The organism is Scytonema sp. UIC 10036, from assembly GCF_009725235.1.
Genome location: NZ_WJFC01000019.1, coordinates 1 through 57671, shown reverse-complemented (window position 1 = coordinate 57671; position 57671 = coordinate 1). Strand labels below are relative to the sequence as shown.

Annotated in this window: 45 protein-coding genes and 3 pseudogenes (1 of these 48 running past the window's edge); 24 read left to right on the top strand and 24 right to left on the bottom strand. The window is 41.2% G+C overall.

Features of this window, described 5'->3' with window-relative positions; genetic code table 11:
- The 3 genes in view from F7734_RS11560 to F7734_RS63350 are tightly spaced (at most 15 nt apart) and all read left to right on the top strand, a layout consistent with a single transcriptional unit that may run on beyond the window.
- Positions 1–447, top strand: partial view of a caspase family protein gene (locus F7734_RS11560; RefSeq protein WP_155744789.1) — the 3' end only. Its footprint begins 1479 nt before the window's first position; 447 of the gene's 1926 nt are visible here — the last part of the coding sequence; its start codon lies beyond the left edge, outside the window; it ends in the stop codon at positions 445–447.
- Position 448: 1 nt separating this feature from the next.
- Positions 449–1543 (top strand): MoxR family ATPase, encoded by a 1095-nt coding sequence (locus tag F7734_RS11555; RefSeq protein WP_155744788.1) that lies wholly within the window; start codon positions 449–451, stop codon positions 1541–1543.
- A gap of 15 nt (positions 1544–1558) precedes the next feature.
- Positions 1559–4342 carry a formylglycine-generating enzyme family protein gene (locus F7734_RS63350; RefSeq protein WP_243146819.1) on the top strand — a complete coding sequence of 928 codons (2784 nt, stop codon included), beginning with the start codon at positions 1559–1561 and terminating at the stop codon, positions 4340–4342.
- Positions 4343–4708: 366 nt separating this feature from the next.
- Here F7734_RS63350 and F7734_RS11545 read toward each other — a convergent pair.
- From F7734_RS11545 to F7734_RS11535, 3 genes and pseudogenes are all read right to left on the bottom strand, one after another.
- Positions 4709–5707, bottom strand: a pseudogene (locus F7734_RS11545) (reverse transcriptase domain-containing protein); the annotation flags it as partial.
- 109 nt (positions 5708–5816) lie between these two features.
- Positions 5817–7601: a reverse transcriptase/maturase family protein gene (locus tag F7734_RS11540; RefSeq protein WP_166481678.1), complete on the bottom strand. Its 1785-nt coding sequence runs from the start codon at positions 7599–7601 to the stop codon at positions 5817–5819.
- Between the two features lie 508 nt (positions 7602–8109).
- Positions 8110–8673: pseudogene (locus tag F7734_RS11535) on the bottom strand (reverse transcriptase N-terminal domain-containing protein); the annotation flags it as partial.
- 555 nt (positions 8674–9228) lie between these two features.
- On the opposite strand from F7734_RS11535, the pseudogene F7734_RS63345 reads away from it, so the two are divergent.
- Positions 9229–9357, top strand: a pseudogene (locus F7734_RS63345) (four helix bundle protein); the annotation flags it as partial.
- Between the two features lie 88 nt (positions 9358–9445).
- Here F7734_RS63345 and F7734_RS11530 read toward each other — a convergent pair.
- The 5 genes from F7734_RS11530 to F7734_RS11510 all read right to left on the bottom strand — a co-directional run bounded on the left by F7734_RS11530 (position 9446) and on the right by F7734_RS11510 (position 15208).
- Positions 9446–10351, bottom strand: coding sequence for a hypothetical protein (locus F7734_RS11530; RefSeq protein WP_155744785.1), 906 nt, complete (start codon positions 10349–10351; stop codon positions 9446–9448).
- A gap of 254 nt (positions 10352–10605) precedes the next feature.
- Positions 10606–11511, bottom strand: a complete 906-nt coding sequence (locus F7734_RS11525) for a hypothetical protein (protein ID WP_155744815.1) — start codon at positions 11509–11511, stop codon at positions 10606–10608.
- Positions 11512–11859: 348 nt separating this feature from the next.
- Complete coding sequence (locus F7734_RS11520; RefSeq protein WP_155744784.1) at positions 11860–13059, bottom strand: argininosuccinate synthase; 1200 nt, start codon at positions 13057–13059, stop codon at positions 11860–11862.
- Positions 13060–13264: 205 nt separating this feature from the next.
- Positions 13265–14944 (bottom strand): sodium:solute symporter family protein, encoded by a 1680-nt coding sequence (locus F7734_RS11515; protein WP_166481849.1) that lies wholly within the window; start codon positions 14942–14944, stop codon positions 13265–13267.
- Positions 14945–14953: 9 nt separating this feature from the next.
- Positions 14954–15208, bottom strand: coding sequence for a DUF4212 domain-containing protein (locus tag F7734_RS11510; RefSeq protein ID WP_155744783.1), 255 nt, complete (start codon positions 15206–15208; stop codon positions 14954–14956).
- A 604-nt stretch (positions 15209–15812) separates the two neighbouring features.
- On the opposite strand from F7734_RS11510, the gene F7734_RS11505 reads away from it, so the two are divergent.
- The 6 genes from F7734_RS11505 (at position 15813) to F7734_RS11475 (ending at position 24253) form a co-directional block, all read left to right on the top strand.
- Complete coding sequence (locus F7734_RS11505) at positions 15813–16388, top strand: pentapeptide repeat-containing protein (protein WP_155744782.1); 576 nt, start codon at positions 15813–15815, stop codon at positions 16386–16388.
- Positions 16389–16559: 171 nt separating this feature from the next.
- Entirely contained in the window at positions 16560–18530 is a 1971-nt protein-coding gene (locus F7734_RS11500) for a DICT sensory domain-containing protein (RefSeq protein WP_155744781.1), read from the top strand.
- Positions 18531–18648: 118 nt separating this feature from the next.
- Positions 18649–19683 carry a site-specific integrase gene (locus F7734_RS11495; RefSeq protein WP_155744780.1) on the top strand — a complete coding sequence of 345 codons (1035 nt, stop codon included), beginning with the start codon at positions 18649–18651 and terminating at the stop codon, positions 19681–19683.
- Positions 19684–20298: 615 nt separating this feature from the next.
- On the top strand, positions 20299–22794 hold the full coding sequence (locus F7734_RS11485; RefSeq protein WP_155744778.1) for a DUF3854 domain-containing protein: 2496 nt from the start codon (positions 20299–20301) through the stop codon (positions 22792–22794).
- 2 nt (positions 22795–22796) lie between these two features.
- Positions 22797–23186: a hypothetical protein gene (locus F7734_RS11480; RefSeq protein ID WP_155744777.1), complete on the top strand. Its 390-nt coding sequence runs from the start codon at positions 22797–22799 to the stop codon at positions 23184–23186.
- 545 nt (positions 23187–23731) lie between these two features.
- Positions 23732–24253 (top strand): hypothetical protein, encoded by a 522-nt coding sequence (locus tag F7734_RS11475; RefSeq protein WP_155744776.1) that lies wholly within the window; start codon positions 23732–23734, stop codon positions 24251–24253.
- A gap of 38 nt (positions 24254–24291) precedes the next feature.
- On the opposite strand, the gene F7734_RS11470 is transcribed toward F7734_RS11475, so the two are convergent.
- The 3 genes from F7734_RS11470 to F7734_RS11460 all read right to left on the bottom strand — a co-directional run bounded on the left by F7734_RS11470 (position 24292) and on the right by F7734_RS11460 (position 25866).
- Entirely contained in the window at positions 24292–24615 is a 324-nt protein-coding gene (locus tag F7734_RS11470) for a hypothetical protein (protein WP_155744775.1), read from the bottom strand.
- A gap of 509 nt (positions 24616–25124) precedes the next feature.
- Positions 25125–25442 carry a hypothetical protein gene (locus F7734_RS11465; RefSeq protein WP_155744774.1) on the bottom strand — a complete coding sequence of 106 codons (318 nt, stop codon included), beginning with the start codon at positions 25440–25442 and terminating at the stop codon, positions 25125–25127.
- 97 nt (positions 25443–25539) lie between these two features.
- The gene (locus F7734_RS11460) at positions 25540–25866 is read right to left on the bottom strand and encodes a hypothetical protein (RefSeq protein ID WP_166481848.1); all 327 of its coding nucleotides are present in this window, start codon (positions 25864–25866) and stop codon (positions 25540–25542) included.
- 15 nt (positions 25867–25881) lie between these two features.
- Between F7734_RS11460 and F7734_RS11455 the strand changes: the two genes are divergently transcribed.
- Positions 25882–26685 (top strand): hypothetical protein, encoded by an 804-nt coding sequence (locus tag F7734_RS11455; RefSeq protein ID WP_155744772.1) that lies wholly within the window; start codon positions 25882–25884, stop codon positions 26683–26685.
- A gap of 189 nt (positions 26686–26874) precedes the next feature.
- Entirely contained in the window at positions 26875–27333 is a 459-nt protein-coding gene (locus F7734_RS11450) for a hypothetical protein (RefSeq protein WP_155744771.1), read from the top strand.
- 112 nt (positions 27334–27445) lie between these two features.
- On the opposite strand, the gene F7734_RS11445 is transcribed toward F7734_RS11450, so the two are convergent.
- Genes F7734_RS11445 through F7734_RS11435 form a run of 3 tightly spaced genes read right to left on the bottom strand, consistent with a single transcriptional unit; the run spans position 27446 to position 29748 of the window.
- Positions 27446–28048: a tyrosine-type recombinase/integrase gene (locus F7734_RS11445; protein ID WP_155744770.1), complete on the bottom strand. Its 603-nt coding sequence runs from the start codon at positions 28046–28048 to the stop codon at positions 27446–27448.
- Between the two features lie 16 nt (positions 28049–28064).
- Positions 28065–28940, bottom strand: coding sequence for a polysaccharide deacetylase family protein (locus F7734_RS11440; protein ID WP_155744769.1), 876 nt, complete (start codon positions 28938–28940; stop codon positions 28065–28067).
- A 13-nt stretch (positions 28941–28953) separates the two neighbouring features.
- Positions 28954–29748, bottom strand: coding sequence for a WecB/TagA/CpsF family glycosyltransferase (locus tag F7734_RS11435; protein WP_155744768.1), 795 nt, complete (start codon positions 29746–29748; stop codon positions 28954–28956).
- A 620-nt stretch (positions 29749–30368) separates the two neighbouring features.
- On the opposite strand from F7734_RS11435, the gene F7734_RS11430 reads away from it, so the two are divergent.
- The gene (locus F7734_RS11430; protein WP_155744767.1) at positions 30369–30608 is read left to right on the top strand and encodes a hypothetical protein; all 240 of its coding nucleotides are present in this window, start codon (positions 30369–30371) and stop codon (positions 30606–30608) included.
- A 369-nt stretch (positions 30609–30977) separates the two neighbouring features.
- Here F7734_RS11430 and F7734_RS11425 read toward each other — a convergent pair whose 3' ends face one another.
- Positions 30978–31487 carry a molybdenum cofactor biosynthesis protein MoaE gene (locus F7734_RS11425; protein WP_155744766.1) on the bottom strand — a complete coding sequence of 170 codons (510 nt, stop codon included), beginning with the start codon at positions 31485–31487 and terminating at the stop codon, positions 30978–30980.
- A gap of 390 nt (positions 31488–31877) precedes the next feature.
- Between F7734_RS11425 and F7734_RS11420 the strand changes: the two genes are divergently transcribed.
- The 5 genes from F7734_RS11420 (at position 31878) to F7734_RS11400 (ending at position 39860) form a co-directional block, all read left to right on the top strand.
- Entirely contained in the window at positions 31878–34694 is a 2817-nt protein-coding gene (locus F7734_RS11420; protein WP_155744765.1) for a PAS domain S-box protein, read from the top strand.
- 80 nt (positions 34695–34774) lie between these two features.
- Positions 34775–36889, top strand: a complete 2115-nt coding sequence (locus tag F7734_RS11415) for a GAF domain-containing protein (RefSeq protein ID WP_155744764.1) — start codon at positions 34775–34777, stop codon at positions 36887–36889.
- Between the two features lie 109 nt (positions 36890–36998).
- On the top strand, positions 36999–37445 hold the full coding sequence (locus F7734_RS11410; protein ID WP_347566169.1) for a response regulator: 447 nt from the start codon (positions 36999–37001) through the stop codon (positions 37443–37445).
- A 17-nt stretch (positions 37446–37462) separates the two neighbouring features.
- On the top strand, positions 37463–39355 hold the full coding sequence (locus tag F7734_RS11405; RefSeq protein WP_155744763.1) for a response regulator: 1893 nt from the start codon (positions 37463–37465) through the stop codon (positions 39353–39355).
- Positions 39356–39470: 115 nt separating this feature from the next.
- On the top strand, positions 39471–39860 hold the full coding sequence (locus F7734_RS11400) for a nuclear transport factor 2 family protein (protein ID WP_155744762.1): 390 nt from the start codon (positions 39471–39473) through the stop codon (positions 39858–39860).
- 175 nt (positions 39861–40035) lie between these two features.
- Here the strand turns inward: F7734_RS11400 and pyrR are convergent, their stop codons facing one another.
- Together pyrR and F7734_RS11390 are read right to left on the bottom strand one after the other, a co-directional pair.
- Positions 40036–40584, bottom strand: coding sequence for a bifunctional pyr operon transcriptional regulator/uracil phosphoribosyltransferase PyrR (gene pyrR / locus F7734_RS11395; protein ID WP_155744761.1), 549 nt, complete (start codon positions 40582–40584; stop codon positions 40036–40038).
- 168 nt (positions 40585–40752) lie between these two features.
- Positions 40753–40917: a hypothetical protein gene (locus F7734_RS11390; RefSeq protein ID WP_155744760.1), complete on the bottom strand. Its 165-nt coding sequence runs from the start codon at positions 40915–40917 to the stop codon at positions 40753–40755.
- Positions 40918–40938: 21 nt separating this feature from the next.
- On the opposite strand from F7734_RS11390, the gene F7734_RS11385 reads away from it, so the two are divergent.
- On the top strand, positions 40939–41550 hold the full coding sequence (locus F7734_RS11385; RefSeq protein ID WP_155744759.1) for an IS607 family transposase: 612 nt from the start codon (positions 40939–40941) through the stop codon (positions 41548–41550).
- 29 nt (positions 41551–41579) lie between these two features.
- Here F7734_RS11385 and cbiB read toward each other — a convergent pair whose 3' ends face one another.
- Both cbiB and F7734_RS11375 read right to left on the bottom strand, forming a co-directional pair.
- Positions 41580–42542 carry an adenosylcobinamide-phosphate synthase CbiB gene (gene cbiB, locus F7734_RS11380; protein ID WP_155744758.1) on the bottom strand — a complete coding sequence of 321 codons (963 nt, stop codon included), beginning with the start codon at positions 42540–42542 and terminating at the stop codon, positions 41580–41582.
- A gap of 81 nt (positions 42543–42623) precedes the next feature.
- On the bottom strand, positions 42624–43067 hold the full coding sequence (locus F7734_RS11375; RefSeq protein WP_155744757.1) for an RrF2 family transcriptional regulator: 444 nt from the start codon (positions 43065–43067) through the stop codon (positions 42624–42626).
- A 453-nt stretch (positions 43068–43520) separates the two neighbouring features.
- Between F7734_RS11375 and F7734_RS11370 the strand changes: the two genes are divergently transcribed.
- On the top strand, positions 43521–43934 hold the full coding sequence (locus F7734_RS11370) for an AbrB family transcriptional regulator (RefSeq protein WP_155744756.1): 414 nt from the start codon (positions 43521–43523) through the stop codon (positions 43932–43934).
- A 116-nt stretch (positions 43935–44050) separates the two neighbouring features.
- Here the strand turns inward: F7734_RS11370 and F7734_RS11365 are convergent, their stop codons facing one another.
- On the bottom strand, positions 44051–45952 hold the full coding sequence (locus F7734_RS11365) for a chloride channel protein (protein WP_155744755.1): 1902 nt from the start codon (positions 45950–45952) through the stop codon (positions 44051–44053).
- A gap of 56 nt (positions 45953–46008) precedes the next feature.
- On the opposite strand from F7734_RS11365, the gene F7734_RS11360 reads away from it, so the two are divergent.
- Positions 46009–46182 carry a hypothetical protein gene (locus F7734_RS11360; protein ID WP_155744754.1) on the top strand — a complete coding sequence of 58 codons (174 nt, stop codon included), beginning with the start codon at positions 46009–46011 and terminating at the stop codon, positions 46180–46182.
- A 461-nt stretch (positions 46183–46643) separates the two neighbouring features.
- Complete coding sequence (locus tag F7734_RS11355; protein ID WP_155744753.1) at positions 46644–47015, top strand: hypothetical protein; 372 nt, start codon at positions 46644–46646, stop codon at positions 47013–47015.
- A gap of 90 nt (positions 47016–47105) precedes the next feature.
- Here the strand turns inward: F7734_RS11355 and F7734_RS11350 are convergent, their stop codons facing one another.
- Positions 47106–48716 (bottom strand): glycosyltransferase family 39 protein, encoded by a 1611-nt coding sequence (locus F7734_RS11350; RefSeq protein ID WP_155744752.1) that lies wholly within the window; start codon positions 48714–48716, stop codon positions 47106–47108.
- A 230-nt stretch (positions 48717–48946) separates the two neighbouring features.
- On the opposite strand from F7734_RS11350, the gene F7734_RS11345 reads away from it, so the two are divergent.
- Complete coding sequence (locus F7734_RS11345) at positions 48947–50503, top strand: hypothetical protein (protein WP_155744751.1); 1557 nt, start codon at positions 48947–48949, stop codon at positions 50501–50503.
- A 267-nt stretch (positions 50504–50770) separates the two neighbouring features.
- Here F7734_RS11345 and F7734_RS11340 read toward each other — a convergent pair whose 3' ends face one another.
- The 3 genes from F7734_RS11340 to F7734_RS11330 form a co-directional block, all read right to left on the bottom strand.
- A complete protein-coding gene (locus tag F7734_RS11340; protein ID WP_155744750.1) occupies positions 50771–52069 on the bottom strand; it encodes a recombinase family protein in 1299 nt (432 codons plus the stop codon).
- A gap of 82 nt (positions 52070–52151) precedes the next feature.
- A complete protein-coding gene (locus tag F7734_RS11335; RefSeq protein WP_155744749.1) occupies positions 52152–52508 on the bottom strand; it encodes a VOC family protein in 357 nt (118 codons plus the stop codon).
- A gap of 404 nt (positions 52509–52912) precedes the next feature.
- Positions 52913–54289, bottom strand: coding sequence for a tetratricopeptide repeat protein (locus F7734_RS11330; RefSeq protein WP_243146818.1), 1377 nt, complete (start codon positions 54287–54289; stop codon positions 52913–52915).
- A gap of 905 nt (positions 54290–55194) precedes the next feature.
- Between F7734_RS11330 and F7734_RS11325 the strand changes: the two genes are divergently transcribed.
- On the top strand, positions 55195–57591 hold the full coding sequence (locus F7734_RS11325) for an adenylate/guanylate cyclase domain-containing protein (protein WP_155744748.1): 2397 nt from the start codon (positions 55195–55197) through the stop codon (positions 57589–57591).
- Positions 57592–57671 lie beyond the last annotated feature (80 nt).

The following is a 57671-nucleotide window of genomic DNA, read 5'->3' as shown; positions in this document are numbered from 1 at the left end:
GTTAATGATAATAGAGATTTTAGCAAATTAGGTAAACTATATCGAGTATTTATTAACTCATTTGAACGTTATTTTGATGAATATTTTTTTAGATCTTCTTCAGATATTGATGACAAAAAAGATAGATTATGGAAGAGCAATAATGATAGTTGTGAGATTGAATTTCCTGGAGAAGATATCTTTTATATCGGTACAGAGCCATCATTATCAGAATTGAAAACAATTGAGGAAAGCATAGCGATCGCAGTCTGGAGTCGAAATAAGAGCAAACCTCTTGTTGAAGGAGACGAAGGTCATATAAAAAGAGCAGAATGGAGGGATTGGCGTCACAAAATACATGAATTACGCAAACAAAAAGAAGACTTAGAAATAACGCTTTTCTGGGATGATTTATATCCCAAGCCTTCCCGACGCTGTAGACCTTTCAATACTGGAGTGGTAGAATAAGATGGCGAACGACCAAACAGCCGAAGAGAAGGATCTTCGCATTTACCGTGGCTTAACCCTGAGTGCTGATAGTGTGCCAAACCCAGAAAAGCAGCAAGAGCATCTCAATCGCATCCCGCCGCCCCCGCCTTGGCGAACTTTTGGTCTGTCAGTCGAAGAGTGGAAGAAAGCGAAGTCAGAGGAAAGCTCACACAACGTAGGCAAGAGCGACCCACGAGCGTTAGGGTTTGTTCCCAGTACGCAAGCAGTAGAGTTAGTTAATGCTGCATTGTGTTTGCGCCGCCCTTTGCTGATTGAAGGGAATCCCGGATCGGGTAAGACATCTTTAGCTTATGCGGTAGCGTGTGAACTGGGGCTGCCAGGACCGTACCGCTGGTCAATTGTTTCTCGCACTACCCTGAAGGATGGTCTGTATGCCTACGATGCCATTGGGCGATTGCAAGAAGCTTCCCTACTCAGGCAAAAAGTCGGTGAAACAGGTAAGATTGCAGACCCTAGCATTGGTAAGTATCTAAGGTTGGGACCTATGGGTATGGCATTTCATCAGTCTCGACCGGGTAGACCAGCGGTACTGCTCATTGACGAGATCGATAAGAGTGATATTGATATGCCCAACGATCTGTTGCATATTTTTGAAGAAGGATTTTTTGAAATACCAGAACTGGCTCGCTTACAAAGTGACGCTGAAGAGGTACTCCCCTACCGCAGTCAACGAGATGATAGTGGTACAAAAATTTCTATCGAAAAAGGGTTTGTGCAATGTCAAGAGTTTCCCTTAGTATTTATGACCAGTAATGAAGCACGAGAGTTTTCGCCGGCTTTTCTGCGCCGATGTTTGCGCCTATCCGTTAGACAACCTGACACGGAAGAAGGTTTCTACAATATTTTAGAGCAGCGGTTCGATTCTGAGTGTCTGAAGAAAGTGGATGAGCCAGCTAGAAAATTAATTCAAGATTTTCTCGATCGCATTAAGAAGAAGGACGTAAAATTAGCGACAGATCAATTGTTAAATGCTATCTATCTCTTACTGCAAGGTGACAATCTCACCCAAGAGAAGCGTCAATTTTTGTTGGATACCGTCTTCAAATCGTTGTGAGGGTAGAGAGGGGAAATGGGCAGAGAAAAAGATAAATGGTGGGGAGATGATAGAGAGACCGCTGACCTGATTTGGTGTGCGGCTCACTTGCATCGCATTATTGCCCCTCCATCCCTCAAAGGCGTTGAACCGGCAGAAGATTTGCGCCCTCCTGATGGGGATCTGCCTGCTGGAGAATCCCCGGAAGGTAGCGCAAAGGATATTCTCCCTCCTGCTAAAGAGATAGAGCCACGGACACCTATTGCCACTTATCCCAAAACCTCAGAGCATCTTCCCACGTCCCTTGAAAAAAAAGAGCCACCCTCCAGCGATCGCGCCTCCTTAGTTCGCGTTCCCGACCCGTTTCCCTTACCCAAACCTTCGTCAATTAGTAAGATGCTTTTGCCTTTAGCCAAGCGAGTTCCGAGTATCTTGGCGAATGAATTCGATATTGATGCCACAGTCGAGCAGACAGCCGAGGCAAATGGATTGCCGATTATGGCATTTCGCCCTCCCTTAGAGCGATGGTTTGAGGTACATTTACTGATCGATCGCTCACCTTCAATGGCGTTTTGGGGAGATTTAGCGGAGGGGGTAGCAACGCTCTTTCGGTGGCAAGGATTTTTCCGGGATGTACGGGTATGGCAGTTTGAGACGGGGAACAGTGAGCCAAGATTGTTTTCAGGTGCTGAACGTATTGAACGGGAGATTCGTAGTCTCATTGCACCAGGGCGGAATCGAATCTTTGTCGCGTTAACAGATACTTTGGGGAAGGCTTGGCATTCAGGAGCTGCATTTGCAGCGTTGGCTATTCTAGGGGAGCAGCATCCCGTTACCATTGCCCATGTCTTTCCCCAGACTCTGTGGCAGCGGACTGCCTTGCACCAGGCAATTCTACGGCCTCTCGTGGCTCCCCAGCCAGGATGTGCTAACTCAATGTTAAAAGTGGGAGCTAGGCTCCATACGACGGTTGATCTTTACCGATTTCCGATTTTCAACTTATCCCCCAACCATTTTAATACTTGGGCGCATTTCCTTGCGGGGAGTGGAGGTAATTCTATCCAGGGGGTTTTAATCAGACAAGAAGCACCAGTGGATACAAACCTTGAGAACAGTAAGCAGATGCAGGGGAAGCCCGAACCAATGGAAGAGACCCCCGAAGATTTACTGCGAGGATTCTTGACTAATGCCAGTCCTAAAGCACGGGAACTCGCCAAGGTGCTGGCTGCGGTTCCCTTGATTCCTCCAGTGATGCGGTTGGCACAACGTCAGTTTTTGCCCGATAGCGAACACTGGCATCTAGCAGAAGTCTTTTTTAGTGGTCTCCTCCAACGGTCTCCCCTGGGACCGAAGGAAGCAACTGTTCCAGAAACTTGGTATGAGTTTCGAGCAGGAATTCGCGAGTTGCTGCTCGAAAATAGTCCAGTTCAACGCACGGCTGAAATTTGGCGGGAAATTGGGGATTTTATCCAGCATCACTATGGAAGTCTCCGAGATTTTCAGGCGCTCATTCCCAACCCAACGGGTTCTATCCAAAATATAGCTGTAGACCGAAATCATTACTTCGCCGAGGTTGATGCAGCAGTTCTTATGACTTGGGGGGGCGAATATGCCAGTCGAGCGCAAGAACTCCGTGCCGCAGTGAGGGAACGCAAACGGCAGATTGAAAGTTTCCCGCCTAGAAGGACTTTTGAATTTGAAGTGGCACTGATAGAGGTTAATTCATCTGCGCCAATCAATACAAGCAGTCCTCTAGAAATAGTCGATGGGGTAGTTTTTACGAAAACAGGGAAACATTTGAATGATGTTGAACAGCTAATACTAGAGGGAACACTAGCAAATCAAACTTACGAGCAGATTTCAGCTTTAGGAACAGTCTCCGTGCGGGATTTAAAAAATGTTGCTCTTAAGCTATGGAAAGTTCTATCTGAAGTATTTGGTGAAAAGATTACCAAAAAAAATCTGCAAAATGTACTTAAACAATGGGAAGCACGTCGTCAGTTAACCATTCGCCGTTATCGTCGGCAATCTCAATGTTTTATCGAAGATTTGGGGAATGGAGTACAGCTAGAAATGGTAGCTATTCCTGAAGGTAGCTTTTTGATGGGATCGCCAGAGGATGAGTTGGAGCGAAGAAGCAATGAAGGACCTCAACATAAAGTAACAATTAAACCTTTTTTCTTGGGCAAATACCCGGTAACTCAGGCACAATGGAGGGCAGTTGCGTCTCTTCCCCAAGTCAACCGCGAACTCAACCCAGATCCATCTTATTTTAAAGGTGAAAATCGACCAGTTGAGCAAGTTTCATGGTATGATTGTGTAGAGTTCTGCGATCGCCTATCCAACTACACTAAAAAAACTTACCGTCTACCAAGTGAAGCACAATGGGAATATGCCTGTCGTGCAGGTACAACAACTCCATTTCATTTTGGCGAGACAATTTCGACTGAGTTAGCCAACTATAGAGGCACGGCTAACTATGGAAAAGGAAACAAAGGAATTTTTCGTGAAGAAACTACACCCGTCGGAAGCTTTGGTGCAGCTAATGATTTTGGGTTATATGATATGCATGGGCAAGTCTGGGAATGGTGTGCTGACCATTGGCATAGAAATTATGAAGGAGCACCTACAAATGGAGAAGCGTGGCTAATTCGTAACAATAATGATAATCGAGAAAGGATACAGCGCGGTGGTTCGTGGTACGACCTCCCTGATCTCTGTCGTTCCGCACGTCGCAACTGCATCAACCCGGAGGACGACGACGTCATTATCGGTTTTCGTGTTGTGTGCGTTGTGTGGCCGAGAACTAATAGCCCTTGACACTTGAGCACTTTTGCACTTGGCTCTTCTTCTCTTAGCACTTGGTCAGCGTAACGGAGTGGAGCGATCTAAAATTTTTTTTTCAAAAATCCAACTACATGAATATAGTATATCATGTAAATCCCAGTCTGTAAATTTTGCCTAAACTTTTCTCACAACCACTACGATTTGGTAGAGTCGATGGGTGGTATTATCCACCGCACCTCTCTGTTAAATCTGGACGTGCGTATTTCTACGCATCCAGCTTCCGATATTCTTAGATAAAGGTTTCTTCTGATTGTCTCATCGTCCCCAATTATGAAAATGACTTTCATAATCTAACTGGTATCCGGGTTTTCGCGCACAACAGTATCGTAGAATTCCCCTCTATCTTTTGCTCATGTGGATGTAATCATGGCAGCTTTCGTGAATAACAACTAGGTTGTTTTTCTTCCAGTTACAGTGATTGCCATCAATGTGGTGTAAGTGTAGTCGTTCTTCACTTGTACACTTTAAGCCACATTCAGCACAAGTATGGTTTTGCCTTAGTAATTGCTTTGAGGTTTCTCCGTCATATAGTTTACTGTTCCTCTCAGACCAGTAAACCAGGTCTCCGTCGTAGGGTGATTTATTTCCTTGGACTTTGATATGTTTTCCTTCGGAGTAACTTACCTTGGGAAAGGCTTGTTCTATCAGTTTTTCTGCTGATTTGCGGTTTTGTTTCTTCTCTTTATTGAACACTTTGAATGTTCTATGGTTGATAAACCACAGTGAGAATCTTGCCCCGCTCATATCGCAATACTTGTGATAGTTTCTCCATCCTCTGACAATTAGAGCTAATTTCTTAGCCTTAACTTTAGCACCATAATTCGAGTTGTTGACGACTTTCTTGACTTTCTTGCGGAATGTTTTGAAGTTATCCTCTGAGGGAGTAGTTTTTAACCTTCCGTCGTTGTACACTTTGAAGTGCCAACCGAGAAAATCAAATCCATCTGTCGAAGCGGTTAACTTTGTCTTTTTCTCGCTTACCTTTAGCCCTCTTTCTGCTAGAAATTGACTGATTTTGTTAAGTATCTCTTCTGCATCGTCTTCTGGTCTGAGGAAAAGTACCATATCATCTGCATACCGGACACAGGCTTTTACTATGTCTTTATCTGCTGTTTTAGGGGTTATTCTATACCCTTTTTGATTATGGTATCGATGTATATTCTCAATTCCATTGAGCGCAATGTTGGCTAATAACGGACTCACCACCCCCCCTTGCGGAGTTCCTTGTTCGGGAAATTCGGGATTTATTCCTGCTTTGAGTGCTCGGAATATTCCGTCCTTTAATGCTCTAGGAGCAATAAGGTTTTCCATGATAGTGGAGTGGTTTATCCTATCAAAAGTGGGTAGCTAGCTAGCGAGGTTTCCAATTATTGGCTCCTTTTCCAACTAGCCCCCGCCGAACCGTGCTTACGAGTTTCCAGGTACACGGCTCTCCAGTATTCCATTATCATGAGACTTGTTTACCTGCGGGGTTACCTGCGTGTATAGCATCATGGCATTGAGGGCAGACCATCAAAGTTTTTCTCCTACGTGCGGACATGATTTGCATCCATTGCGGTTTTTCTTTTCTACCTTTGGTTTTGAGGTCTTTGAGGGCGCGAATATGGTGAACTTCAATATCACCTCTTGCCCCACAAATCTCGCATTCATCAGCTTGAAGCCGTTTAATCAGTTCATTTCTGAACGCGGGCTTTCGCGCTCGTGGCAGGTCTTCTATGATTGTTTTTAGGTTGCGTTTTAGTGGTATACCACCGAAACGAGCCACTAAGGGTTTCTTGCCTTCTCTTGGGACGGTGATTTCGACACACTTTCTTAGACCGTGTGGCAGTTTTACCGTCTTGTGATACTTCGCGCAAATTTTAGCCACGCTAGTTTTGTGTTTACAAGCAAGAGTTTTCATCAACGAACTCCACATAACCCATTGGAGTTTTTGGAGCCACGCGATGTTTTGAGCAAGGCTGTAGAATTGTACGTACCCTCTATATTCTGATTGGTAAATGTTGATGATAGTGAAATCATCATCATTTATTAATTCAGGGCGGTGAATGGGTTTCCCATTTCTCATATAGAGAGAACATTTTTCTTCTACAAAGCTTGTGGGAATTCTTAGTCCAGTAATTCCATTAATTGAGCGCTTACCATTGGTATGCTTAGTGTCGGAATATTGAACTAGAATTTCGTAACCTAAGAAGTTCGCTGCTTCGTTTCTAGCATGAGTAATTAAGGTCTTTTCTTTAGATAATTCTAGCTGAAGATTTTCCGCTAGAAATGTCTTCAATTTTTCCTTGATTTCTTTTGCCTCTTGAAATGAACCAATGAATCCAAGTAGAAAATCATCAGCGTACCGCACATAATTTAGCCTTCTGTATTTAGGGTCACGAACATCTTTGGAAGGCATTTGCTGGTATTGAATTTCCAGTTGACGCGCTTTTTCAATTTGTCCCTTCTTCCTGTAATACCAGGCAAGTTTTACGAGTTTTGAGTATTCCGGATTTTCTGCCCTTGCTTTACCTCTTGTATACTCTGGGATAAGTGTCCGTTCGATAAATTTATCGAATTTATCAAGATAGATATTGGCGAGTATGGGTGATACTATCGCGCCTTGCGGTGTTCCGCTGAGGGTGGAGTGATATCTCCATTGCTCACAATAACCTGCCTTGAGTAAGTTTTCAATCAATCTCAGGAAGCGGTTATCTTGGATTTTCTCGCACAGAATTGACATTAAGATTTTATGGTCTATGTTGTCAAAACAGCCTTTGATATCTCCTTCAATAAACCACTTGGTTCCTTGCCAAGTGCGGTCTATTACTGTTAGCGCCGTATGGCATCCGCGTTTTGGTCTGAAACCATGACTGTTGTCGGAAAATTGGGGTTCATAATACGCTTCTAATATTAAACGTACTACTTCTTGAACCAATTTGTCTTTCCAAGTAGGAATACCTAGTGGTCGAGTTTTCCCATTTTTCTTGGGAATATTAATTCGCCTCACTGGTGTCCATCGAAAGCGTTCATATCGAATCTCTTCGATAAGAGTTTCAATCTTTTTCATGGACATTCCGTCAGCAGTTTCCTGAGTTATCCCAGGCGTCATTGCTCCAGCATTTTTATAAATGCGGCTATACGCTAAAAGGTACAAGTCGGGATTGAACAACTGTCTGTAGACATCATCCAGTGGTAAACCCCGGTACCCCCTGTCTCGGATTACATTTAACACCGTTTCGGCGTTTCGCATCTCGCGTACCTCTCGGTAACAATGTAAGAAATACCTGTTCCCCTTTGCCATGTGGACGGCTTTCCCGCCCTCGGACTACTATGGGAACTCTGTAGTCATAGGACTCGCGTCCCATAGACCATCCCGCGCTTCATCAACTCGGTACGTATCAGTGTGATTTAGGTGTCCCACTCATTCGTTAAGCCATCTCATCGGTGGCTGACTTCGTTTAAAGAAGTTGTGTGGTTCAAATGCTTAAAACTACACACAAACGATTATTCCTTTTAGGCGTTGTAGGAATAGGTAATCGAGTATACCGTCAGAATTGGGCTTCAGATAGTTTAATCTTCACCTTGTCACACAAGTCTTGCCGAACAATGGTTTTAACGCCTTCTCTCCATTTCCGGCTTTACCAACATGCTGTTGTCCCTTTTGTCTTTCGACTCCAGGTAAGTTGGTTGACTTAGAGACATTCTTCTTAGTCTCTCCCAACTTGGTTGGGAATACCGCGTTAATCGTCGCGGCGCACGCACTTTTCAATGTCTAACTCAAGAATTCTTTTTGTGATGCTGTTTGAGGTGCTTCTTAGATTTGTGAATACCTGTTTTTGGGCATCGTGGGCAGAGCGCCCAATTCTAAATCCATAGCTATGTTCATGAAAAGTTGCTTCGTGTGCTGGTTCTAGGGCAAATTTTGCTAGGCATTGCCACGTTCTATCTGCAATAGTGGGTACTTTTAGCATTCTGGTCGAACCGTCTTTTTTGGGAATTGGTATTTCTCGTAGTCGATTGTGATACCAATTTTGTTGTCTGAGAAGCAACTCTAAATCAAATCTCTCCTCAAACGTTAAGGCAGTTTTTCCATCGATGCCAGCAGTCTTTTTACCAGCATTTAGCTGAGTTACTTGACGAATAGCCAGAAACCTACCAGCTTTAGACTTCAGAATTAGCTTTTGAATTGACTTCGCTTTACGTTTGTCGCCAACTCGAATAGCTTTGAACACTCTCTTTTGTAGGCGGAATAACTCTTTCCGGAATTTCTTCCAGGGTAGTTTCTTCCAAAGTTCACTAGCATTTCTGCTGTGTCTAACCATGCTCTGCTCCATTGAATGTTTTCTGAATACCTTGCAGCAGTTACGCCGCATCCTACCCGATATAAAGGAGTTCCGTATCTCGTCTTACCTACTGAGGTTTTCGACCTTTCCCCAGACCCTTATATCGTTTTTACTCGTTCCGTTCTTTCGATTGTTTTGATGACTTAGGGCAGTCCAATTTGCCTATCCTCTCCTTGGAGTTTGCGATTAGCTTAGTCAACTTTCGCAAGAATCTAGAGGATGAAGTCTACATCTGTTGTTCGGCTTGTAGCTTTACTATGAGACACTTTTCTAGGACTTGTTTATCCGTATCATCTCCCCTTTAACGCCAGTGTGCCTGTCCGAACTTAGCTCTGTTTGCGTCCTGTTACCAGCTTCAGCCTCCGTAATTCCGAGTACGGTCACTGTGGTCAGGTAGGGATTCACTTGTCTCCTCAAGGGTAAGGCTTGCCGTTCTAGGATACTAGGCTCACTTACATCAAAAGAACAGTTATACACAGTGAAGTTGCTTCCAGTGTGTACTCTGGTTATACCCCTCTAGTTGCTAGAGGCTCTATACCAGAAACGAGCCGCACGATTAAATGGTACGTGCCAATTCTGAATCGCCTACCCAAGACCCATAAATTTATCTTAGGGGATGGGATGATTAACGCACTATACGATCTGTTAGAAAATTTAATGTTATCAATGAGTGAGTTTGTAGTTGGTATGCATGCGCTCAAGCGCAACTACAAACATCATACAAGTGTAGTTACGAACAGAAGATGACTGGTTAGCGATCGCTGTTTTGAAATCTCGCTAACAATTCTTCACGGGAGATATTGGGTAACTGTAATAACAAAGCTGCATACTCAGGTGAAGGTAAATCAATGATTGACTGAATCACTGCTGCTAAGGGAGCATCCACAGTTCCAAACCGTGCTCTTAACACAGTATCTATTATATTGCGACGGTCTGCTTGAACGCCTTGTTCTCTGGCTTCAGCAAGTCGTTGTTCGTAAACAGGTGATAGCTGCATAATTAATTCCCTCTCCTCTTGGTCTAAATCTTGTTTCAGTTCTAAAATACTTTTGAGGTTACTCAATAAATCCAGCGCCATTTCCCGCCAGGGGTTATCTTCAGATAACGCTTGCAGTTCTTGGATAGCTTGTTGTTGTACTTTTCCCTTTCCTAAAATCCTCAACCATAGTGTTTCCTCTGTAGGTGGTAACTGATGAATTACAACAATTGCGGCGCGATACCACTCGCCAAATACGTAAACCCCTGGTAACCAGTTTTCTTCATCTAATATAGCTCTAAATCCCTTTAACTGAGCTTCAGATGCTGTCGGTGACAGAATCCACAAAAAAGGTAATTCCTCTTCCGCAATTTCCGTCCCGTTCCTGTTCGCCTCCCGTTCTAATTCCGCAAAGATGTCAAATAACTTATTGAGACAACTCCGCACTTCTCCCCGTTTGACAGCATTTCTAAAAGGTTCAAACACTGCTGAGGTGGTGGCAAATTTCCCCAACAACCCCAGTTTTTCTCGCTCCTGACTTTCTGGAGGAGATGGCGCAAAATAAACATCAATTTCCTTGATTTCTGCCACGACTTTCCGGCTGGTTTCTACTGTGCCGGATGGCGATAGCAGTTCTTTGAGGTAATTTTTGGTAAATTGGTCGTAAGGAAATCTTGTCATTTTTTATCGGGAGAAAATTGCTACAAAACTGAATTGATGACATCGGTTAATTGTAGCAGCTTACCGACGATTTTTTGGCACATTTATCTGCGTGTTTCTGCGTGCATCTGCGGTTGTTTAATTTTGAGAATTGTTTAGGTAATATCATGTTCGGCTCATGACTAAATCAATGAGTGGGTTTGTAGTTGGGATGCATGCGCTCAAGCGCAACTACAAACCTCATACAAGTGTCGCTCCGAACAGAAGATGACTGGTTAGCGATCGCGCTTGAGAAATCTCGCTAATAACTCTTCACGGGAGATATTAGATAACTGTAATAACAAAGATGTGTACTCTTGTGAAGGTAAATCAATGATTGGCTGAATCACTGCTGCTAATTCCTCATCCACAGTTCCAAACCGCCCTCTCAACAAAGCGTCTATTGTACGGCGACGCTCTGCTTGAACGCCTTGTTGTCTGGCTTCAGCAAGTCGTTGTTCGTAAACAGGTGATAGCTGCATAATTAATTCCCTCTCCTCTTGGTCTAAATCTTGTTTCAGTTCTAAAATGCTTTTGAGGTTACTCAATAAATCCAGCGCCATTTCCCGCAAGGGGTTATCTTCAGACAACGCTTGCAGTTCTTCGATAGCTTGTTGCTGTACTTTTCCCTTTCCTAAAATCCTCAACCATAGTGTTTCTTCTGTAGCTGGTAACTGATGAATCGCAACAATTGCGGCGCGATACCACTCGCCAAATACGTAAACTCCCGGTAACCAGTTTTCTTCATCTAATATAGCTCTAAATCCCTTTAACTGAGCTTCAGACGCTGTCGGTGACAGAATCCACAAAAAAGGTAATTCTTCTTCCGCAATTTCCGTCCCGTTCCTGTTCGCCTCCCGTTCTAATTCCGCAAAGATGTCAAATAACTTATTGAGACAACTCCGCACTTCTCCCCGTTTGACAGCATTTCTAAAAGGTTCAAACACTGCTGAGGTGGTGGCAAATTTCCCCAACAACCCCAGTTTTTCTCGCTCCTGACTTTCTGGAGGAGATGGCGCAAAATAAACATCAATTTCCTTGATTTCTGCCACGACTTTCCGGCTGGTTTCTACAGTACCGGATGGCGATAGCAGTTCTTTGAGGTAATTTTTGGTAAATTGGTCGTAAGGAAATCTTGTCATTTTTTCTCGGAAGAAAATTGCTACAAAACTGGATTGATGACATCGGTCAATTGTAGCAGCTTTCCTCCGATTTTCTGACACATTTATCTGCGTGTATTTGCGTGCTTCTGCGGTTGTTTAGATGCATGCGCCTGTAAATGTTGGGTTTCGTTCCTCAACCCAACCTACGTGTTTTCGTATTTTTAGTAAACTGTGGTAAATTTCCTCCGATTTTCTGACACATTTATCTGCGTGTATCTGCGGTTCCTTCTAGCTCTATATGGCTAACGTGAGGCGGAGCCTCTGGATCTGCATTCCCAGGCTCCGCCTGGGAACGAGAGGAGGGGTGTAGTTTTAAACAAACTTAAACTACCTTTGCTGCTGCGCCCAAATACGTGTTGGAAGCCCCCAAACGTAAATGAAACCTTCAGCCGCCTTATGGTCAAATTTATCGTCAGCACCATAGGTTGCCAGATCGGGTGTGTAGAGGCTGTTTTCAGAAGTCCGCCCAACAATGGTGGCGTTGCCTTTGAAAAGTTTTACCCGTACAGTTCCAGAAACTCGCTCTTGTGTCTTCTGAATGAAAGCATCCAAGGCGGTTTTTAGTGGACTGTACCACAAACCGTTGTAAACCAATTGGCTGTATGTCTCTTCAATACCACGCTTGTAGTGAGTTACATCTGCGGTTAATGTTAAGCTCTCTAAATCCCTATGTGCTTGAATTAACACAGTCATGGCAGGAGCTTCATATATTTCCCGCGATTTGATACCTACCAAGCGGTTTTCTATCATGTCAATGCGTCCAACTCCGTGGTTTCCTACTACCTGGTTGAGTTGTTCGATCAACTCTACTGCATTTTTGGGTTCACCGTTGATGGCAGTGGGTATACCCCTAGTAAAACTAATCTCAACATACTCTGGCTCGTCAGGAGTATCGGCTATTGCCTTAGTCATCGCGTAGATTTCTTCTAACGGTTCCACATTGGGATCTTCCAACACCCCTGCTTCTATACTCCTTCCAAGCAAGTTACGATCGATGCTGTAGGGCGAAGATTTTTTCACTGGTGCGGGAATCCCATATCTTTCTCCATAAGCAATGGTTTCTTCACGGCTCATTCCCCATTCTCTTGCTGGTGCAAGTATCTTCAGATTGGGGTTGAGAGCAACGGTAGAAACATCAAAACGCACCTGATCGTTCCCTTTACCCGTGCAGCCGTGTGCGATCGCATCCGCTCCATATTTTTCTGCAGTCTCTACTAACACCTTAACAATTAACGGACGGGCGAGAGCTGTTGCCAGGGGATAGCGATTCTCATAGATAGCATTCGCTTGAATAGCTGGAAAAGCGTAATCCTTGACAAAACTCTGTTTAACATCTATCACCAAAGATTCACTAGCACCCGATTTCAGTGCTTTTTCTCTGACTGGAGCTAATTCATCACCCTGTCCTAAATCTGCGGCTAAAGCAATAACTTCTTCCACTCCCCACTCGTGCTTGAGGTAGGGAATGCATACAGAAGTATCAACTCCACCAGAATACGCCAAAACAACCTTTTTTGCGCGACCCATTTATTTCTCCAGTTAGCAAATTAAAAGCAAAGCAATGAGTCACTATTTTACGTAATAAATTTTGCTTTTATACAAATTAAAAGATTTAAATATTTGTAGTTTGCTATACATTTACGGCTGACATTATATCATATTCGTACACCCGCTTCAGATAGGGCGGGCAAGGACGCCCACCCAACCCCATGCGATCTCTGAGAAAGAAGTGTTAATGCACAGCTCTAACTCCTTGTTCATCCCCAATATCCGGGCTGCGTAAATCTTCTACCATTTCTTGAATTTCTAAAGGTGGTGGGGGAGTCAAGCGAGATACCACAAGGGTGACAATCAAGTTGATAATCATACCCAAAGTCCCAATTCCTTCAGCAGAAACCCCAAAGAACCAAGCTGGCATACCTGCAAACTTCACGCCTACAATGTATACTATGGTAAAAATTAAACCCGTTAGCATACCCGCAATTGCACCTTCTTTGTTCGTGCGCTTGTCGAAAATGCCGAGGAGAATAACTGGGAAAAAGCTAGAAGCTGCTAAACCAAAGGCGAAAGCAACAACTTGACCGACAAATCCCGGCGGATTGACCCCAAAATATCCAGCAAGGACGACAGATAAGCCTACCATGACACGCCCAACAAATAACCGTTTCTGTTCTGAGGCTTCCGGATCGATTATACGATAATAGACATCGTGAGCAATAGAACTAGAAATAACTAGCAACAACCCCGACGCTGTGGACAACGCAGCTGCTAAACCACCTGCTGCTACAAGAGCAATCACCCAAGGCGCTAGTTTGGCAACTTCTGGGGTGGATAGCACAATAATGTCTGGGTCAATTGTAATTTCGGTTTTGTCTTTTTGGGGGGCTAACTGAAAACGCCCATCACCGTTCTTATCCTCAAAAGATAAGAGTTTTGTCTTTTCCCATTTGTTTGCCCAGTCTAACTGCTGCACTTGCTGAACTGTACTATTATGCAGGGTATTGATGAGGTTGTAACGGGCAAACATGGAGAGGGCTGGAGCAGTGGTATAAAGAATAGCAATGAATAACAGCGCCCAACCTGCGGAAAATCTTGCCGATCGCACGTCCGGTACTGTATAAAAACGAACTATGATATGAGGGAGTCCAGCCGTTCCTACCATGAGTGCGATTGTAATAAACAGTACGTCTATGGCAGACTTATTCACAAATGCCTGAGTATATTCCTTAAACCCAAGGTCAACTTGGAGTTGGTTGAGTTTACTAGCAATATCACTGAAGGTAAAAGCAAACTGAGGAATGGGAATACCTGTTAGTAAGGTAGCAATTGCGATCGCTGGAATCAAGTAAGCAACAATCAAGATGGCGTACTGTGCGACTTGCGTCCACGTGATACCTTTCATACCACCCAAGACGGAGAAGAAAGCTACAATCACCATGCCGATGATAACACCTGTATTTATATCCACTTGGAGAAAGCGGCTAAATACAATGCCCACTCCTCGCATTTGTCCGGCAACATACGTAAAAGAGACAAATAGGGCGGCAACAACCGCTACCAAACGAGCCATATTCGAGTAGTAGCGATCGCCCACAAAATCAGGGACTGTATACTTACCAAACTTTCGGAGATATGGTGCTAACAGTAATGCCAGCAACACATAACCTCCTGTCCAACCCATGAGATAAATAGAGCCGTCATAGCCTAGAAAACTAATCAGTCCCGCCATGGAAATAAACGAGGCGGCGGACATCCAGTCAGCAGCTGTCGCTGCACCATTAGCGACTGAAGGAACCCCTTGATCTGCTACAAAAAACCCTTTACTATCATTAACTCGTGATTGCCATCCAATGTAAAGATAGAGCAAGAACGAAAGCCCGACTATTATAATCGTCCAAACTTCAACTGACACAGCTTTTCCTCACCTTTTTATGTTGTATTTGCGATCGAGTTTGTCCATCTGAAAGGCATAAATGAAAATCAACAGCACAAAAGTCAGAATTGAACCTTGCTGTGCCATCCAAAAGCCGAAAGGTACTCCAAAGAAACGTATTGTGTTCAATGGTTGTACCAGCAAGATACTAAAACCAAGGGATACCAACGCCCAAACTATTAAAAGATTGCGGATTAAAGCAGTATTGGCACGCCAGTATGAGCGACTCTTTTCTTTATCCATTTTTTTTACTATTAATGTAATAAAAAATATATCAGCTCACTCCAGATTTATATCTTTATAAACGTAAGAGATTTATTAATTTTCAACATATAATTTGTGTTCTTAAAACTTAATATTTTCCCGTAGATTATAAGCTTGATAATGGATAAAATGAGAAATTGACTGAATTTTGAAGTTCTTTATTTGTGGCTTGGAAAAAGGTAGAGGGCAGAGAACAGCTATGCTGAAGGAGAAATACCTTTTTCATAGCAAGGTTTGTGGGATTTTTTGAGAACGGACTTGAAAAATAACTTTATACTCCACCTCGATCCGGTGGCTCCGCCTGGGAACGAGAGGACGAGAGGAGGCACCGGATCGAGGTGGGGGTTCGACTCTTTACTTTTCCCAAAGACTGATAAGTTTATTTTATCTGTTAATGATAAGAATTTATTAAAAAAATATGAGAATAACTTGAACTAAGTTAATAATTTGTTACATTATTTAACATAGGTCTACAAAAAATATTCATCCAGTACACCAGTGAATAGTAAACAGTGGTGACGGATGTCTATTATAGTCCCAGCCTATCTTGGCGCTGAAGTTCCCAATCCTTGCAATTTGTAACATGGATGTTAATGAACTCATAAAACACTACAAAGCAGGCAATAGAGATTTTTTACAGGTGTCCTTGCAACGAGCTCACCTGAGCGAAATCTGTCTTGCCAAAATTAATCTGAGTCGAGCAAATCTCACTGGCGCGACTTTATCAGCAGCGAATCTACGCGGCTCGATTTTGACGGAAGCCCTTCTAGCGGAAGCCACTTTGTGGAGGGCAGACTTAACAGAAGCTTTTATGATTTGGGCGAATTTGCACAAAGCTAATTTAATTCGTGCAAATCTTTGTAAAGCGGATTTACATCAGGCGGTGCTGACTAAGGCAGATTTGCGTTTAGCCGATTTAAGTTTTGCGGACCTCAGTAACGCTAACTTAGAGGGTGCTGATTTACGCTATGCTAACTTAAGCGGTGCAAATTTAGCAGGTGCCAACTTAAGTAAAGCAAACCTAACTGGTGCAAAATTGAGTCAGGCTGACTTGTATAACGTAAACTTGACAAAAGCAATATTGTTGAGAACTGATTTATGCCATACTGACATCAGTTCTATGACAGTGAGCAGCGACTTACTCTTGAGCGATCGCTGATAGCAATTAAGTAATGAGTAGCGCCTCCGCAGGTGGTATGATTCATTCCATAATTGGTATTGATGAACGCGATGATGGCAAGAGTAGTATTTTGAGGGGCAAGCTTAGGTTGTAGCTCCTGTATCTTAGCTGGAAATTTCACAAGAGAGCACGCTCTACAGCTTATCGGTGATGAAGACTTCAAATTCCTTACTGCACAATTTACTCCAGGCTGTACCAAATTTACGATGTCAAGTTTATTTCAAATCTTCCTTGACAGCGCTTTCTCATGCAATGGAAGACCTAATTTTGGTAGGAGTCGATAAGCCTCTAGTGATTGCTAATTTTCAGCAAGAGCGTTATTACCTTCAAGAAACCCGCCGGTACCAACGAATTGCTCAACGTACAGACCAAGTTTATGTCCTCGCAGCACCGGAAGCAAATTTTAAAAAGATTTCAGAGCCATTGGTGGCAATCCCTTTCCATCCTGAAGATGCGCTAGCACAAGAATGGCATCTCGTCATTATCGGACAACAATATAGCGCTTGTATCGTTTGTCAAGAATACGCGTCTCCTGTGGATGGTTCATCGTTAGATCAAGCGAGACAATTTAAAGGTATTTGGACTTTTGACCGTGAAGTGAGTATTTTTGCAGCTAAACTCTTGATGGAAAGGATTTTGAACTACAGACCGGATTTGGCTGGTAAAGTTGAAGTGGCATGGCAACGCTACGGTTTGACTCAAGTGAACTCAGAGCGAACCGCAGAAAATCGGGTACTGGAAATTGACGCACGATTGTTTACAGATCGATTGGTAACTTACTTACAAAACAGCCAGTACAAGCAACTCAAAGCTTACCGCACTATTACAAAGAAAGAACGTCAGGAACGCCTCATCAATACCATTAGCACTGCCATTCGTCAATCACTCAATCCCGAAGAGATTTTTGCAGTGACAGTGAAGGAACTGACTCAAGTGTTCAGCCCGTGTCGTTGTCTGCTTTACCGCTATCATCCCACAGAAAAACCTACACCCATTGAATATGAAGCCCTAGCTGATGGGTTAGCGTCACTAAAGGGAAAAATTTGGTCTTTAGCAAAGCATCCCCTGTTCCAAACAGTTTTATCTCAAGATAAATCAGTTGCGATCGCTGACACAACCCAAGATTTGGGCATTCAGGCGTACCCGGAATTGAGCAAGCAATTGCAAGCGTTTGGCATCAGGTCTTGTCTTGTGGTGCCCATACGCTATCATCAAAAGTGGTTGGGAATTTTAGAGTTGCACCATTGCAGTTTAGAACCACTTATTTGGAATGATTCCGACAAGGCGTTGGTAGAAGCGATCGCAACTCAAGTCGCAGTAGCCCTCATACAAGCTCAAGCATACAGCAATCTAGAAACTTTGAATCACCAACTTGCGGCGTTGGAACGGACTCAAAGTAACTTAATTGCGATCGTCGGGCATGAATTGCGGACTCCCCTATCAACCATTCAAGTATGCTTGGAGAGTATAGCCAACGAACCAGATATGCCTATCGAATTTCAGCAAAGTATGTTGCAAACTGCCCTTGCTGATTCAGAAAGGATGCGACGACTGATTCAAGATTTTCTTACCCTTTCGCGATTAGAAGGGGGTTGGATGAACTGGCAGATAGAACCAGTTTCCCTCCAAACCTGTTTGGATTTAGTGATTAGTAGCTTGAAAAGAAGCCAAGCAGATCGAACCTTACCTTCCATTGTTCTAGAATTGCCTTCTGATTTACCCCTCGTACTTGCTGATGGCGATGGGTTAACGGAAGTTGTGAACAAACTTTTAGACAATGCTTGTAAATTTACGGATTCTAAAGGAAAAGTAACAATTCGCGCTCAAATTCTCAATGCAGAAGAGAGGGCAGCTCAAGGCAAGGAAAAAAAATCTCAGATGATAGAAGTTATTATTGCAGACACGGGACGCGGCATAGAGCCAAATCAGTTAGAAGCCATTTTTGCGCGTTTTTATCAAGAAGAAGGTTTTATGCAACGTTCCATCGGTGGAACTGGACTCGGTTTAGCAATTTGTCGCCAAATTATTGAAAAATTAGGAGGCAAAATTTGGGCAGTTTCCGCAGGAAGAGAACAAGGTGCGGAATTCCACTTTACATTACCTGTAGCCCCTATCCCATAAACCTTTCAGCCCTTTGTCCTAATCTCCCTTTCCCTCAAGAGGTGTAACAAAATCCGATTTTGCACCTAATAAATTTGATTGGGTGCAAAATCGTTAGAACACATATGGGGTAATAGTTATGGGCAAAAAGGCAGGTAAAGTAGCAGTGCAGTGTCGTAACGGGAGATTACAGCTTCGGTGGACTCATGAGAAACAAAAGTACTATTTAGCTGTAGGTGCCGATGAACCTGTCAATAGATCGGATGCGGAGGTATTAGCTGCTCGGATTGAGGATGACATCTCACGAAATCTCTTTGACCCTTCCTTACGTGCGTACAAAGGTATTACACTCAATACAATTCAATCTCTCTTTGATAGATTTTGGGATGATAAAGTACTGAGAAGTGAGAATACTAAGGGTGTCTATGATGGGGCAAAGTATCGATTAATCCAGTACTTCCAAAGTAAAGATATAAAAAACATTACCCGTAAGTGCGCGATCGCATTTGTTAGCTGGCTCAGCCCTCAAGTTAGTGCCTGGACCCTTAGAGACTACTTGTTTAAGTACCAAGGGATTTGGCGATGGGCAATAGAGAATAAGATTTTGCTACTCAACCCTTGGGAAGGTCTCCCTAGTGAAGTAAAAGTCAGACCTACTACTAGACCATTTACTAAAGAAGAAGTAGAGAAGATACTTTCTGATACCGGACATTACTCTGATTTTTTATCTTTTCTTTTCCGTACTGGTAGGAGATTCGGTGAAGTCACCAATCTTAAGTGGATTGATATTAGTGATGACTGCTCCTACTTCACCTGTATTGACATTAAGAAAGGGAACCGAACAAAAATTAAACTTCCAGATATAGTGCGATCGCAACTCCTTAAAAGATCGGAGTACGGTAGACATCCACAAAGTTTTGTTTTTACATCCCCTTATGGTAGACCGATTCACGATAATACTTTCAGACAGCGCTATTGGAAACCGTTATTAGAAAAGTTGGGGATTGATTACAGGAAGGCTTATACAGCACGAGCAACAATGATAACTCACTCCCTAGATTTAGGGATGTCACCTGTAGAGTTGAGTAAATTGACTGGTCATAGCCCCAGTGTGATGCTTAAACATTATTATGGTGACCTTGGTGCTACTTCTGTACTGCCAGATTTATTCTAATCCATACAGGAGTTTTTATTAGGAATACGCTGAAATCAGATCTATATAAACGTTTCAGCTTTTCCTAATATTCTACAAGTAAGTTTGTTTTTTCATTCTGTTGTTTAAAACGGAAATCTCGGCTATTGAAGCTAGATATTCATGCACACTTTGCGCTTTAATACGGAAGTTAAATACTATCACTATGTGTTAAGATAAATATATGTAATACAGAGTTACAAAAAACAAATACGAAAATCAAAAGACAGATCGATAGTGAATGAAAAAGCGGTAAATTTAAGAGTCAATCAACTTTTATTAGACCGTATTCAAGAAGCGGAAAATTCTTTCAACCTAACTAAAAGCGAAATAATTCGTACAGATCTAGAGCAATGGTTGGACCAAAATCATATTCTCTCTAAATAATTAAAAAAAAATAGAGCTTCGCCTATCTAAGAACACCATGTAATCAATAAAGCCAAGCCCAATCCCAAATATCAATTGTATACATATATGTTATCACAAAGGCTGGCGTAAACCATAAAGTGTATTCACTCTTACAATCTAATGATTGATTACATGATGTTTCAAAGATAGGCAAAGCTCGAAAAGAAAACCTTATTTCGAGGAAAACCTATGAATTATACTAGCGAAAACGAAACATCATTGCGTACTCAGCCTACATTCACCAACAGGCTTAATTCCAGGCATTACAAAGAGATTGTTGAGGGACGGGAGATTGACCATGAGTGGGCGATCGCAAACTGCCGCAGCATAACAGCAGAAGAAGCAAGTGAACTTCTAAACAAGAAAGTTTTTTGTGGTGGAGTTTGGTTGCAAGGTGCAACTGGAGTGGGACAATTCCGGTTCGACAAACCATACATTGATGAGAAAGGTAAGGAGCAAAAGTACTCCACAGCTAAAGGGGAGAAAAACTATGATGCTGTTTTTCCTAACAATCCATACACCCCCGATATTTTAGAAGACCTCGATTATCTGAAAGAATTGTGTCGAAAAATAGACGGACACCCTGCCCTCTTACTTACGGAAACAATGTTCAAATCTATACACACCTGGATGATAGGTATCCCATGTTTAGCACTGTTAGGTGTTCAACAAGGTCTTCTTAGTTCAGAAGGAGGAACGAAGGAAAGAGAAATCGTACCACTACTGAAAAAGCTCATTGATGCTGACTTTGGGTTTGTCATTGGTTTTGATGCGGATTGTGCTCGTAAGGAACAAGTTAACCAAGCACAGTTGACTCTTATAGAAGAATTAAGAGACTACGGCTGCAAACATTTATACAACATTTCTGGATTTTGGCAGGAATCTCAGGGCAAAGGGATTGATGACTTCATCCAGCAAAATGGCATGAGTAAATTCTGCGACATCTTCGACCGAGCGGAACCGATCGAAGTTTGGGAAAAAAGAGCAGTTAAGAAATTTTCATTGAAAACAAAAGAAGTCAGACAAAGAGAGTTAAACGAGAGACAAATGAAAGCTAATCAAGTTATTTTAAAAAGCAATACGAACACCAACGAACCTCAGAAGCAAGCAGTTGACCTAGAAATTGTCAAGACCACTCCAGATGATACGATACTGCGATCGCTGTTTGAAGATGGGCAAGGTGATTGGACTGTAATCAAGGATGCCTGCTACCAGTATACAGGATCGGGTTATTGGTCGCACATTACTGATGACATTGTTCAAAAACAGATTGCTTTAAAACTTAGAAGACTCCATACTATAGTGAAAAAAGGAGACAAAGTTGAGAAACTTTTTGTTTTTGCTTTAGAGCGAAATAAGACTAGTGCTTTTAAATTCTGTCGCAGTGCGTTAACGGAAGACCTTAAAACTGTATACAACGGTCATTTATTAGCATTTACTAACGTTACAGTTGACTTACGAACTGGTGAACAACTTCCTCATGATAAGAAACATTTCTTAACAAGCGCAGTACAAGTTCCATATGAAAAGAATTCAGATTGCCCTGAAGAGTTCAGACAGTTTGTTGTAAGCGTTTTTGGTGAAGAATACCTACCTTTGATTCGAGCGCTTACATCAATGTACCTCGATCCTACTAGCCCTAATGGATACTTCACTCATATAATTGGACCTTCTGGTTCTGGTAAAGGTACGCTGCTAAGATTCTGGCAATCAATGTTCGCTGAAGAAAACGTGCGATCGCTAAATTCGTTTAAAGAATTAGGTACTCCAGATAAAAGGCACCAACATCTAACAGGAGCGAAATATGTTTATTTCCCAGATATGGGTGGATGGCAAGGAGACCTAAAAGCATTTTATGAATTAGTGGACAATGGTCCTTTATCTGGTCGTGCTTTGTACTGTTCTAATAGCTACAACAAACACTGGAATATTAAATTCGCGATCGCTAGTGTAGACCACCTTCAAATTGAGAACTCTGGGGATGGATGGGATAGAAGATGTATTCTGTTACCTACCAAAGTACGTACAGGGACAGTAGATCCTGAACTTGGGAAGAAACTCAAAGGAGTTGTCGGGAAGGTCATTAGTTGGTCTTTATCGATGCCCAGAAAAGAGAGGGATGCCTTAATCATGGGTGGATGTCAGAAAATTGGGGATATAGCTCAACTTAAAAGAGAGCAAAGTGTGTTTTCCGATTCCGTTCGAGCTTTCGTAGACCAAGTTTTGAGACCATCTTCTAACGACCAAGACCGTATGGCTCCACATCAAATTCACGATTACTATACCTTGTACTGCAAAAATCATGGGTTTAGTCCGATGGCAACTACTAAATTCTACAGCCACTTAAAAAACGTACTGCCTTTCAACAAAGTAGACAAGAGACAGGTTAGGGAACCAGGTACTGGTAAGAGAGTTTGGGAACCCGTCTATTGGAAAAACATACAGCTCGTTGACGGTGAGATTTTTAAAGAAGTTGGAATGTTTGGGGAAGAGAAAATGGTTTACCGGAAAGATTTAGCATCTGATGGTGGGCTGCAAGAGTTTGAAGAATTTTGGACGACTCCTTCTGTCACTCCTGTCACACCAACTCTCCCTTCAATCGAAAATACGAGTGTGACAGCCGAAACGCAGTCTGCACAAGACTTTCGGCTGTCACCTCTACTCATTCTTCAACTGAGAACATAGGTGTGACAGAGGGTGACAAACAAGAAGAACCATTAACTCTGGAGTTATTCCTTTGCAGTGAACCGAATGGTCCCAAAGAATCCCGTCTAGTTTCAATCACAAAAGATAATGAAGATGAGTATGCGTTGGTTGGACTAGAGTATGATGAATTCGAGAATTACATCGCCCAGATACTACTGGGATGGGAAGAGATTGAACACGAAATTCGTCCCAATTTGAAAGGTTATCTGGTTATGGAAGCTCAACAAGACGATGATATTAAATTTTTCGTGGTACAAGATTGCTCTGACTCAATTTACGCTCAATGCATTTCTGTGGATACAGGCGAATCACATCAGTTCAAATACGAAGAGTTGTTTGTTGATTCTCTTGCCTATCGAGTGAACGATTAATAAATATCTATTTCAATCCCTAACAGGTGCATCTACCACTCCCATTGTTTAAAACAGTTATCAGTAAAAAATTGGTATATAGATCTCGGTTAGCGTCTTCGCACAACATACTCGGTTACAAACCCGTACAGACGGAAATAAACTGACTCCGTCATGCGAAGCAAAATCCTCATTAGGGATTGAAAATATTTGAGCCTTACGGGTTTGTAACTGCGATCGCTAACCCTCTAACCGCTAAGCATCTTCAATACGGATGTACTCTACTGGTTCTGGGAGTAGCTTTCTTCGAGAGACTGCTTTTTGTTTAGCTTAAACCAAAAGAAGTAGTTCACGTACTCTGACTTTTCGGTTCTGGCATTGAATCAATGAAATCCTCTATTAGCCTTGTTATAGTTACTTCTCTTTCCTCAGCTATTAGCTTTAACTTATTAAGTCTCCTTGGGGTTGTACGAATCCTAATGTATTCTGTTTTCATTAACCTATAATTACGTAAGGAAGTTGAGATGTGTAGAGTCAAGAGTCCTAAATTAATAAACTAGAGGCTCTTGACTATTTATAGTAAACTTTTTCGTTCTAGCAAAACTGTTCTCCATCCCAGTACTGGTGAGGATAAAAATAACGATCAAAGGATAACTTTAGATGAGTTGACCGATTACAAAGTTACATTCTCAGGACTGAAGACTAGTTATGGAGCCGATATTCCTAGTTTCACTTCCAGCTTAGATACTTTATCAGAGTTTGAATATGAACAATCAACAAGCCAGTTTTTGGTGTTAAATCCATACACAACATCTTTGTTGCCGCCAAAAGAAACAGGTGTATATAGTTATAAGAAAACTGGCTTGATTGTACCTTTTGGTCCTGCAATTGGGCTTGTCTCTTATGGTTTTGGTGATACTTTTAGATTCAGAAGTTTGAACGTGAACTCAAACGGTGTCTTAAAAATAGAAAGAGTTAATCAAAGAGAAGTGCCAGAACCACAGCTAGTAAGTGCGTTATTAGCTTTAAGTGCCGTGAAAACAATCACTAAACTAAAGAAGAGATTACGAGAATGTCCTACTAGCTAACAGGATTAGAGCGATCGCCTGACACCTCCAGATGAAAACTAATACGCTGGTTTTTGAACGGTCTCGTATTCCGTTTTAACTTTATCAATTAAGTACGATCGCTCTAATCCTGTAAGTTGAATCGTTTGCCAAATCCATACATCAGCTTTTTCGTAAAACTCATCTCGTAAATCGTTGGATGAGGATAGTTCCTTGATTTTGGTAAGAACTCTATCAGTAGGTTGCATAGCTACAGTTCTCATATAGCTATATGAGTATTCATTCATAGGAAACGGGAATAACTCCATATTCACAAGTGCGATCGCATCTGCCAAAGCTACCCGGTTTTCCCCTTCAGTCAGTAAGTAATTATACTCTGTCATCTCGAAACCTAATCGACTTTTTCATTAGAGCCAGGATGGGATATAGAGGGGTAATCGGTTTGAGGGCTTGTGCAGACTATATTCTTTGGATAAAACCTTAAGTTCATTGATACTGTAATTCAGTATTTGTAAGCTTTTGCGATCGTTTATCTCTATTGAAATACATTGTTGATGAAGTTTTAGGTATTATTGCTTAAATTTGAACTGAATCGCACAAATACTGTATTGTACGATTGGTTCAGTTGTAGGAAATCGAACCGTTTGTTTAACTAAACTTTTGGTGAAGTATAGTATTTGTTTGGAATTGCGAAGCACCAAAACAATAAGACTCTCTTAAAATATTTCAATGTGCAAGCGACACGCAAGCATCACGCTTTCATCATGTGCATGAGAGTGCAAGCTTGCTGTATGAGAGTGCTTCTCAGTGCATCGAAAATTTCCCATAATGCGAAGCAATAAAAAAGCCCCTTAAAACAGCGTTTAAGAGGCTTTTATGAGGTTTTCTGATGCTATTTGTACTTTATTAGCAAATCTTTTCGGTCTTTCATCTCTAAGTAGGTAATAAATTTTTCGGTAAATTCCTCTACAGTACTTGCAGGATGCGAAAGATTTAGGCTTAATACAAATTCATGAATAGTTTTGGCTTGAGACTGCTCAAGAAGCTGTATAAGTTCGTCACCGATTTTGTCAAGCTTACTCTCAGAAGAAGTTAATTCTAAAGTGCGGTCGCGCAACTCTTTGCGTTCTGTTTCTTCTAATGCATCAGCGTGTCCTGGTCTAGCCAAGAACTCTCTCTTATCTCGGTTGTAACCGGAGAAGTTTTCCATCTCTGGTAATGGATACCATTTATTATGAGGACCATGATAAATAGCTCTGTTTACCGGAGACTTTTTACATAAAGAAAGGATTTGGTCACTAGGTTATTTACTGACAGTCAGGAAATTGTTTCTTGAATTGGTATTTAGAGAGGCTTGACGAGTTATTCAAGATGTACTTCATAACTGCTGTATTGTCTCTAAATGTCTCGCTGACTTTCAAAACACGACTGATAACCCAACATTGGTATCTAGATAATGGATACCCATCTGTTGTTACTTCTTTATAATCTTGGAAGAATTTTTTAAGTCTATTGTGATGTCTACCTATTGTGGTTCGGTGTACTCCAAGATATTTTGCGAGTTCGTCTTGGCTTGTGTACGCATTCAGCGATCGCACATCAAACTCACAATAAAATTCTCGATCTATTGACATTACTTGCATTTTTCCATGGTTTATTTACTAAATGCTGATATTGATGCTGGAACGAAAGTTGTGTTTCCGGTTGAAAACAAATCAGATTTAGAGGTGATTGAGCAGAAAATAGAATCAAAAAATACTCAGATTGTTCACGGCAACAATTCTTCTGTACCTGAGATAAAGAATTTTATTCGGGATATAGACAAGTTGTATACCCAGTACAAGAATTTGGGGTATACATCGACCATTGGGACAGGAGTAGACTTGAGCACCCCTCATTTTGAAAAAAGATATGCAATACTTACCGGGGATGTGCTTACCGCTAACGACCATTGCCAATTATTGGCGCGTTATCGCCCTGATGTAGAAACATCAATTTATATTGATGACACAATTCAGACATTAGAAATTGATGCAGACCAAATATTGGCTAAATTAGCTCAAAAAAATACTGAATCAGGTAAGTTGATGGCTACCAACATTAACTATCTAATTCAAGAAGGGCTGTATCCTGCACCAAATGGGGAAATTCGTGACGAAGACAGAGCTTACTTGAAACTGTGGGCAACCCTAAAAGCGCGAAGGAATGCATCGCTAGCTAATCCAAAACAAACTTTGTGCGATCGCTTAAGAGAATCTGGTTACACTTTAGAAATCCTTGAAGACTCTAAAACTGAAGAAACAGAAAACATTGAACAAAATCATAAGGATGCTAAAAAAGAGAACCGTGAATTAGAGGACGAGGCGATCGCATCCACAGAAGTGTGTTTTTGCCAGTCCAAAAACTATAAAAAATACAAAAACTCCCCACCCTCAGCTGTCGGACACCTCTAGAAATAGCTGTAATACTTGCACAGTAAGCACTTGAGGCAGTCGCCGGAGGTGCGATCGGGCTGTGTTACACGCAGCTTACCGATTGAATCTTATTATGATATTGTAATTAAGACCTTACTTGTAGGGTGCATACCGAGTTTTTCTACTTATTTCTTCTTTCAAAAAAGAATACAGTTGCACATTACTACAATGAATTTTCAACAGCAAAAATTTTGTCTATTAATTGCTTCTATATTTTCTATTTTCACTACTAATATTGTTCAGGCAATTCCTCAAGGTGGAAAAACTGTAATAGTAAATGGAACTACTAATAATGGTAGTAAGTTGGGATACGTAGAGGGAAGTGCAAGAATTAGTGGTTGGGAAAATGTTCGTGAATTCCAATATGTATTAATTTCAAAAGATGGTATAAAAGTTAATACTGCTTATACCCCTTGGTGTAGATACGGCAAAGTTCAGCTAGACCCCCGTGCTATTCCAAGTAGTGACAAGGATGTTCATGGATTTTTTGATAACGACATTAAACGTACTGTTGGTTGGCTAATTTCTGATATGGCTTCTTACGGTGAAACATCAATATTTATTAAAGCTGATTCTCTTGCTTCTAAAAATTTACTAAAAATTGTTTGTGCGAGTACTTTGTACTAAAAAATTGAATTCCCCATTTGTCACAAGTTAAGGCTGTAAGGTAGTTGTCAAGGGATTGTAGAAGATGTTTGCTGTATAAGGGGACTGGGGGAGTCCCGAAGGGGCGATCGTACTACACCAAGTTATCTAACATATCAGTTATTTCCGCTTGCACACGCTGGCGGTTGTCGTCATAACGCATTAAAGTTTCTATCTTGGAGTGTCTGCTAAGTTTTTGAACTTTCCTCACATTGCCATCACTAGCATCTAATGCAGCAGTGATGGCACTGTGGCGGATGCGGTGCGGTGACATTTGTTTTGTGATGCCTGCTGCCTTGCACAGTTTATTGAGAATCTTAAGAATGCCATCCCCGGTTAACCGATTCCCAGGTTTCCATTTGTCAACGGACACGAATAATGGTGAATCGGGAGTAAGGTTTGGACGAGTGTTTAAATAATCGACAATAGCAACTACAGTAGATTCCCCCAAATCAATTGTTTCTTCTTGGTTCCCCTTCCCCTTACCAAGAATTTTTAGTGTTTTACTATTGGGGTCAAAAACCGACACATTTAACTTAACTACCTCACTTCTGCGAAGTGCATTGCCCCATAGCAACCGCAACAAGGCATAATTGCGCTTCCCCACAATATCAGTGCGATCGCACTCTGAAGAGAATTCTAAAGTGAATTGAACTTCAACAAAGCCAGCCACAGTACCATGTTGTATCTGAACCAATAATTTTTTAGTAAAGTTAAGTTCGTTTACAGTTGTGAATAATTTCTTTTTCTAAAACTTCACCTAGTGGTGCAAAAGAAAAATCTTGAAGTACCCGTTGTAGCTTCGTTTTAGTGGAACGTCGATTCATATAATGTGTTATTCGCTCCTTCCAATTGAGAGGTACTGGGGGGTGATTTAGGTCTAGCTCCCACGGATGAATATAGAAGATTACACGACGACCTTTTTGCTCAACAGCACGAAAATTGGCGCGTGTTACGCTGTAAGGATAAAGACGAAAATAAGCCCCACCAGATACTGGAATATTGTATTTAAAAACTCGACGCACTGACGCAGGAATTTCATAGATTGTACCACTAGGTGTCTTCACTTCTTGAGGGTGTGGCTCATAGCTTGGAATTCCATATCGCCAGTTTCGTACCGGAAAAATGCTGCTGTCATATTGAAAATTTAAATCAGCAAGAATTTCCAGCGCCCAGAGTGATTTACTTGTTATTGAGAAATAAGGCGCACGATACGCAATAACTGGTCTACCTGCCAACTCAGCAATTGTATCTCTAGCACGCTTAGTTTCTTCTCGAAACCTCTGCGGGGACATAGTGTATACCAATTCATGAGACCATCCGTGACAGCCAATCTCATGACCTGCTTCTGCTACTTGCTTTACAATACTCGGATTTTCCACTGCTGCATGACCTAACCAAAAAAAAGTACCCTTCACGTTGAATTCTGCTAGAAGTTCCAATAGAATACTCATGCCATAGTGTAATCGTTGCTCAGCAGATGCTCTTATCTGTTCATCAGCTACACCATGATACCAATCTTCAACATCTACAGTAAAAATATGTTGTATGTTGTGTTCTAGCTGTGATTTATGTTGTAGAGATTTCATGTTTTAAAAGCCCTTAAAACCGCATTTGCAAAACTTGTCGGATAAAGATAATGACAAATCTGGGACTGTACCAGAAATTTCTATACCAAAGTCTTCTGGGTTCCAAACAAAGCCGGAAAAACCATTCTAAACCCACTTTTTGCATCCATAGTGGGGGGCAAGGTTTGAATCCAGAAAGAAAGTCAAATGCAGCACCGATGCCTATCATAACTCCTGAAAAATACTTTTTGTGTTTTTCCATCCAGTATTCTTGTTTAGGACACCCTAACCCTACAAACAGAATGCTAATCCCTGAATTCTTAATATCTTGCAATATGATTTCTTCTTCTTGTGAAGAAAGAGAGCGAAATGGAGGAGAGTAAACATATGCTATGTCTAGAGTAGGATAAACTTGTTTCAAATTAGTTACTAAGGCTGTTAAAACTTTCTGAGAACTTCCGTAAAATCCTACTGATATTTTCCTCAGAGCAGCTTCATTACATACAGATAAAGTTAAGTCTCGACCACATATCTGTTCCTGATTTTTTTTTCCTAAAATCCGGAGACTCCAAACGATAGACATACCGTCTGGAGTTATTAAATCTGATGTATTCAATGTTTTCCAAAATTTTTGGGAGTCGTAAGCTAGCATAATCATATGTGCGTTAGCTAGACAAACATATCGTGCCTCCCGTTTCTCAGCCCACTCAATTACTCTTTGGACAGTGTCTAGAAACGAGATAATAGTAATTTTACTTCCTGCAATGAAAAATTTTTCATTGCTACCTGCACCTAATTCACAACTCGTGGTTGTGTTTACCAAACCCATCGAGCACTTCCTTTTTTCAATTAATAGGATGTTTGGTAGACACTTATCCCATCTTTAAACTTTGGGAATATTATAGAAAATTGTTGTCTTTGTAACGTGAAAGCAGTCGAGGCAGGTATTAACATTTCTGTCTTCTCCTGTGACCGATCCAACTTCTGCTTCATCCAAATAAAGCTTAACCAGCAGTCTACAAAAAACTACATTTGTTTTTTCTTTATTTTTTGCAATTGCAATAATAAAAAACATTGTAGCTAGTTAAGATAGTACTGCTAAACTCAAGTAGTAAATCCACTAAAAGGTAGACGCAAGTCTCAGTATTAATTAACTGTCTAAGAAAACTTTAAGTCTATACTAGGGAGTATAGATGTAAAGATTATATAAAGTTTCACTTCTAAATTTGAAAATTCTGCAAACTTTCTTCTGAAAATTTCAGGACTTCGGCTCATAGTTTGGTAACGCCTTACTCCGGGGGTAAACTCAAAAATGCTGCTAAGGGTAGGGATATATATTTATATAGCTACCCTTAGCAGCAACTTACTAGGGGCAGATGATGATGAGCAATTATTACTAAAGGGCGAAGCGCGAACGTGTTGTGTAGTATTTGTAGTATAAGGAGTAGGTTGAAAAAAACATTTTGTCCACCACCCCACGCTTCAGTCACTGAAACACTTGCTGTAAAAGAAACACAGCCTGTCCACCACCTCGATATTTCTATATATAATAACCGGAGTGGTGGACAGATAGATGATACTCCCTCTCGTGTAGTACAAGCAGCCACAAAAAACCCCCTCCACAATGAGCGTGAAGGGAGCTTTAATTCTGTCACCATACCCAAAAGATTTCAGGGTCTGGAAGCATAAGCTAGCATTTCAGTGTCTGAAACCCTTATTGTTACGTGACCTGATTGTCAGATAGGCAAACATTTCCTTTAAGTCACAATTGCGACAGTCTCTCTTAACGAATCTTAACATTTTTAGGTCGGAGACAGCCATAGGACTTACACCGCTATACGAATTCTCAGCACTTTTGGCGTCTTGGCTGTTCGATAAATCAAGGTTTCTAGCAATTTTTGTCTAAGCCCTGAGCCAATTTACGCTACATATCGCCTTCGTCGATCGGCCAAGTTCTGCATAACCAAATTTTGCTGTCATCTATATATAGATAACCGTAAGGACAACAACTACAACACCGTGACTCTATCCCCTTTTCTCATGGAAAAGGGTTTTTTTTCAGGGGCATTCATCAGTGGTCAGTGGTTCCTGTTCGCACGCGCCAATACTGACCCAGCTACTTGAACCATCTTCCCAGTGTTCCTTCTTCCAGATAGGGGCATTGTGTTTGAGAGTATCAATTGCGTAGCGACAAGCTTCAAATGCTTCGGAACGATGGGGACAACCTACCGCAACTAAAACACTGATTTCACCAATACCTAAACGTCCCACACGATGATGAATGACAACACGATTGACATCAGACCATTGCTGCCGAATATCAGCAGCAATTTGGTAAAATACTCGCAATGCCATAGGGTCATAAGCTTGATACTCTAAGGCAACTACAGGTTTACCATCAGTTTGATTGCGAACCATGCCACTCATAACTACCACCGCGCCATTGGCAGGGGCGTCTGCTTTGGCGTAGACTTCTTCCAGAGACAATGGCGCAAAAGTAATAGCAAAGCTGTCTTCAGCGTTTGGTTTTATGGGAGTCGCAAATCGATGTGTTACAACTGAGTTCATGTGAGTCAGCTTTAGATTACCTACTCTACTTATGTTACATGGGTGAGGGTAAAATAAAGTTTTCTTAAAGATATGCCATAAACACGGATGCGTTATTTAGTCTAAAAAAATTTACTTAATTTAAGAAAAATGCTCGTCATCCTTCTTGAGACATATTATTATAATGAAAGTGACAAAATAATATAACTTCCTCTGAGAACTCAGATAGTCACTCAATCCCTCATCAAGTTTGGCGAAAGCTTGATTGAGGATATTGTTGTTGCAAGCCGTCTCTGTAGTCGGTTGTGCTTTTCAGCAATTACCCCAATAACATCCCTGCTGGGCAATCTCAATAACTGTAAGTCACGGGTATTCTCAAGCCAGAATTCAGCAGTACTAGGAAATATATCAATGAACTCTATTTTGTCTAAAAATGAAGCAACGAGGCTAAAAGTTCTCCATCAGTATCATATTCTCGACACTTCACCAGAACAGGCATTTGATGATTTGGCATTCCTAGCTGCTCGAGTATGTGCTGCACCAATTGCGCTCATCAATTTTATTGACGCTAACCGTCAATGGTTTAAAGCCAAAGTTGGGACAGATCTCGAAGAAATGCCCAGAGATTTCGGTATTTGTCCTTTCTGTGTTGTACAGTCTGATGTCTTGATTATTCTCGATACTTTGGCTGATGAACGGTTTTCCAATAGCCCTGTCGTCACCTCTGCACCCTACGTAAGATTTTATGCAGGCGTCCCTTTGATTGCACCAGAAGGGGAAACTATCGGAGTTTTATGTGTCGTCGATAGTGTACCGCGTTCTCATATTACAACAGAACAGCTAGAGTCACTCAAAGCGATCGCTCGCTTAGTGATGAGACAACTAGAACTCCGTCGTAATTTAACAGAAGTAGCAAGTATTAAAACAGAGTACAAACAAGCACAACAAGCATTGCGGCAAAGTGAATCTGTCCTCCGCAGTTTCTTTGACAGTTCGCCAATGATGATGGGAGTCGTTGAACTGGTCAATGATGACATTTTACATATTTCCAATAACACTGCAACAGCAAAATTCTTCGGCATCGCCCCAGGCGAAATGCAGCATCGCCTTTCCAAAGATCTGGGTTTGTCACAAGAATCCGTGCGCCACTGGCTTAATTACTACCGTCAGGCAGAAAGTACCCAATTACCCGTAACCTTTGAATATCCTCAACATACTTTTGAAGGGAGCAGGTGGCTGAAAGCTACAGTCTCTACTATCGTGGAAAGTTCCACCACAGCAAGGCGTTTTGCTTATATTGTGGAAGATGTCACCGAACGCAAGCAATCAGAAGAAACATTACGCTGGAAAGAAGCACTTTTGCGCTCAATGACTGGTGTTTCTCCTTTAGCATTTTATGTTGTAGACCACCGTAATGGAGAAATTCTGTATTTCAACGAACGCTTTTGCGAAATTTGGAAAATCGAACACCTAAAAACGCAAATGGAATGCGGTGAACTTAAACACCAGGATGTGATGGAAGTTTGCCACCAATTTACAGATATCTCCCCTTTTACTTCTTGCCAATCTTTGCCAAGCGAAACTTGCGATTGCGAAGATGAACTTATATTAAATGATGGTCGGGTTATTCGGCGTTTTTCCAGACGTATCCGCGATGAAAACAACCAGTATTTTGCACGGTTGTATATTTTTGAAGATATTACTTGTCGCAAGGTAGCAGAACAGCAAATCCGCGAACAAGCTGCACTGCTTGATATCGCAACTGATGCCATTGTTGTCCGAGATTTAAATAATAAGATTTTGCTTTGGAACAAAAGTGCTGAGAAAATTTACGGATGGGAAGCACAAGAAGCAATTGGTAGGAATGCCAATGAAATTTTGTATCGAGAAATATGCCCGCAACATTTAGAAATTTTTGAGAGCGTTTTAGAGCATGGTTTTTGGCAAGGTGAATTACAAAAAATTACTAAATTTGGTCAAGAAATAATAGTTGAAAGTCGTTGGACATTAGTCCGAGATGAATATTCTCAACACAAATCTATTCTTGTTGTAGACACTGATATTACTCAGAAAAAACAACTAGAAAAGCAATTTTTACGCGCTCAACGTATGGAAAGTATAGGGACTTTGGCAAGTGGAATTGCTCACGATCTCAATAATGTTTTGTCTCCTATTTTAATGTCAGTACAAATGCTGAAAGCCAAAGGTCGCGATGAACGCACTCAGCAAATATTGACAATTGTAGAAAATAATGCCAAAAGAGGTGCCGAGTTGGTAAAACAAGTACTCGCTTTTGCAAGGGGAATAGAAGGCGATCGCACTGTCCTCCAAATCAAGCATCTGATTTCAGAAATGAAGCAAATTGTTGAGCAAACCTTTCCCAAATCCATAACTCTTGAAACAGAAGTTGAGACAGACTTATTACCTGTGCGAGGTGATAGCACCCAATTGCATCAAGTCTTAATGAATTTGTGTCTTAATGCGCGAGATGCAATGCCAAAAGGTGGAACTTTAAAAATTTCTGCGAAGAATATCTTGATTGATGAAAACTTTGTCAGAATGAATCTTGATGCTAAAGAAGGCTCTTATATTGTTCTTACAATTACCGATACAGGAGTAGGAATTGACAACAAACTATTAGATAGAATTTTTGAACCATTTTTCACCACCAAAGAGTTTGGCAAAGGGACGGGGCTTGGACTTTCAACAGTGATGGGAATTGTTAAAGGTCATGGTGGTTTTATCAGTGTATCAAGCAGTATAGGTAAAGGGACAAAATTTAAGATTTATTTACCAGCCGTTCAAACAGGAGAAACACAGCAGGTAGAAAATGTAAAAGTACCTATAGGATATGGAGAAGGAATTTTGGTTGTAGACGATGAAGCGGCTGTGAGAGAAATTACCAAACTTTCTTTAGAAAATCATAATTATAAAGTCATTACGGCTAGTGATGGGATAGAAGCATTAGCGATTTATGCTCAGTATAAAAATAAAATTAGTGCAGCTATTATCGATATGATGATGCCAAACATGGATGGAGCAACGACCATTTGTGCATTACAAAAAATGAACCCACTTCTACCCATTATTGCTGTTAGTGGACTGACAACCAGCGAACAAGTTCCCTTTGAGACAAAATCTCCAATAACAGCATTTTTACCTAAACCATACACAGCACAGGAATTATTACAAACTTTACATAGTGTTATTATTAACAGTGACAAATGACAAATGGCTAATTGCTAATTGCTAATTGCTAATTGCTAATTGCTAATGGCTAATGGCTAACTGCTAATTGCTAATGACAAATGACAAATTTAATACTGGTTGTAGATGATGATAGTATAATACGGTTACAAATGCGACAACTATTGCTGCAAATAGGGTATCGAGTCGTAGAGGCGGCTAATGGCGAGGAGGCATTAGCTGTTTACACGGAACAACAACCAGATATGGTGCTGTTAGATGCCGTGATGCCAGTTATGAATGGATTTAGCTGCTGTAGTCAATTGCAGGCACTTCCTGGTGGTGCAACAACACCCGTATTAATGATTACTGCTCTTTACGACCAAGTCTCTGTAGATAAAGCTTTTGCTGCTGGTGCCACTGATTACATTACTAAACCAATTCAATGGCAGGTTTTGCGTCAGCGAGTGCGCCGCATATTGGAAGCCCGCCGTGCAATGCAAGAATTGGAAGTCTATGCCCATCGTCAGGCGCTAGTGGCAGAACTCAGTCAAATGGCATTAGCTGGTTTGGATTTGATGACATTGATGCAAGAAACTGTGACTCTTGTTTCCCACAGCCTTAAGGTAGAGTTTTGTCATATTTTGGAACTTTTGCCGGATGGTAGTACCTTGCGATTGGTGGCAGGATCTGGTTGGCATTCAGAACTGGTAAGAAAAGCAACGGTAAGTGTTGGAAGTGATTCTCAAGCTGGCTATACCCTGCGTTTTAAAGAACCCACGATTGTTAATGATTTCCGAACGGAAACACGCTTTGGCAAACCACAACTACCACACGACGGTTCTATAGTTAGTAGTGTTTCGTTGTTAATTCATGGTAAAGAGAACCCTTTTGGAGTTTTGGAAGTACACACAACAAGATCGCGCAATTTTAGTAAAGAAGATGTTTATTTCTTGCAAGCCGTGACAAATATGCTGGCTAATGCTATTGAACGCCAGAAAGTTGAAGATGTGCTCAGAGGAAACGAACAGCGATCGCAATTATTTTCTGACATCACGCTAAAAATTCGTCAGTCTTTACAAATTGATGAAATTCTTCAAACAAGTGTTACAGAAGTTCAACATTTGTTGCAAGCAGATCGAGTCTTAATTTTTCGATTGCTGTCCGATGGTACGGGAGTCATTGTGCAAGAGGCAGTTGTTTCTGGGTTTCTTAGCGTTCTCGGACACAATATTCAGGAACCCTGCTTTAACGAGGATTACGTTCAACAATACCGTCAGGGACGCATCAGTTCTGTCACCGACATTCGACAAGCGAAAATTGCATCTTGCTACCTAGAATTTTTGCAAAAATTAAGTGTTAAAGCTAACTTAGTTGTACCAATTCTTTTAAAGAACAAACTGTGGGGATTGCTCATTGCCCATCAATGCGCCCATCCTCGGGAATGGACGAGTTGGGAAACCGAACTTTTACGACAGTTAGCAGATCAAATAGGAATTGCCCTAGCGCAAGCCCAGCTTTTAGAACAAGAAACTCGCCAAAGACAAGAACTGACTCGTTCGAATGAGGAACTGCAACAATTTGCCTTTATTGCTTCTCACGATCTGCAAGAACCACTGCGTAAGATAAAAACCTTTGGAGAACGCTTGAAAGTGACTTGTAGTGATACATTGACCGAACAGGGGCAAGATTATTTGGAACGGATGCAGAATGCAACCCGCCGAATGCAAGCTTTAATCGAAGATTTACTTACGCTTTCACGAGTCACAACTAGGGCAAAACCTTTTGAGCGAGTGGATCTAAGTCAAGTAACACAAGAGGTATTATCCGATTTAGAAATAAGTATCCTACAAACAGAAGCGCGTGTGGAAGTCGGGAATTTGCCTCCCGTTCATGCAGATCCGCTACAAATGCGCCAATTGCTCCAAAATCTTATTGGTAACGCTTTAAAATTTCACCGCAAAGACATTTCACCTGTCGTTAAAATTTACACTCAACAAGATGCTGCCGAACACGGGCAACTGATTATTGAAGACAATGGTATTGGATTTGACGAAAAGTATCTCGATCGCATTTTCAATGTTTTTCAACGTTTGCACGGTCGTAACGAATATGAAGGAACGGGTATGGGCTTAGCCATTGCCCGCAAAATTGTGGAACGTCACGGTTGGAGCATTACTGCACACAGCCAATTAGGTCAAGGCTCAAAATTTATTGTTTCGCTCGCTTTTCATTGATAAGGTTTATCATACTTCCATGGGTATAAAGATATTACAACCTAAATCCTCTATTGGTTGTATTTTGACAGTCGATTAACGATAAACCCTCAAAAGGAGAGAATATAGAGTGAAGGGTCGGCATACAACCATCACAATTTTGATGGCTGAAGATGATGAGGATGACCGTATGTTAGTTCGTGAGGCATTGACAGAAAGTCAATTGACTCATGAATTGTACATTGTCACTGATGGTGAAGAGTTAATGGATTATCTCAAATGGCGTGGTAAGTACGCCGACAAAAATAATGCACCCCGTCCGGGTTTAATTTTGCTAGATTTAAATATGCCTAAAAAAGATGGTCGTGAAGCCCTCAAAGAAATTAAATCTGATACTCAACTCAGAAAAATTCCGATTGTTGTGCTAACGACCTCTAGGGCAGAGGAAGATATTCACAGTACTTACGATTTGGGTGCGAATTCGTTCATTATCAAACCGACGAATTTCACATCTTTGGTTGAGGTGATGAGGACAATAGGAAAATACTGGTTTGACATTGTAGAACTGCCACTATAAAAAAGGAAGGCAGAAAAATGAAGCAGATCCCCATAAAAGTTCTTCTTGTTGATGATGACGAAGATGATTACACGTTAACTCGTGATTGGTTTCGGGAATTCCAGCTTTGCCACTGCAAGTTGGAATGGGTGAGTACTTATGAGTCGGCAAAGGAGGCAATAACAGCACATCAACATGATATTTATCTTGTTGATTACCGTTTGGGAGCGCATAATGGGTTAGACTTGTTGCGCGAAGTTATATCTTTAGGCTGTTCTTCCCCAGTTATTTTACTGACAGGTAAAGGAGACAGGGAGATAGACATTGAGGCAATGAAAGCAGGTGCAGCAGATTATTTAGAAAAAGGTCAATTAACTGCGCCTCTCCTCGAACGTGCCATCCGCTATGCTTTTGAGCGCAAAAGGGCAGAATTAAAAATACGCGAACAGGCAGCTTTACTAGATGTTGCCACAGACGCAATTTTTGTCTGTGATTTAGAGAAGAAAATTTTATTTTGGAATAAAGCAGCTGAAAATCTTTATGCTTGGCAAGCTGCTGAGGCGATTGGTAAGAAAACTTTAGAACTTTGGGAAGAAAAAGATAAAGCACAAGTACAACTCGCTATTAATACTTTAATGAAAAATGGTTCTTGGGAAGGAGAGCTACATCAAAAAACCAAGTTAGGCAAACAAATTATTGTTGAAAGTCGCTGGACGCTAGTACAGGAGTTTGAGAAAAAACTACAAACTATCCTAGTGGTTAATAGTGATATTACAGAAAAAAAAGAACTGGAAACACAATTTTTCCGTACCCAACGCTTAGAGAGTATTGGGACTTTGGCAAGCGGGATTGCTCATGACCTGAACAATGTTCTTGCGCCTATTTTGATGACAGCACAGCTTCTGGAATCACAACTCCATGATGAACGCAGCAAGCGGCTATTACCTATTTTGATATCCAACGCCAAACGGGGAGCCAAATTAGTCAAGCAAGTGCTTTCTTTTACTCGCGGTATCGAGGGCGATCGCACTCTTTTACAATTAACTCACTTGCTTAGAGAAATCCAGCAAGTTGTGAAAGAAACATTTCCCAAATCCATTGAATTTTCCTGTCAAGTACCGCAAAATCTCTGGCCTGTTTCTGCAGACCCTACCCAACTACATCAAGTTTTAATGAATTTATGTGTGAATGCTCGTGATGCTATGCCCAATGGAGGTTCCCTAACCATTTCTGCTGAGAATCTTTTAGTTGACGAGAACTACGCCAGAATGCACATGGATGCTCGTGTTGGGTCTTTTGTTGTCATCTCTGTTGCAGATACTGGAATTGGTATTCCAGCTGAGATTGTAGACCGCATTTTTGAACCATTTTTTACCACAAAAGAAATTGGTAAAGGTACGGGTCTAGGTCTTTCTACGGTACTTGGTATTGTCAAAAGTCACAACGGCTTTATCAACGTATACAGCGAAGAGGGCAAAGGCAGCGAGTTTAGAGTGTATTTACCAGCACAAGAAGCTATAGAACCTCTTGAAGATCGAGAAACGGATTTACCAGGCGGTAATGGAGAATTGATTTTGGTTGTAGATGACGAAGATTCAATTCGAGATGTGACCAAAACATCCTTGGAAAGCCATAATTATAAAGCAATTGTGGCTGGTGATGGCATTGAAGCAATTGCCCTTTATGCTGAATATCGAGATAAAATATCTCTTGTTGTGACAGATATGGTCATGCCATCCATGGATGGGTTGACAACCATTCGCACGCTCCAAAAGATTAATCCAGAAGTGAGAATCATTGCCGTTAGCGGGCTTGCCTCCACTGAAAAGATTAATGCCATTACAGAAGTCGGGGTGAAAGCTTTTTTACCCAAACCGTACACAGCAAAGCAACTTTTGTTCGCTATTAAAGAGCTAGTGGCTAATGGCTAATGGCTAATGGCTAATGGCTAATGGCTAATGGTTAATTGTTAAGTTAGTACGTGTGGAAGACAGCCCATTACATTAAGGACTTAGCAAATAGAATTTTCGGCAAAATTGTATAATTATGACCAATCAACGTTCTGAAATTTTAGCGGTTAACGACGCTTTCTACCGAGCTTTTGAAAAAAAAGATATCGAAGCAATGGGCGCAGTGTGGTCGCAAGGAACAGCTAGTCTTTGCATCCACCCAGGCTGGAATGTGTTAAAGGGTTGGAAAGATATTCAGAGTTCCTGGGTAAACATCTTTAAAAATACGGCTTATGTTGAGATTGATACTGACATCATTACTACAGAGGTTCGCGAGAACATTGCTTATGTTGTCTTGATAGAAAATGTTCTCCAAATTGCAAATGGAAGAAAACTTAAAGCTCAATCCATAGCAACAAACGTATTTGAACTTCTGGGTGGTAAGTGGTACTTAGTTCACCATCATGCTAGCCCAGTGATGCGCTGAAGAGCTTGAGGGATAAGGGGAACAAGGTAGAATCTTCTACCTTGTCTCCCTTGTCTACCCTGTCTACCCTGTCTACCCTGTCTACCTGTCTACCCTGTCTACCCTGTCTACCCTGTCTCCCTTGTCTCCCTTGTCTCCCTTGTCTACCTTGTCTCCCTTGTCTCCCTTGTCTTTCTTAATCTCCAATCAGCTCAACACCATCTCGTCCATCAAGTTCTTGTAAGAAAACTTTAACAATTTCATCTTTTGCCGTGGGCAATTGCTTGCCAACAAAATCTGGATGAATTGGTACTTCACGGTGACCTCTATCCACTAGTACTGCTAAACGAATTGACTCGGGTCTACCATATTCATTCACTGCATTCAAAGCTGCACGAATTGTCCGCCCTTTATAAATAACGTCATCTACGAGAACAACTGTTTTACCTGTCAGGTCAAATGGGATATAGGTTTTTATAGGCGTCCGCAACCCTATGCGATCGAGATCGTCACGATAAAATGTAATATCCAATGCTCCTACTTCTGGTGCTACACCTTCAAGCGCCTCAATTTGACGTGCCAACATATGAGCTAATGGCACACCTCTGGTGTAAATACCTATTAAAGCCAGTCGGGATATGATTGGCGTTTTTTCTATAATTTGAGAGGCAAGGCGATTGGCAGTACGACGGAGTTCCTGTGGTGAGAGAATTTCAACAACTTTGGCTTGAGTTGATAAAACCATAGATTGATACCCTGAATATAGAGCAAGGGGTCAGGAATAAGACTTTGTGAATAAAGGGGTGTACAACTCCTCACTCTTCACGGCTCACTCCTAACTTTTAGTTATTCCCTATATTAATAATTACCTGTTTTTACTTGAGGTGTGTACTACTCTCGTTACAATATGGCATCAACTTTTGAGCTGAAGTTGTGTTTGTAACTGCTGCACCTGCTCAACTGATAGCCCCGTGACTTGTGCGATCGCCCTTGGCGCAAGCCGTACCCGGCTTATCGCTCGCTCCTCAATAGTACTTTTATTGTCTAAAGTTCTCCAATATAGGCTAAACTTGTCCATATTGTTGAGTGGATAAATTAAATGGCTGTATACAGACCACACGAATTTGCAGTTCTTATTGGAAAGTCAACATCGACATTACGACGGTGGGATAGAGAAGGGAGATTACCAGCAAAAAGAGGAAAAGGAAATCAACGATATTACATAGATGAAGATATAGCAATTGCCCTCAACCTAGAATCGCCATCAAAAAAAGGAAAAACGGTGGTTTATTACCGTGTCTCCACTCAAGTACAAAAAGCCGATTTAGAGCACCAAAGGCAAGCCTTGGAGACATATGCTGTAAATGCAGGAATAGCCGTAGATGATTGGATTAAAGATTTAGGTAGTGGACTGAATTTTAAGCGCAAAAATTTTTTGAATTTAATGAAGGAAGTACGGATGGGAGAAATTTCCCATATAATTATCGCACACAAAGATAGATTATGCCGTTTTGGATTCGAGTTTATAGAAGAATTCTGCTCTTGGTATGGTTGTAGCATTACCGTTGTCAATCAATTAACATTATCTCCACAACAAGAATTAGTAGAAGACCTCCTCGCAATTATTCATTGCTTCAGTTCAAGGCTTTATAGCTTACGCAAGTACAAAACTGAAATAAAAAAGCTAATCGAGATGGAAGAATCGGTTTGACAAACTTGTGCAGAGTTGATTATACTTTATCAAGCTAAGATGTAATTTATAATACTAGCTATACTCAACCAAAGCAAAAAACAAAAGCGGGTGAGTTGTAGGGCGCGAGCAATAGAACTTGCGGTAATGGGATTCTTTGCGTCTCCAAGCAAAGGTTTGTGCTTTGCAACGCCTCGATACCAGTTCGTACCCCCCACCTGTACGCCCAAAATAGCAGCGTAGACGCATTCACTCCAACCGGAGTTGGGACTCGGATCGGCGATCGCATCTCGACGGCAAATTTGCCAAACGTACAAGGGTTTCCCAGAAAGAAGTGCAAGAGTGAATACTGTCAAACGACACGGAATCCAAGTTAAGCAATCTTCTACACGAGCACTAAACCATCCCAAATATGTATATGGAGCTTCTCGATAACCTATCATTGAATCAAGAGTGCTACTTGCTTTATATGCTAAAGCGAGGGGAGTAGGGCCTACAATTGGCACAAATACACCGACAATTGCATAGAAAAGAGGAGCCATGACTCCATCAGTAGCATTTTCTGTTACCGTTTCTAGAATAGCTCGCAATATTTCTGATTCTGTCAATTTATCGGTATCTCGTCCAACATAGTTACTTAAAAGAACGCGTGCTTCTGACAAGTTTCCTGTTGTTAAAGCTTGTAAAACTGTTTGAGCTGCATCTCTCAAACTTCGACCTGCAAAACAGCTGGCTAACAGTACACACTCCAATGTTATTCCCAAAAGTGGATGCAACAATTTGGTAATTAGAATAAGGAAGTACCCAATAATGCCACTACCAATTATTAAGATGATACCGATCGCAATTCCTGCTATGCGTTGTGTCACAAAATCATGACAATAGGTTAAAGCAAATTTTGTGAGGCGAGAAATGCTCCACCCCATAACTTGGACTGGATGGGGTAAACCCCAAGGATCGCCTATTAAGTAATCTATAGTAGCAGCGACAATGAGAACAACAGTAGAGGTCATCTATCGTTGGTTAGTAGTTGGTAGTTAGTAGTTAGTGGTGATTTGCCACTAACCACTAACCACTAACCACTAACGACTCTATTAAACAATAAAACTAGCTTCTTCGCCAAGAGAAGCTTGCCAACTCCGAGCATCATAATAAAGATCTGCCAGAGTAATACTGTATATCGCTTCTTTCAGTTTTTGGTGCAATCTCTTCCACAGGGTGTGAGTTACCCAATCTTCTGCTTGTGTTGGAGAAGCTTGGTGATGGGGTAAAGGTTCAATCGTTTCACCGACTGCTTCTAAAATTTCTCCCAAAGAAATTTGTGAGGGCGATCGCGCAAGTTGGTAACCTCCGATGCTACCGCGAATAGATTTTACCAGCCCTGCACGACGTATTTCTATTAGTAGTTTCTCCAGGTAAGGCGCTGGGATATTTTGGCGTGCGGCGATGACTTTAGTAGATACAGGGCCGTATTCTGGCTGTAAGCTCAAATCAAGCAATGCTTTTACACTATAGTGTCCTCTGGTCGTTAGTTTCATTTTAGTTATTAGTCATTAGTCATTGGTCAAGTGGTCACTAGTCATTAGTCATTGGTCAGGTGGTCGCTGGTCAGGTGGTCACTGGTTAGAACAAAGGACAAAGGACTTTTGACAAAGGACAAAGGACTAAAGTTCAGTTTTGCTTATCATTCTGTGTGCCAATTATCGCAATTGCTGCAAGTAGGCAACCCTTGTAGCTTGGTTTAGGAAACTTAAACAAACATGGGGTGACAGTCTTCAAAAACTTAAAAACTATAGCTATCACCATTATGTATCTTCTTTAGACTATATTCTATTGGAAAAATGAAGTGCGATCGCAAAATTTTGCTGTGAAGATGTAATATACTTAGCTAAGCTAAGAGGAAAATAAAAGGTTTCTGCTCGCATTACCTCAACCTCAGCTAAAATAAAGTCGATTAATCCTATTTGACCATTCGTTTGTGAATTAAGTTGATGGCTAAACAGAAAAAAATTGAACCCCTAGTCGGAGAAGATCTGCTCAGAAAAGTCAAAGAGCTAGAGCACCTCAGCAAAGAAGAAAAAGCTAAACAATGCGGCTACTACACCGTAACCAAAAACGGTATCGAGCGCGTCAACATGATGAAATTCTTAAATGCCCTAATTGATGCTGAGGGCATTCAGTTAGACAGTGCTCCTAGTGCAAACGGGCGAGGCGGACGCAGTGCTAGCTATAGAATCAGCGTGCAGTCGAACGGTAACTTATTGATAGGTTCAGCCTACACAAAACAAATGAATCTCAAGCCTGGAGACGAGTTTGTCATTACTTTAGGCAAAAAACACATTCGTTTGAGGCAAATAGACTCTGAAGAGAGAGAAGGTGCTGAGGCGATAGAAGCTTTAGTCTAAAGAGTTATTGGTCATTAGTCATTGGTCATTAGTCATTGGTCATTGGTCATTGGTCATTGGTCATGAGTTTAAGACTAATGACAAAGGACTAATGACAAAGGACAAAGGACAAAGGACTAATGACTAATGACACCTGTTTTTATAGTCATTGGTAAGTAATGACGAAGAGACCTGCGCGTGACTGCAACGTTGCAGGTCAAAACGATTTGCTCGCGTTCCAATAAACCTAAAATTCGTTCTTGGTTATCTCGGGCGACTACAGGTAGCTGATGCAAACCTCGCCCTGCCATTCGATCTAAAGCTTCAGCGAGAGGTTCATCAAGCCATGCGTAAAGAAGCTCGGTAGTGGAAATATCCAAGAGTGTTTGTTTGGCTATGTCAGCCCGAAGTTCACTTGATGAATTTGGGTATTTTTCCCAAACAGAAAGAGCACGGTTGATATCTTCTAGAGAGACGATACCAACAAGTTGTCCTGCATCATTAACAACTAAAGCGCTGCGGCATAAGTCTCCTGTCATTTCCAAAGCTGCTTCAATCACCGTCATGGTTGATAGTAGCTTTTTGGGGGAAGAGAGCATAGCATCTTCTACTAAAATTTGCCGTAAAATTTCTGCTTGTTCGTCTTTCAATTCAGAAAGACCAATTTGTTGTAGGTTGGAGTTGGAGTTGGAGTTTGGCTTCATTCTCTCTATCAACCAAACACTTAGACCCACCGCCGCCATTAAAGGTAAGACAATACGGTAGTCTCTGGTTAATTCAAACAACATTAAAATTGCCGTAAGCGGTGCTCTGACACTTGCAGCCAAAACAGCAGCCATTCCTACCATTGCATAAGCAGGAGGACCTGCCATAAATTGACCAATATCAGGTGCGAACCACGCTAAAATCTTGGCATAAGCCGCTCCAAAGGAAGCGCCTAAAAACATGGCAGGAGCAAACAAACCACCGACAAAACCACTACCAGCACTAATAGCTGTCATCAGAAGCTTTGCCACCAGGAGCACAACGAGCAGTTGTAAAGAAAATTCTGCATCTTGCAGCGTCGCTTCTACAGTGCCATACCCAATCCCCAAAATTTGAGGGAAGTATATGGCAACTGTACCAACAATGACCCCACCAATAACAGGATGAATTGGTTCGGGTATGCGTTTCATCCATTGGAAATAGGGTATTTTTCCATGGAAACAAGCTTTTGCCAGACGAATCGATTGGGTATAGGCAAGAGAAACTACACTAGCTCCCAAACCTAAGCCAAGATATAAAGGTAATTCCAAAGGGCTGCGGACTTGATAAGCAGGTAAGGCAAACGCAGGCTGTGCGCCCAAGCCAATTTGAGCGATGAGTGCTGCAACAACTGCGGCTAGTAACACCACGCTAACAGCAGAAGTAGCAAAGGCAGTCGTACCCAAGACGACTTCCAAAGCAAAAAAAACTCCCGCAATTGGAGCGTTAAATCCAGCAGCTAAGCCAGCAGCAGCACCAGCGCCCAAAAGCAAGCGCTGTCTTTCTTGTGAGACTTGCTGCACAACAGACAACAGCAAACCAAAATTAGCCCCAATTTCTACACTAGGTCCTTCTGGTCCTAGTGAAGCACCGCTCCCCAAAGATACGGATGCAGCCAGCATTTTGGTAACAGGTCGTAGTTTTCGCTGGATTTCCCCAGGGGAGGAGGCGGCGATCAGAGATGAGAGTCCCGGACCAAAATCAGAGGTACGCCAGCGCATGAAACCGACAATCATTCCACCCAGGGTAGGGACACAAGCTAAAGTCCAAGCGCCCCAAGCCCCAATCGCACCCATAAAATTTTCCAGCATGAGGTGGTGAATGATTTCAATGAGGTAGTGAAATGTGACCACCCCCATGCCACTACCACCTCCTATAAGCACGGCTAAAAACAGAACTACACTTTCTGGAGATGGCTGAAAACGGTTAAGCAAATCGGTAAATCGGGCAGAAAGGAAGTGAAAAGCAGGTTGTTCCACAACCTTCCTCAATTGAGTAGAAGGCAAAAGGCTCATTGGGTAGAGGAGTAAATCTAATAAAAAATTTAAATTTTTATGTCTTACACTTCATTGTGAGCGATTATTTATCAACCAGACAAGTAAAAACTGGGGATCGGGCATTGGGAATTGGGAATTGGGAATTGGTGATTCATATTTCTCCCATGCCTAATGCCCAATGCCCCATGCCCAATGCCCAATGCCCAATGTTCAACCCTCTACGAACATTCATCATGCCTGTTTATTAAATTTACAAAGCTTTGGTTAAAAGATTGCAAGCACTCAAAATTTTTGCGGAGACAATGCTTAAATGAGAAAGAATAGAAGGTCAGCAAAAGAATAAAGGATAAACTATGAAGGATAAAGGATGAAGTTCCCGCCTGTCAAGGGCGCGGCTTGAACCATACGGTAAATACTGAAGTGCTTGAACAGAGATTGCGCCCACAAGGGTAAGGTTTGAGGTCATTTCTTCACTTTATCCTTTATCCTTTACACTTCACACTTCTTGCGAGTTATAAACTACACACTTCAAACAGAGGCGTGGTGGCTTTCCTAGCACTAGAATTGTAGGGGAAACCGGAACACGAAGAATTCAGTGACTGATGGCTGATGTCAAAACACTGGGTGCTCTACGTAAGTGTCACCGGAATTTCTATATAGCTGTTGTTTTGTTATTAAAGCGAGTAAGTAGACTAGGCGGACGAGGTAGATGAATACACACATCTTTGATAATCATTATTTGACTTGCCCCATTTGTCAGAAGAACGCTGCACGAAAACCGATGAAAGCGTGCATAGGATTGTTTTCTTGTCCGTACTGTCAGGAAAGGCTAGTCGTTTGTCAAAGCGGTCATTACGTCCGCGATCCTTTTTCCTACAAACAGCAGGTAGCTGTCTCATCTTCCCTACGCCGTCAAAGCAGACCCTTAGCTAGGATTTTACGGGATTTTGTTATTCTCAAGCATCCTTTAGTGGCGCTAGTTGTAGGAAGTGCTATTTTGCTGGGTGCTCTCGGCATAACCCAGCAACAAACTACAACCTACGACACTCCAGAACTTCCAAAGACAGAGAAGCAGCTTTAAATTGGTTAATTGTTAGTGGTTAGTGGTTGCTGGTTAGTGGTTAGTGGAATAACTAACAACCAACAACTAACCACCAACAACCAACAACACTTAATTTTTTGTAATCAGTACCCAACCGGATGTTTGGTCAATTTGCTTCACAGAATCTAAATGTAGGTTTTCACGTGCAGTTTCATCTAGCAAGAAGTAGGGTTGCTTGTCGTTTCGCCAGTAACTATCGAGTTGAACAACAGATGCAGGAATAATAGTGCGATCGCTATAAAAATCTAATGATGGGCGATGATATGGGAAAGATGTATAAATCTTTTTTGTACCGGGTGGCGCTGCTCTTTGTATCATTTCAGCGACTGGTTTGACAGGATAGGCTTCCCCTAATTCCCAAACCCAATGCTTTGAGTACATTAATAGCACCAGCGACACATAAGTACCCCAAAACAGAACTTTCAGGAATTGCCCGTCACCTCGTTCTGCTAAAACAGCAGCTAAGGCCATTGTCAACGCCACTGCAGCAAAAAGCAGTTGTAACTCCGATTGAGAAACACTCCCTATACTGTAGTATATGCAGCCTGCGATCGCCACTAACGCTAACAGAGCTAAAGAAACTATCCAAGTGCGGGGATAGGGTGAAAGCAATTGTGAATCTTCAGTTTCTGAGAGTTTTGCCCCAAAAGCTAGGGCTAAGCTGGGGTAGATGGGAAATACGTACCAAGGCAGTTTGGTACTCATTAAAGATATAGAAATTAAGTAAACACTACTCCATACCAATACCAGTTTTGCCCAGCTAAGGTTACGATTTTCCCAGGTTAAACGCCAACTTGAAGGTAAGAAAATTAGCCAAGGCCAAGTGTACTTGAAAATTTCCAAAAGGTAGTACCAAGGTGGTCCGGAATGATTCTCAACCGATTCCCAAAGACGGCTGAAGGACTGATCGACCATCCCAACTTTGGTAAATATCTCACCGTAATGTACCCATTGAGCACCGTACCAAAATGCGACAGGTACACTGCCAATGAAAATTCCCAACCACATATACCAACTGCGTAACAGTCTTGGTGTATCCCAAAAAAGAAATAAAAGTGCGATCGCACCCAATAATAAACCAAGTATACTTTTTGTTAGGCAAATTAACCCAAAACTAATGCCAACTCCAAGACAGTAACGTAAGTTGCGACGCGAGCGCAGCAAACAAAGCATCATCAGCATAAAGAAACAGACAACAGCCCCATCTAACATAGCTAATCGTCCGTGACGCACCACAGGTAGCATGGTGAGGTAAATTAAAGCGCTGTAGACTGCAGCACGACGTTTGCGAAATATTTCTCGACCAATGTAATAAAGCAAAGGTACTGAAACCGCCGTCAGCATAGCCCCAGGTAAGCGGGAAGCCCATTCATTGACTCCCCAGAGAGAGTAAGCCCCAGCAATCAGCAAATGCATGAGCGGTGGTTTGTTGTGATAAGGTTCTCCGCCCAGTGTTGGATAAAGCCAAGGCATTGAAGCTGCGGGCGATCGCATAATTTCACGTGCTACTTGTGCGACAGTACCTTCATCCCAATCCCGCAGTGGTAATTCTCCAAGATTTATGGTAAAGAGTAATACAGCTGCCAAAAGCAGCACGATCAACCATACCCAATCGATCCACTGTTCCGCCGACCGATACTGTTTTTCCAGACGACCCCAAAGAAAGCTTCCTTCTTGCATAATCTAGGATAATTACTGTGCTTGCTGGTTGTTGAATGAAACTCCTGACGCAATGTAGACTTGAATGTTGCCTTTCATCAAATCTCCTAGATTTTAAATTAACTTATATTTCGTCGTAAAGATTTTTTCACTGCTTTTTTTGGTTTATCTATTTTTCTTAAGTAAGAGAGTGAAAGTGGTTCCAATTAAGACTAAGATCGGATATTAATTCCTGCGTGGAGAAGAAATTTATGAATCTACCTGCTATGTTTGACGTTGTTCTCGGCTTAATATTTATTTATTTAATTTTAAGCTTACTAGCCTCAGAAATTCAAGAATTGATTGCAACTTTATTGCAATGGCGGGCTGCACACTTAAAAAAGTCAGTTGAAATTTTTTTATCAGGCAATGTTACAAGCCAAGACCAATATCAGGAATTACAGTCAGTTGTCGAATTAGCAAATAAACTTTATGACAATCCCTTAATTAAAAATATTAACCAAGAAGCTAAAGGATGGTTTGAGTCCTTACCCCGAAAATTCACTTGGGCGATCGCATCATTAGTTCGTTCTTTATTCTCCTCCAAACATAGAGGTCAACAAACTCTCTTTGGGAAAAGCAAACATACCGGACCATCATACATTCCAGCAGATATTTATGCGATAACTCTGTTAGAAGTACTAGAAATTCCAACATTAGTTCGTTGGCTAACTGAAGGGAGGCTAGAAAAATTCAAAACAGCACGAATCAATGAAATCAGAAGTCTTTTAAATCAATTGCAACAACAGCCCGTTCAAGATGAAAAAATGCGGAGATTTTTTGATCGACTCGTACTGAATCTTCAAGATTTAGAAAAAGACTACAATGACATCGTTAAAAACTATAGAGAAAACAAAAATAATATAACAGCCAGTGTTGAACGTATGGATATAAGTTTCAAGAGATTTATAGAGGATTTTCCCAAAGAACTTTCAACCCAGGAGCCATATAGCCAAGTTTTCAAAAAATTGGAATATTACCAACAAGATATTTTTGGTAATACCCAGCAAACAATGTTAATTGGAGGATTGCAACCCAGTATTGATGAAGTGGTTGGAGTTATTAATAAAAATAGTGCCATTTATCAAGAAGTAAAGACTATTTTTAAAAGTAAAGATGGAGCAGCATATCAAGAAATTCAAAAATTAATTGAGAATTTACCTCCATCCGTTGTTGATAATATTTCAGTTTTAGCAAAGCGTGCTGGAACAAAAATAGAAAATACACGTGAAGGAATTGATAGATTGCGACAAGAAATTGAATCGGCTTTTGATAGCTCTATGGAAAGAGCTTCTGGGGTGTACAAACGTAATGCCAAAGGTGTAGGGATTTTAATTGGCTTGGTACTTGCTGTTGCAGCCAATGCAGATGCTTTTCACATGGTTAATAGATTATCAAAAGATTCAGCGCTGAGAAATATCATTGTTCAAAACGCTGAAAAATTATCAAATCCTAACATCAATAATTTTTCAACAGTAGGAGACATAAAAAAGCTAACCGATGATGCTGACAATATTCTCACAGCAGTTTCTCTACCTATTGGTTGGACTCCTGCTAACTTATCACAACAGTTTCGCTTAATAGCACCACAAGAACCCGTCATTACACTTCCTAGAATTCTAAGAATGATACCAGGTTGGATAGTCAGTGGTTTTGCTATTGCAATGGGTGCGCCCTTTTGGTTCGATGTACTCAGTAAATTTATGAATGTAAGAAATGCAGGCAAACGTCCTCAAGCCAAAAAAAGTGTAAATGAGGCTAATGGCTAATGGCTAATGGCTAATGGCTAATTGCTAATGGCTAATTTCTTATTGCTAATGGCTAATGGCTAATGGCTAATGGCTAATTGCTAATTGCTAATAGCATTTATTTGGTTCGTAGTAGCGCTGTCTTCGTATGCATTGTAGCAATCCCCACTTGTGTAAAGTACAGGATATCAAACTAACCGCAGCCTGTAGCTGATAGACACAGATAAATTTGTACCTCAATGACTACTCCCTTAACCATTAGCAATTAGCCATTAGCTATTAGCAATATTAAAAAATAAAAATAACCCTTAATTGCCAATCCTTATCTTCACGAACAATCTCAATTTGCCGAATAAACTCACGGAAGTAAAACCTTCGTTCCGCCTCAGACAAATCCAACCAAAACTGAGGAATAGAAACTGCTTGAGCGACAGAACGTAAATTCACTGGTGGTAGAGTCGCCAACTTCGCTTGAAGTTCTGATATTTCTACACGGACTTTATATGCTCTTAACTGAGATGTTTCTGCATCCAAGACACCAGCCTCCACCAAATCGGGTAACTGCTTGAGTATTTCTTGTTGGCGCAAAATCGCTTGATTTAAATTATGTTTCACCGTATCTAGCTGAGGAGAATCTATTCCAGCTACCGCAAGAGGTAAGTCTTGACAAATAATTGCAATAGTCTGTTCTAATACCTCTTGATATGGTATGGCGCGACACTTAGGACTTTTGGAACAGCTAATTGGGCGTAGATAAAGGTATTCTTTGTCTTGCTTGCGTATGGTAACACGGGTAATTGTCATGTGTGATTGACATTCACCACAAATCGCTAAACCTGCTAAAGAACGTGGTGCGCTAGCTGTTCTTCGGGGTAAACGGCTGTTGCGGCGTAATAGCCTGTCAACTTGGGCTGCTTCTTCTCTACTAATAATAGAAGCATGAGTATCGGAAATAATTTCTCCATTGTGATAAGCCGTATCACCACGGTAAACTGGATTTGTTAACCAACGGCGTCCTGTAGTGACAGAGATTTTTTTACCATATTTTTTTGCTAGGTAACGGACTGCGCCTCGCAGAGAACCATAAAGTAAGAAATTATCAAAGAAATCTTTGACAACTGGGGAAGTACTGCGGTCTACAGTGTATTTTCCTTTACCTCTGCGGTAACCGTAGGGTGCTTTACCGGGAGGCGGTGCGGCTTCTAAACGGTTGCGGGCGTGTCCTTGACGTATGCGGCGACTCTTTTGCTGATGTTGTATCTCGTGGAGGAGTTTGAGCAAGTCAGCATGGATGTTGGGGCTTTTTTGTGAAGAGTTATAATTTTGTTCAATCGCAATGAGTGTGACTCCCATTGTTTCTAGTTCTGTGAGGTGGGAAGTCACTTCTTCTATGGTGTCTCCTAATTCTTCTAGGCGGCGAATGAGGAGATGCGTGGGGGTTTCGGTTTTGCAGTCGTTGAGTAGTTTTTGTAGTTCAGTCCTTTTTCCTATATCTTGGTATGTTCTTTCTATCTCCCATCCCCAGGTTGTGGGATCGGGGTTTTGTTCTAGTATGGGATCGCTGTAGGTGTAGGCGAAGGTTTTCATTTATAAACCGCAAAGACGCGAAGGGCGCTAGGGGAAGATGTGTAGGCTGGGTTGAGGAACGAAACCCAGCAATCTTTATCTTTCATTGCTGGCTGAGTTCAACAATGTTACCATCTGGATCTTTGGTAAAGACGGCTGGACGTCCGGAAGCACTGGGTTGAATGGGAAAGTTGTTGTCTATAAGTTGCTGTTTGGCTATGTCTAAGTCAGCGACTGAGAAGGCGATGTGGGCGTTGCGTCCCCATTTTTCGTTTTGGGGTTCGGGTATGGATGGGGCGGCAATGAGGTGAATTTGGTAGTTTCCTATTTGATACCATGCACCTAAGAATTTTAAGGAACGTTCTACTTTGGGTAATCCTAGCACTGTTCCGTAGAAATGCTCGGCTTTGTCTAAGTCGGTGACGAGAATGGCTGTGTGGAGATATTGGGTAATCTTCATTGTTGCGGGGTTATGAAACTCGACTATATTGTATGATTAAATATTGATTATTAAAACTCACGCAAAGTCGCAAAGGCGCGAAGAAAAACTCAATTCCTAAGAGGTTGTTTGAAAAGTGGTTAGTTGTAATTTTAATCACATTATTACCCCCCTTTTTGGGCTGTTTTCCTCAAACCCTTTCTCTATAACACTTTTGCAATTGTTAAGAAAGATCCGGGTCATGGATAGCTTGTAGAGGGGGGAAATAAGAAAAATCCGGTTCCCGGACCAATACATCGATCTGGGTTAGGGAGGGGTAAAAAATATTTGATACACCAATTGTGACTTTTCAAACATCCTCTAAGATCGCTAGTTAATCGGACTTGACATAACAAGATTAGGAGTCCTTTACAACTTGACAAAGTTTATGGAAAGGGAAGCCTTTCTAATAGCTGCCGCGCTGAAGAAGCCCAATATTCATCGTTATATTCAACATAAATTTTTAACGCTTTTTGTAAATTAGCTCTTGCTTCTGCGTAATTTTCCTGTGCTTGTGCAAGTGTTCCCAAACAGTAATACGTACTAGCGAGTGAGTAGCGATCGCCAGATTCGATGTAGATTGCCAAAGCTTGCTGATAATATTGCCGCGCTTCTTCAAACTCCCGTAACTCTTGGGCGACTATTCCCAATTGGTGGTATGTGCTTGCACTTGAGTAGCGATCGCCAAATTCGATGTAGATTGCTAAAGCTTGTTGATAATATTGCTGCGCCTCCTCATATGAGCGCAACTCTTGGGCTAAATATCCCAATTGGTGGTATGTGCTCGCACTTGAATAGCGAGCGCCGAATTCGATGTAGATTGCCAAAGCTTGTTGATAATATTGCCGCGCTTCTTCAAACTCCCGTAACTCTTGGGCTAAATATCCCAATTGGTGGTATGTGCTCGCACTTGAGTAGCGAGCGCCGAATTCGATGTAGATTGCCAAAGCTTGTTGATAATATTGCCGCGCCTCCTCATATGAGCGCAACTCTTGGGCGACTATTCCCAATTGGTGGTATGTGCTTGCACTTGAGTAGCGATCGCCTATCTGTTGCTCAATTTCTAAACATTGATGATAAAGGTTAGTTGCTTGTTGAAATTGTCTTAATTCCAGATAAGTATTTCCCAAGCCCAACAAAGAAGCAATTTCACCTCGATGGTTACCAATTCTTTGTGAAATCCTTAAAGACTCTTCATAGCAAAGAATTGCCCTGTTAAAATCCCTTTGTTGATAATAAGCTTTTCCTAATGTATTTAAAACTTCTGCTTGAAATGATGAATCTTTGCTGTTCTTAGCAATTGTTGCAGCTTCTTCTAAATACTCTCTTGCTTTTTCAATATTTCTTTGACTTAAATATGCGACTCCAAGTTGATGTAGTATGTTACTGTAACTGTGTAAATTTTCTCCTGTTACCCAATTGCCTGTTTGTTTGTATTCCATTAACAGGCGATGCAGCAAATCTATGCGTTCTTGTTTTTCTGGTTTTTCTAATGTGTCTATTGGTTGGTTAAAGTTAAGAGTTTGAGCAAGGGTGTCTTCTCTTGTAAATTGGGGTGTTTTGAAACGAAAAACTCCCGACCTCCAAGCCCAAAAATCAGGGGCAAATTTTGCTAAGCGGGTGAGTGCAAAATCAGGCAATATAAATAATATAGGATGTGGAAGTGTTTTTTTATAAGTATCTCTGACAAAATTTAGGTCTTGTAAAACTGGAGGATAATCTCCAAAAACACCTATAGAATTTTCTAACTGACGTACAATCAAAACTAATTTTTTGTTTGAATTTATCTGGTTTTTTGGTATTTTTTTTACAATCTCATCTTTTAAAAAACGTAAATTAGGGTCAGGAAAATCAAGTGGGACAAATTGAATACCCTGGCATTCAGGATGGTTTTTGAGCGCTTCAATTAAAAATTCTCCATCTTGATAGAAATTGATTTCAACAAAGCCAATTGTAAACTTCTCGGCAAAGTCTATAAATGTTATTAACTCCGCAAAAGTTTGTTGATTGATTGCAAGAAATTGACCTCTTTCTATCTCAAGATGGTTGGGAGAGAGCGGATTTGAGGGCTGCTTGAAAGAATTTATTTTGTTTCACCACTGGGTTTGGATAATTCCATCGCTTATCCCCGTTGTATTCTAAAACTGAGGTGTTAAAAAGCATTTTAAATTATAGAAAAAAAAACAACAACAGCGTAGCTGGTATAATTGACAGCCCTAGCTTGTGGCGATCGCGCTTTAGTCGATCTCTACACATCAATCCCAACAGCGAAGACACTACAAACCAAATATACACATTTGCTCTACTAGTAGCAATTAAACTTTGAAAAAAGTAAATCTATCATTGGATATATTTTAAAATTTTTCCACTATGAGTATTATAGTGTTGGGGTTAAAGTCTGATATAACAGTACTAAAGCCTTAAAATTGTGTTCATTTTTTTGAAAGATTGCAGATATGGTGAATTAAAGCTGTAAATACAAGCCTAATTCACTTTATAATTACTAGATGAAGTTACGGCAGCAATCATAGTAGAATCATTAGTGGTGCCAAATTAGGAGTGGGGGGTAAGCTATTGTTTGCCCGTGTAGGAGGGGCGAATGGTCTTGTACCTAAGCGCCCGTACAGGAGTTATTTCTTAAATCACCCATTAGCCTCTCTGTACGACTATGAAATATCAGGCACCCAATCAAAGTTTAAAAAAGTATAAAACTATACAACGTAAGTTTGAACGCTTGGATTTGGATACTCAATTCCTGATTTTGTACGCATCCAAGCAAGTCCAACGGTTTGCTGCTAACCCTAAAGAGATTGTGCTAGGAAAAGATGTTCGTTTGGGCTTTCCTGAATTTATTGGTCTTGAAGATATTTTGATTCCTATCTTAAAAGGAGAACAGGAACTCTTTGAATTAAAATCTCTAATGAGAACATCTGGTAGAGAAAGTCACCTGTATTTTGATATATATATTCTGCGGAATGGATGTGAAAGTTATCATGAAAATAGGTTAACAATACTTTTTGAAGATACAACAGAGACAACGATTGCTAAACAACAACAGAAAAATATAAAAATTTTATATGATATTATATTTACATATAAAAGTTACATAGAAAAAGCACTCGCTGCAATGGCAGAAGCTTTGTTAGTAACAACGAAATCGGGAAAAATTAAGAAAGTGAATCGTGCTGCATTGGAGTTATTTGGTTATCAGGAAGAAGAATTAATAAATCAGCCTATATCTTTATTATTTGATGATAATACATTACTACAAAAAGCTATTCAGCAGAGATATTTATTTAAAAAGTATTTTCAAAATATAGAAATAATTTGTCGAACTAAAGAAAAAGAAAAACTGTTGATAGGGTTTTCTTGCTCGGTAATTCCGTCTAAAACAGATGGTTGTACAGATATAATTTACATCGGAAGAGATATTACGGCTCAAAAGAGCAGGCAGCAAGGAATTAGTACGCAATACACCATAACTCGGATTCTTTTAGAATCAAAAAGTATCAAACAGGCAATTCCCAAAATTTTACAGGCTATATGTGAGTGTTTGGGATGGGATTTGGGCGAACTTTGGACGGCAAATGAGTACATAACACTATCGTCACAGCAAGATTGCGCTCATTCAGTCCTCAGATGTGTGGAAATTTGGTCGAGTCGAACGGTTGCAATCCGAGAGTTTAAAGCAGTGACTTGGCAAACGACTTACACTCCCAGTACTGGTTTTCCAGGTCGAATATGGTCAAATCAATCACCTCTTTGGATTGAGAATTTTTCACAGCCAGAAAATTTTGACAGAGAGTGCGATCGCAACGCATCTTTGCGTGAAATACCACAGTCTGGTGATGTGCGATCGCAAGCGGCTGTAGAATCGGAATTGCGATCGGCATTTGGCTTTCCCATTTTGGATAATGGAGAAATGTTAGGAGTTATGACTTTCTTTAGTCAGAATATACAGTCACAAAATGCAGAACTATTGCAAATGATGGTTTCTGTTGGGCATCAAATTTCTCAGTTTATTAAATCCAAACTATCAGAGGAAGTACTTGTAGAACGGGAAGAACGCTATCGAGATTTATTGGAGAATGCAGATGAATTAATTCAATGCGTCACTCCTTACGGTCAATTTGAGTATGTTAACCGAGCATGGCTCAAAACTTTGGGATACTTAGAGATGGAAGTCAACCAGCTTTATTTGTTTGATATCATTCATCCCGATTTTCGGGAACAATACCGACATATTCTTTATCAGGTAATGTCCGGAATAAAGCTCAACCAAGTGACAATTGCATTTGTCTCTAAACACGGTCAGAAAATTTTTGTTGAAGGAAATATTAACTGCAAATTTGTCAAGGGAAAACCCGTTTTAACGCGTGGTATTTTTCGGAATGTGACTCAGCGTGTTGCAGTAGAAGAAGCACAGCGCCACGAGCAAGAACAAACCGAGCGTTTGTTGCTCAATATTTTGCCAGAAGCTATTTTTACCCGTTTAAAAGAAGAACCCGGTACGATAGCAGAACACTTTACTGATGTGAGTGTTCTGTTTGCCGATATTGTTGGCTTTACCGAAATCGCCTCTCAAATTAGCGCCATTCAACTTGTCAAGATATTAAACCAGATTTTTTCCATGTTCGATCGCCTGACCGAACAATATAGTTTAGAGAAAATTAAAACTATTGGTGATGCTTACATGGTTGTTGGCGGTTTACCAGTGCGCCACCCAAATCATGCCCAAGCCATTGCTTGTATGGCGCTAGATATGCAAACTGCAATTAATGAGTTTAACTCTGAAAACAAGCAAAACTTTAGTATACGAGTCGGAATCCACAGCGGACCTGTAGTAGCAGGAGTCATTGGTATCAAAAAAGTCAGCTACGATCTCTGGGGAGATACGGTAAACATAGCCCATCGGATGGAATCCCAAGGTTTGGCTGGCAAAATTCAGGTTACAGAAGCTATGTACCAAAAGTTACTTCATGAATTTGTATTTCAAAAACGGGGTGAAATTGAGATCAAAGGCAAAGGTAAGATGACAACTTATTTGATGATTGGGAGGAAATAAGGTTGGTTAGTGGTTAGTGGTTAGTGGTTAGTGGTTAGTGGTTAGTGGTTATTGGTTAGTGGTTAGTGGTTAGTGGTTAG

Coding starts and splice junctions, on each gene's coding strand:
- F7734_RS11390 (WP_155744760.1), bottom strand. CDS start 40,917: ATGGACAAGTTTAGCCTATATTGGAGAACTTTAGACAATAAAAGTACT.
- F7734_RS11525 (WP_155744815.1), bottom strand. CDS start 11,511: ATGACAAGATTTCCTTACGACCAATTTACCAAAAATTACCTCAAAGAA.
- F7734_RS11470 (WP_155744775.1), bottom strand. CDS start 24,615: ATGACAGAGTATAATTACTTACTGACTGAAGGGGAAAACCGGGTAGCT.
- F7734_RS11455 (WP_155744772.1), top strand. CDS start 25,882: ATGGTTTATTTACTAAATGCTGATATTGATGCTGGAACGAAAGTTGTG.
- F7734_RS11495 (WP_155744780.1), top strand. CDS start 18,649: ATGGGCAAAAAGGCAGGTAAAGTAGCAGTGCAGTGTCGTAACGGGAGA.
- cbiB (WP_155744758.1), bottom strand. CDS start 42,542: ATGACCTCTACTGTTGTTCTCATTGTCGCTGCTACTATAGATTACTTA.
- F7734_RS11385 (WP_155744759.1), top strand. CDS start 40,939: ATGGCTGTATACAGACCACACGAATTTGCAGTTCTTATTGGAAAGTCA.
- F7734_RS11415 (WP_155744764.1), top strand. CDS start 34,775: ATGACAAATTTAATACTGGTTGTAGATGATGATAGTATAATACGGTTA.
- F7734_RS11325 (WP_155744748.1), top strand. CDS start 55,195: ATGAAATATCAGGCACCCAATCAAAGTTTAAAAAAGTATAAAACTATA.
- F7734_RS11365 (WP_155744755.1), bottom strand. CDS start 45,952: ATGAGCCTTTTGCCTTCTACTCAATTGAGGAAGGTTGTGGAACAACCT.
- F7734_RS11435 (WP_155744768.1), bottom strand. CDS start 29,748: ATGGGTTTGGTAAACACAACCACGAGTTGTGAATTAGGTGCAGGTAGC.
- F7734_RS11520 (WP_155744784.1), bottom strand. CDS start 13,059: ATGGGTCGCGCAAAAAAGGTTGTTTTGGCGTATTCTGGTGGAGTTGAT.
- F7734_RS11345 (WP_155744751.1), top strand. CDS start 48,947: ATGAATCTACCTGCTATGTTTGACGTTGTTCTCGGCTTAATATTTATT.
- F7734_RS11465 (WP_155744774.1), bottom strand. CDS start 25,442: ATGGAAAACTTCTCCGGTTACAACCGAGATAAGAGAGAGTTCTTGGCT.
- F7734_RS63350 (WP_243146819.1), top strand. CDS start 1,559: ATGGGCAGAGAAAAAGATAAATGGTGGGGAGATGATAGAGAGACCGCT.
- F7734_RS11510 (WP_155744783.1), bottom strand. CDS start 15,208: ATGGATAAAGAAAAGAGTCGCTCATACTGGCGTGCCAATACTGCTTTA.
- F7734_RS11340 (WP_155744750.1), bottom strand. CDS start 52,069: ATGAAAACCTTCGCCTACACCTACAGCGATCCCATACTAGAACAAAAC.
- F7734_RS11405 (WP_155744763.1), top strand. CDS start 37,463: ATGAAGCAGATCCCCATAAAAGTTCTTCTTGTTGATGATGACGAAGAT.
- F7734_RS11425 (WP_155744766.1), bottom strand. CDS start 31,487: ATGAACTCAGTTGTAACACATCGATTTGCGACTCCCATAAAACCAAAC.
- F7734_RS11450 (WP_155744771.1), top strand. CDS start 26,875: ATGAATTTTCAACAGCAAAAATTTTGTCTATTAATTGCTTCTATATTT.
- F7734_RS11530 (WP_155744785.1), bottom strand. CDS start 10,351: ATGACAAGATTTCCTTACGACCAATTTACCAAAAATTACCTCAAAGAA.
- F7734_RS11420 (WP_155744765.1), top strand. CDS start 31,878: ATGAACTCTATTTTGTCTAAAAATGAAGCAACGAGGCTAAAAGTTCTC.
- F7734_RS11350 (WP_155744752.1), bottom strand. CDS start 48,716: ATGCAAGAAGGAAGCTTTCTTTGGGGTCGTCTGGAAAAACAGTATCGG.
- F7734_RS11370 (WP_155744756.1), top strand. CDS start 43,521: ATGGCTAAACAGAAAAAAATTGAACCCCTAGTCGGAGAAGATCTGCTC.
- pyrR (WP_155744761.1), bottom strand. CDS start 40,584: ATGGTTTTATCAACTCAAGCCAAAGTTGTTGAAATTCTCTCACCACAG.
- F7734_RS11540 (WP_166481678.1), bottom strand. CDS start 7,601: ATGCGAAACGCCGAAACGGTGTTAAATGTAATCCGAGACAGGGGGTAC.
- F7734_RS11485 (WP_155744778.1), top strand. CDS start 20,299: ATGAATTATACTAGCGAAAACGAAACATCATTGCGTACTCAGCCTACA.
- F7734_RS11400 (WP_155744762.1), top strand. CDS start 39,471: ATGACCAATCAACGTTCTGAAATTTTAGCGGTTAACGACGCTTTCTAC.
- F7734_RS11440 (WP_155744769.1), bottom strand. CDS start 28,940: ATGAAATCTCTACAACATAAATCACAGCTAGAACACAACATACAACAT.
- F7734_RS11555 (WP_155744788.1), top strand. CDS start 449: ATGGCGAACGACCAAACAGCCGAAGAGAAGGATCTTCGCATTTACCGT.
- F7734_RS11500 (WP_155744781.1), top strand. CDS start 16,560: ATGAAGACTTCAAATTCCTTACTGCACAATTTACTCCAGGCTGTACCA.
- F7734_RS11355 (WP_155744753.1), top strand. CDS start 46,644: ATGAATACACACATCTTTGATAATCATTATTTGACTTGCCCCATTTGT.
- F7734_RS11505 (WP_155744782.1), top strand. CDS start 15,813: ATGGATGTTAATGAACTCATAAAACACTACAAAGCAGGCAATAGAGAT.
- F7734_RS11335 (WP_155744749.1), bottom strand. CDS start 52,508: ATGAAGATTACCCAATATCTCCACACAGCCATTCTCGTCACCGACTTA.
- F7734_RS11375 (WP_155744757.1), bottom strand. CDS start 43,067: ATGAAACTAACGACCAGAGGACACTATAGTGTAAAAGCATTGCTTGAT.
- F7734_RS11460 (WP_166481848.1), bottom strand. CDS start 25,866: ATGTCAATAGATCGAGAATTTTATTGTGAGTTTGATGTGCGATCGCTG.